The organism is Paraburkholderia sp. JHI869 (genome assembly GCF_038900775.1).
GTDB lineage: Bacteria > Pseudomonadota > Gammaproteobacteria > Burkholderiales > Burkholderiaceae > Paraburkholderia.
In genome coordinates this window covers 1-55119 of the sequence record NZ_JAYMSC010000043.1, presented here as the reverse complement: position 1 = coordinate 55119, position 55119 = coordinate 1, and the positions used below count along the sequence as shown (strand labels likewise).

The following is a 55119-nucleotide window of genomic DNA, read 5'->3' as shown; positions in this document are numbered from 1 at the left end:
AGGCGCGACGCCGAAGGACGGTCCGTCCGCAGGCGGTGCGATGACGACGGCGCTGGTGTCGGTGCTCACGGGCATTCCGGTGCGTGCTGACGTTGCGATGACGGGCGAGATCACGCTGCGCGGCGAAGTGCTGCCGATCGGCGGGCTGAAGGAGAAGCTGCTCGCGGCGCATCGCGGTGGCATCAAGCTCGTGCTGATCCCGGAAGAGAACGTGAAGGATCTCACCGAGATTCCGGACAACGTGAAGAACTCGATCGAGATCGTGCCGGTCCGCTGGATCGACAAGGTGCTCGAACTCGCGCTCGAACGTGTGCCGCAGCCGCTGCCGGAAGAAGAAGTGAAGGCCGAGGACGCCAAGGCGCCCGTGGCCGAATCGAAGGATGGTGCTGCGACGGAAGTCGTCAAGCACTAAGCCTTCAGTCTCCCTTCAACAAGCCACGCGCAAGCGCGGCGCGTTGCACCCCGAAAAAGCCCGCGGCATGGTCCGCGGGCTTTTTTGCGCCCACAATCCTTGACGTTGTGATGACAACCAGCGTCTTTTCTGCCCTTTTCCAGCGCGTTCGAGTGATCCCTCGAATATTCCCTCGAATGGTCGCCAAATCAGGCTGAACCCGGCTTGACACGGCCCTTTCGGCCCCGTTAAATGGGCGGTCCCCGCGCAATGCCGGGGACGTACATCCAATAAGTTGACCTTCTTTCTTACGATTGCCCAAACACATTCTCGGGGGCTGGAATGAATAAAACGGAACTGATCGACCATATCGCGCAACAAGCCGACATTTCGAAGGCGGCTGCAGGACGCGCACTCGACGCCGTCATCGGCGGCGTCAAAGGCACGCTCAAGAAGGGCGGTTCGGTTACGCTCGTCGGCTTCGGTACGTTTGCCGTTGGCAAGCGCACGGCGCGCACCGGCCGCAATCCGCGCACTGGCGACGCGATCAAGATCAAGGCTGCGAAGGTGCCCAAATTTAGGCCTGGTAAAGCGCTGAAGGATGCGCTAAACTAGCGGGCTCGCTACCTGCAAGGTGGCGCAGCAGAAGTCGCAGTACAGGAAGCAGCGCAGGAAAGCATGAAGCTGGGTGCTTAGCTCAGTTGGTAGAGCGGCGCCCTTACAAGGCGTAGGTCGGGAGTTCGAGCCTCTCAGCACCCACCACAGCTTCAGTTCCGGTACGTAGCGCACCCGCACGGAGCGGTAGTTCAGTTGGTTAGAATACCGGCCTGTCACGCCGGGGGTCGCGGGTTCGAGTCCCGTCCGCTCCGCCAAGGATATCTCGACAAGAAGGCGAACTCCGGTTCGCCTTTTTTGTTGGCCGCTGTTGTAATATCGGGCGTTCTATTTTTTGGCGCTCTCAACGTCTGGTCACGCATGCTCGACTTTTTCCGCAATCACAAACGCCTGATGATGTTCATGCTGCTCCTGGTCATTCTGCCAGGGCTGGGCTTCGTCGGTATTCAAGGTTTCCGCGGCTTTTTCGATGAAAGCGCGAATGTCGCGAGCGTCAACGGCCACAAGATCACGCGTGTCGAATACGACAACGCTGCGCGCCAGCAGCTAGACCAGGCGCGCCAGGTCCTCGGTGCGCAATTCGACGCGAGCATGTTCGACACGCCCCAGCATCGCAAGGACATCCTCGACGGGCTGATCCAGCAGCGCGTGCTCGTGGACGAAACGCAGCGCCTGCACCTCACCGCCTCGGACGACGCCGTGCGCCGCGCGCTGCTCGCCGACCCGGTGATCTCGTCGCTCAAGAATCCCGACGGCTCGATCAATCTCGACCAGTACAAGCAACTGCTCGCCATGCAGGGCATGACGCCCGAGCAGTACGACGAGCGCGTGCGCTATAGCCTCGCCATGCAGCAGCTGCCGGCGTCGATCATCAGCAGCGCGTTCACGCCGAAGGCGCTCGCGCAGCAACTGACGGGCCTCTCGGAGCAGCAGCGCGACGTGCAGGGCCTCGCGTTCCATGCGAGCGACTACGCGCCCAAGGTCCAGCCGACCGACGCGCAACTGCAGGCCTACTACGACGCGAACAAGAACGCTTTCGCGACTCCGGCCACGGCGCAGATCCAGTATCTCGTGCTCTCGGCGGCTACGGTCGCCGCCGGCGTGCAGCCGAGCGACGCCGATCTCAAGAAGTACTACGACGACAACATCGCGCACTACCGCACGCAGGAAGAAGTGCGCGCGAGCCACATCCTGATCACGGTGCCGAAGGACGCGAGCGCCGACGTGCGCAACGCCGCGAAGCAGAAGGCCGAATCGATCCTCGCCGAAGTCAAGGCGCACCCGGATCAGTTCGCGCAGATCGCGCAGAAGGAGTCGCAGGACCCGGGTTCGGCCTCGAAGGGCGGCGACCTCGGCTACTTCGGTCCCGGCATGATTGCGGGCGGCAAGGCGTTCGACGATGCCGTTTTCAAGCTCAAGAAGGACGAGATCAGCGACGTGATCCAGTCGGACTTCGGCTATCACATCGTCAAGGTCACGGACCTGAAGCCGGCGGTTACGAAGCCGTTCGACGACGTGAAGGGGCAGATCACGAATGACGTGAAGGCGCAGCAGGCCGCGAAGCTGCTCGCCGACGCGACCGACGGCTTCACCTCGGTCGTCTACGAGCAGGCCAAGACCCTGCAGCCGGCCGCGGACAAGTACAAGCTGACGATCCAGACGGCCACGGTCACACCGAAGCCGAATGCAACGTTGCCGCCGGACAGCCCGCTGAACAACCAGAAGTTCCTCGACGCCGTATTTGCGAGCGACTCGGTGAACCAGCACAACAACACCCAGGCGATCGACGTCGGCAACAACACGCTGATCTCGGCACACGTGACGAACTATCAGCCGGCGGCCGTGCCCGCGTTCGCCGCGGTCAAGGATGCGGTGCGCCAGAAGGTGGTCGCACAGCAGGCCGCCGACATGGCGCACAAGGACGGCGAGGCCAAGCTCGCGGAGCTGCAGAAGTCGAAGTCGACCGATGGCTTCTCGTCGGCGCTCAAGGTGTCGCGCAACGACGCCCAAGGGCTGCCGCCCAGCGCTCTCTCGGCGGTCTTCAAGGCCGATTCGACGAAGCTGCCCGCCTATGTTGGCGTGGACCTCGGCAATGACGGCTACGCGATCTACCGCGTGAACAGCGTGACCATCGGTCCGGCCGCTGACGGCCCGCGTCTCGCAGCCGCGCAGCAGCAACTGGCTCAAGTGGGTGGCCAGTCGCAGGTGCAGGCGTATCTCGACGCAGTGCGTGAGCGCTCGAAGGTCAAGACGTACGGCTCGCTCGGCTCGGGCAGCCAGTCGGGTGACGGCGACGGCGCTCAGTAAGCCGGACCACGCATCCGCTTGCCGGCGTTGAACGCCGGCACAAAAAAGCCCCGCGAAATATCGCGGGGCTTTTGCGTTCTGGCGAGCGCGAAATCAGAGGCAGGCGTTGATGTCGCCGGTGGCGTCGCCGCCCGCGCCGCCGCCGGAGCGGAAGCCGACCCACGTCTTCGCGCTGGCGCTCCACGCCGGGCGCACCGTTGCGGCTGCGCCGTTAGGCGGCTGCTGGCCAGGGACGTAGACGTCGACAGCCTGGCCGTTGGCGAGCACGGACTGTGAGACGACTTGCTGTTGCGACTTGTCGGCCCACTTTTGCGCGATGCATTGAGCAACCGTCGCAGGCGGTTGCTGGCTCGTGCCGACGGACTGCGCTCCGCTCGGCATTGGCTGATTGGCGCAGGCAGCAAGTGCTGCCGTAACGACAATGAGAGGTAAATATTTCACGCTTCTTTCCTCCAGTCAGGGGCGGTCGGATTCAGGCAGCGAGGCCTCTCGGACTCGCATGTCTGACGCAAAAGGTGGCCAATGACGCGACGCGGTTGCTCAGCGCTGCGCGCCGCTGCCGAGCAGCGGCTTGAGTGTTGGCCACACGTTGTCGAGCAGCAACCGCTGTGCCTGCTGGGTGGGATGGATCTGATCGGCCTGGAAGAGTTCGGGCTTGTCGGCGAGTCCGGCGAGTAGAAAGGGCACGAGCGGCACGTTCAGTTCCTTCGCCAGCCGTTCGTAGATGGCGTGAAAATCACGCGTGTAGTCGGGCCCATAGTTGGGCGGCACGTACATGCCGATGAGCACGGGTTTCGCGCCGCCCTTGCGGATCTGCGCGACGATGGCGCGCAGATTGCTCTCTGTCGTCGTGAGCGGCACGCCGCGCAGTGCGTCGTTTGCGCCCAGTTCGACGACCACGATCGCGGGCTTGATGCGCTGCATGACGAGCGGCAGGCGCGTGAGTCCGCCGCTGGTCGTGTCCCCGCTGATGCTCGCATTCGCAACGTTATAATCGATCCGCTCGCTGGCCAGGCGCTGGCGCAGCAGGGCTACCCACCCTGTGTCGCGAGGCAGGCCGTATTCGGCGGAAAGGCTGTCGCCGAGCACGACGATGTTCGGTTTTGCCGTGGCGGCGGGGTTCGTCGCCGCGTTGGCCGTGGGGGCGGGCGTAGCCGCGAGAGCGGCGGCGCTCATGCCAAATAAGGTGCCAAGCAAGGCAGCGGCAGTTAAGGTGGCGATGGAGGCAAACGCGCTGAAGCGGGACCGGGCGCGGGCAAGGGCGGCGCGCCGCGCGGCGCGCTTCTGGTTCACGGCTAACCTGTGCGTCATCATGTGCGAATGAATAGCGATCCAGTCATTGAAGTACGGGGCTTGAGCAAGCGGGTGACCGACGCCACCGGCGAACTGACGATCCTCGATGGCATCGACCTTACCGTGCACGCGGGCGGAAGCGTCGCGATCGTCGGCGCCTCCGGCTCCGGCAAATCGACGCTGCTCGGCCTGCTGGCCGGCCTCGACAGCGCGAGCGCCGGTTCCGTGCGCCTGCTCGGCCACGAGCTTACCGGTATGGCCGAAGATCAGCGCGCAGCGCTGCGCAACGGCTCGGTGGGCTTCGTGTTCCAGTCGTTCCAGCTGATGCCGCATCTCACCGCTTTGGAGAACGTCGCGCTGCCGCTCGAGCTGCAGGGCGGCATGTCGACGCGCGATGCTTTCGCCCGCGCGCGCGCGTTGCTCGAGCGCGTGGGTCTTGCCGAACGCACCGGCCACTACCCGAAGCTGCTTTCGGGCGGCGAGCAGCAGCGTGTGGCGCTTGCCCGCGCATTCGTGACGCGCCCGGCTGTGCTGTTCGCCGACGAGCCCACCGGCAGCCTCGACGCCGCCACGGGTCACGCCGTCATCGACCTGATGTTCGAACTCAATCGCGCCAACGGGGCGACGCTCGTGCTCGTGACTCACGATGTCGATCTTGCGCAGCGTTGCGACGCCATCATCACCATCGAAGCGGGCCACCGCGTGGCCAACGCGGCGCATGGCGCGGCGGCTTCGCGCAACGCGAGCAATGCCGAAGCCGGGCGTTAGCGCCTGGGCAGCAACAAGCGATTGAACGGCGTGCGCAACGCATGCGCACGCCGCATCCGCGCTATTTAACGCTTGAGCGCCGCACGGGCGCGCGCGATCAGCGCGGCTGTGGATGAATCGTGCGGCTTCACATTGCCGCTTGCCGCGTTCAAGTCGGCTTCGACCACCTTGCCGAGGATCTTGCCGAGTTCCACGCCCCACTGGTCGAACGGATTGATGTCCCACACGGAAGCCTGGACGAGCACCTTGTGTTCGTAGAGCGCGATGATCGCGCCGAGCGAGCGTGCGGTGAGCGCGTCGACGAGCAGCGTGGTGGTCGGGCGGTTGCCTGGGAACATGATGTGCGGCACGAGTTCGGGCTTGTCCGGGCCCGCGATCTTGCGCGCTTCTTCCTCGGTGCGGCCGAGCATCAGCGCCTCGCTCTGCGCAAAGCAGTTCGCGAGCAGCTTCGGATGATGGTCGGCCAGCGGATGCTCGGGCGTGAGCACGGCGATGAAGTCGATCGGTACGATCGTCGTGCCCTGGTGCAGCATCTGGAAGAACGCGTGCTGGCCGTTTGTGCCGGGCTCGCCCCAGGTGATCGCCGAGGTCGCGTAATCGACGAACTTGCCGTCGAGGCGCGCCTGCTTGCCGTTGCTCTCCATTTCGAGCTGCTGGAGATACGAGGGCAGGAAGTGCAACGCTTCGGAATAGGGCGCGACGAGATAGCTCTGCGAACCGAAGAAGTTGCGATACCAGACACCGATCATGCCGAGCAGCACGGGCAGGTTCTTTTCCAGCGGCGCTTCGCGGTAGTGCTTGTCCATGTCGTGCGCGCCGGCCAGCAATTCGTCGAACTGCTGCGGCCCGATGGCGATCATGATCGAGAGGCCCACAGCCGACCACAGCGAATAGCGGCCGCCGACCCAGTCCCACATCTCGAACACGTTTTCTTTGGCGATACCGAACTTCACGACTTCGGTCGGATTGGCCGAGACGCCGACGAAGTGCTTCGCGAGTTCGCTTTCCTGGCAGCCGTGCTTGACGAACCAGTCGCGCATCGACAGTGCGTTGGTCATGGTTTCGAGCGTCGTGAACGTCTTCGAAACGATGATCGCGAGCGTCTCTTCCGGATCGATGTCTTCGATCGTGCGCCACAGATCAGCGCCGTCGACGTTCGAGACGAAGTGCGACGTGATCTCGGGCAGTTCGAGATGCTTGAGTGCGTGCACGACCATCTTCGGCCCGAGGTCCGAGCCGCCGATGCCGATATTCACGACGTGGCGGATGCGCTTGCCCGTGTAGCCGGTCCATGCGCCGCTGCGCACGGCGTCGGCGAACTTTGCCATCTTCGCGCGCTCGGCGAGGATCTGCGCGTGGAACGGAGCATCGGCTTCGGTGGCGCGCAAGGCGGTGTGCAGCGCCGCGCGGCCTTCGGTCGGGTTGACGACTTCGCCCTTGAACATCGCATCGCGGCGCGCTTCCACGCCGGCCTCGCGAGCGAGCTGCACGAGCAGCTTGAGCGTGGCGTCGGTGATGCGGTTCTTCGAGAAGTCGGCGCCGAGTCCGCCGCCGGTGTAAGTGAAGCGTTCGGCGCGAGTCGGCGCAGGGTCGTTGGCGGGGGCGAACCAGTCACGCAGCTTTTCGTCGCGGATCTGTTCGTAATGCGTCTGTAGCGCGGACCAGGCGGGGAGCGGATTCGTCATGTTCGTCTAGCGAGGGATCACGAATGGAGGGCGGCAGATGCGGTTCGCCGGTGAGGCGAACGCGCGCTTCGCGCGCCGCGGGGAAGCACAGGCCGCCTCCGGTGGAAGACGGCGTGCGGAGGATCAGTATAGCGGCCTCGCGCGACACTGCGCAGCGTTGTGGTGCTTGTGGCCGTGGCGAGTGCGGGAGGTGGGCCGAACGTCGCAGCCAAGCAAGCCGCGTGCCGCACGAACGGATGCGCGGCGTGCGGCTTCAGGCTGCGTAGCTTGGCGCGTAAAAGAGCCGGTTCATGAGCTTGCGCACCACCGGCGCGAGTTCGCCCGCCGTGAGGCCTGCGGGACCATCGCCTTGTGCGCAGAGTGTGTCGGCTGCGAGGCCGTGCAGATAGACGCCCGCGAGCGCCGCCTCGTAGGGCGGCAGGCCCTGGGCCAGCAGCGCACCGATGATGCCGCCGAGCACGTCGCCGGTACCGCCCGTCGCGAGACCCGCATTGCCGGTGGGATTGATGGCGACGCGGCCGTCGGGCGCGGCGATCACGGTGCCGCTGCCCTTGAGCACGGCGACGGCCGCGTAGCGGGCGGCGAGTGCGCGCGCGGCGGCCAGGCGGTCACGCTGCACCGCGGCGGTGTCGCAGCCGAGCAGCCGCGCCGCTTCGAGCGGATGCGGCGTGAGCACGCAAGGCGCGCCGCGGGTGGCGGCCAACTGCGCGACATGCGCGGCGAGCGCCTCGTCCCGCGCGACGAGATTAAGCGCATCGGCGTCGAGCAGCACGGGGGCCTGAAGGCGCAGGATGGCGTCTACGAGCTGACGTGCGGACGCGCTGCCGCCCATTCCGCAGCCCGCCGCCACGGCATCCATCGTGTCCAGCGCGAGGCGTGCCGCCGCGTGCAGCATCAGTTCGGGGTGCGGGGCATCGTAGGGCGGCGCGTCGCTGCCGAGAAAGCCCACGTGAACCTTGCCCGCGCCGGTGAGAAGCGCCGCGCGCGCCGCGAGAATCGGCGCGCCGCACATGCCCGTGTCGCCGCCCACGACGGCGAGCGTGCCAAACGTGCCCTTGTGCGTCGCGAAGTCGCGTGCGGGCAGCGCGGCGGCGAATAACGACGGCGCGTTCAGGCGCACGGCGTCGGGCGTGCCTTCGGTATCGATGCCGATCGGCGCGACCGCTACGACGCCTGCGTAGTCGCGCCCGACGCCGGTGTACAGGCCGGGCTTGGCGGCGATGAATGTCACGGTATGCGTCGCGCGCACGGCGGGGCCGCTGCCGACTACGTTGCCGCTGTCGCCGTCGAGGCCACTCGGCACGTCGAGGGCGAGCACGTGGCCATGGCTGTGCGCGCGTGCAGAAAGTTTTTCAGCGAGTTCGGCGAACACGCCTTCGAGCCCGCGCGCGAGACCGATGCCGAACATCCCGTCGACGAGCCAGCCGTAGGTGTCGAACGATGCGGGTACGGACGAGGCGATCGGCACGCCCGCGGCGCGCGCCTCGGCGAGCGCCCAGCGCGCGTCGTCGGGCTTGACCTCGACTGGCATGCAGACTTCGACTGCGACACCCGCGCGATGCAGAACGGTCGCGACGACGAGGGCATCGCCCCCGTTGTTGCCGGGCCCGGCGGCGAACCAGACCGGCTTGTCGCTCGCGGACGAGGGCGCGTGCGCGAGTTGCTCGCTCAGGAAGTGCGCGGCGGCGGCGCCTGCGCGCGCCATGAGCGCGTGGGCAGGCAGCGCCGACTGCGCCGCGACCTCGGCCTCGCGCAGTTGCTCGACGGTAAGAAGCGCGACCGCACGATCGTGCGGGTTGACGAGCGCCGGTTGCCCGGCGCCAGAGGATTGGGGAGTGTGCGTCATGGCGATGCGGTCATGAGAAGCGACATCGCAACGATACCTGAGCATGCGCGTAGACGGCACGCGCGAGGCGCGTGGTGGGCCGGCGCGGCAACGCTGCACGCGCGCCGCCCATTGCTCAATCGCGTCCGGGCCAGAGCGCCTTGATGGTATCGGCCGGCAGGTCGGGCGCGGTGTTGGAGACCTGCTGCGCAACGAGACGCGCCGAGCCGAGCGAAAGCGCCCAGCCCGCCGGCCCGTGACCCGCGTTGACGAAGAGGCGCGGATGGCCCACGTTGCCGACCGCCGGCAGACCGTCGGCGGAAAGCAGCTTCATGCCTTCCCACGCAAGCGCGGCCGAAATGCGCGCGGCGCCCGGCGCCCAGTCGCGCGACGCTTCGCCGAGCAGCGCGAGCGCATCTTCGGTGAGCGCTTCGGGCAGCGCGTCGTCGACTTCCTGAGCACGCAGCAGCACGGCGGCGCCGGAGATGCGCAGCCGGTGATTCATGCGCGCGATGGCGATGCGCTTGCCTGCATCGACGATCGTGGTCTGCGGCACGCATTCCTCATGCGCCACCGGCGAATTGAGCGTGTGCATGCGCAGCGGGTAGAAGGGCATCTTGAGGCCGAGCGGCGCTAGCAGCTGGGGCGTTTGCGCGCCTGCGGCGACCACGACGGCGTCGCCCGAGATCACCTCGACGTCGCGCGAGCGGCCCGCTTCGTGCGCCGGCGGCGCGAGTTCGACGGCCGCGCGCCGGTCTTCGAGGCGGATCGCATTGACTTCACGGCTCGTTTCGAACTGCACGCCGCCCTGGGCGTCGAGCACCTGCTTGAGCAGCTTCACGAAGAGCGGGCAGTTCGCGACCCGGCCGGTTTCGAAGCGCACGCCGCCCGCGAACGGCGGATCGGCGGGGATGGCATGGTCGAAAGCCACGCATTCTGCGGGCGAAAGCGCGTGATGGGGCGTCTCGAAGCGGCGCAGCAGCTCGAGCGCCGGTTGCGTGAGCGACCATTCGTCGGCACCGCGCACGAGGTAGAGCAGTCCGTCGCGCTGTTCGTAGTCGAGCTGGAAGCGCGCGTCGATGTCGGCGAGCGCCGCTTGCGCCGCGTCGATGAGCGGGCGCAGGAGCGCATAGCGCTCGGCGAACGCTTCGGAGCCGTGCAGCGAGGCGAGGCGCTTGACGAAGCCGTGCGCGTGGCCACGCCAGCCCGTCCTGCTGATCACGCCGCCGGACGATTGACGGCCATGGCGCAAGAAGGTGGGGCCAAACCAGACGTCGAGCGGCGTAGGCAGCGCAATGCCGCTATGGCCGTAGGTCGCGCCTTGCGCAACGGTGGCGTGGCGTTCGATCACGCAAACGCGATGCCCGGCCGCGCGCAGCTGCCAGGCGGTAGCGATGCCGGCGATTCCGCCGCCGATGACGATGACATCCATGACGATACGATTGCAGGCAGATGACGCGCTTGAGTGAGGGCGTCCTGCGAAGGTGGGGCGTGCGGCGCGCCGAAGCCATGCCCGGGTGCGCCGATCAGACGAAACGCGCAATCATAGCAGCGAAAGCGTCCGCATCGCCATGCGCGAGGCCGGGTTGCCACATGCGTCACGCGCGGCCGCCGGGGCGGTCAGGAGAGGCCTTCCGGGTTATAATCGCGGTCTCCCTTCGCCTGTCCGTCGCCATCCCCGCGCGACGCATCGCCACCTTGCGACGTGTTTCGCGCGAGGCGAAGCCGCGACGCAACTCTGACGCAACCTCGACGCAACGCCCCAGTCCATGGCCCACTTCTCGTGTTTCCCCGGCGCTTCGGCCCTTTCCGACTTCCGTCAGACCCGCCTGCTCGAGACGCTTCAGCGTATCGACGCCAACATCGTCGGCGTGTACGGCCAGTATCTGCATTTCGTCAACTCGGCCACGCCGCTCTCCGCTGACGACAGCGCGAAGATCGAAGCGCTGATGCACTACGGCGCGCCGTTCGCGGCCCCGCAGGAGCGCGGCAGCGCGCTCACGTTCCTCGTCGTGCCGCGCTTCGGCACGGTGTCGCCGTGGGCGAGCAAGGCCACGGATATCGCGCACCATTGCGGCCTCGAGCAAGTACGCCGCATCGAGCGCGGCGTCGAGTACACCGTGGTGCTCAAGAGCGGCCTGCTCGGCGGCAAGAAGACGCTGTCTGAAGAGGCGCAGGCTGCCGTGGCCGCGGCGCTGCACGACCGCATGACGGAAAGCGTGGCGCAATCGCGCGATACGGCGCTGCACCTGTTCGACGAACTGCCGGCCCGCACGATGCAGACCGTCGATGTGCTGGGCAAAGGCCGTGCCGCGCTGGAAACGGCCAACGGCGAACTGGGCCTCGCGCTCGCCGACGATGAAATCGACTACCTCGTCGAAAACTTCAAGAAGCTCGAGCGCAACCCGACCGACGTCGAACTGATGATGTTCGCGCAGGCCAACAGCGAGCACTGCCGCCACAAGATCTTCAACGCGAGCTGGACGATCGACGGCCAGGACCAGGATATGTCGCTCTTCGCGATGATCCGCAACACCGAGAAGATCAGCCCGCAAGGCACGATCGTCGCGTACTCGGACAACTCGTCGATCATGGAAGGCGCGGTCGCGGAGCGCTGGTTCCCGCGCAAGAACAACGCCGCCGGCACGCCGGGCGAACAGTACGGCCGCCACACCGAACTCACGCACACGCTGATGAAGGTGGAGACGCACAACCACCCCACGGCGATCTCGCCGTTCGCGGGCGCGGCGACGGGCTCGGGTGGCGAAATCCGCGACGAAGGCGCGACGGGCCGCGGCGCGCGTCCGAAGGCGGGCCTCACGGGCTTCACGGTCTCGAACCTCGATCTGCCCGATGCGCGCGAAGCCTGGGAAGACGCCCGCGACGCGGCGGTGCCGCTCACGCTGCGCAATCCCGCTGATACGCAGGGCGCCTATGGCCGCCCGGACCGCATCGCTTCGCCGCTGCAGATCATGATCGACGGGCCGCTCGGCGGCGCCGCGTTCAACAACGAATTCGGCCGCCCGAATCTCGGCGGGTACTTCCGTACCTACGAGCAGAATGTGGCGGGCACCGTGCGCGGCTATCACAAGCCGATCATGATCGCGGGCGGCCTTGGCAACATCAGCGCGCAGCACACGCACAAGCACGACCTGCCGGCCGGCACGCTGCTGATCCAGATCGGCGGCCCGGGCATGCGCATCGGCATGGGCGGCGGCGCGGCCAGCTCGATGGCGACCGGCACCAATACCGCCGAACTCGACTTCGACTCGGTTCAGCGCGGCAACCCGGAAATCGAGCGTCGCGCGCAGGAAGTCATCAACTCGTGCTGGCAACTGGGCGAGCGCAACCCGATCCTGAGCATTCATGACGTGGGCGCGGGCGGGCTTTCCAACGCGTTCCCGGAACTCGTCGATGGCGCGGACAAGGGCGCGCGCTTCGAACTGCGCAAGGTGCAACTCGAAGAATCGGGGCTTTCGCCGCGTGAAATCTGGTCGAACGAATCGCAGGAACGCTACGTCCTCGCGATCGCACCCGCCGATCTGGTGGAATTCAAAGCACTCTGCGAGCGCGAGCGCTGCCCGTTCGCCGTCGTGGGCGTCGCGACCGAAGAACGCGATCTGAAGCTCGTCGACACCGACGAGCAGGCGCTCGCGGCCAACGGCGGCCACCAGCCCGTCGACATGCCGATGGACATCCTGCTCGGCAAGCCGCCGCGCATGCATCGCAACGTCGAGCACGCGAGCGTGCCGCTCGCACCGGTCGAAGTCACGGGCATCCCGTTCGACGAAGTCGCGAAGAGCGTGCTGCGCCACCCGACCGTGGGCAGCAAGTCGTTCCTCATCACCATCGGCGACCGAACGGTGGGCGGCACGACGGTGCGCGACCAGATGGTCGGTCCGTGGCAGGTGCCGGTGGCCGACTGCGCCATCACCACGCTCGACTACGCCGGCTACAAGGGCGAAGCGATGACGATCGCCGAGCGCACGCCGCTCGCGGTGATCGATGCGCCCGCATCGGGCCGTATGGCCGTAGGCGAGGCGATCACCAACATCGCGAGCGCGCCGATTCTGTCGCTCGACAAGCTCAAGCTCTCCGCGAACTGGATGGCCGCGTGCGGCGCACCGGGCGAGGACGCCGCGCTGTACGACACCGTGAAGGCGATCGGCATGGAGCTGTGCCCGGCGCTGGGCATCGGCATTCCGGTGGGCAAGGATTCGCTCTCCATGCGCACGAAGTGGAACGAGGAAGGCGTGGCGAAGGAAGTGGTCGCGCCGGTTTCGCTCATCATCTCGGCGTTCGCGCCGGTCGACGACGTGCGCCGCCACCTCACGCCGCAACTGCGCCGCGTGGACGAAGTAGGCGAGTCGGTCCTGATCGCGATCGATCTGGGCCGCGGCAAGAACCGCATGGGCGGCAGCATTTTCGCGCAGGTCACGCAGCAGGTGGGCGACGCGGTGCCAGACGTGGACAGCGCCGAAGACCTCAAGCAGTTCTTCACGGCCATCCAGCAACTGAACGCGAACGAGCAACTGCTCGCGTACCACGACCGCTCGGACGGCGGCCTGTGGGCGACGGTTTGCGAAATGGCCTTCGCGGGCCATACGGGCGTGTCGCTGAACGTGGACATGCTCACGCTCGACAGCGAGCATGAATCCGATTACGGCGACGCGAAGGACTGGGCAAAGCAAACGAGCGGCCGCCGCGAAGACCGCACGCTGCGCGCGCTCTTCTCCGAAGAACTCGGCGCCGTGATCCAGGTGCCGGCACAGCAGCGCGACGCCGTGATGGCGGTGCTGCGCACGCATGGTCTGTCGGTCTGCTCGCACGTGATCGGCACGCTGAACCCGCGTGATTCGGTCGAAATCTATCGCGACGCCAAGCGCATCTACGAAGCACCGCGCGCCGAACTGCAGCGTGTGTGGAGCGAAGTGAGCTGGCGCATTGCGCGCCTGCGCGACAACCCCGCGTGCGCGGACTCCGAATACGACGCGCTCCTCGACGCCGCCGATCCGGGCATGCAGCCGCATCTCACGTTCGATCCGGCCGAGGACATCGCCGCGCCGTTCATCGGCCGTGGTGCGCGTCCGCGCGTCGCGATCCTGCGCGAGCAGGGCGTGAATTCGCACCTCGAAACCGCGTACGCGTTCGACCGCGCCGGCTTCGACGCGCACGACGTCCACATGAGCGACCTGCTCGAAGGCCGCGCCACGCTCGCCGACTTCGCGGGCGCGGTGGCCTGCGGCGGCTTCTCGTACGGCGACGTGCTGGGTGCGGGCGAAGGCTGGGCCAAGACGATCCGCTTCAACGCGAAGCTCGCGGACATGTTTGCGGCGTTCTTCGCGCGTCAGGACACGTTTGCGCTCGGCATCTGCAACGGCTGCCAGATGATGTCGAGCCTCGCCTCGATGATCCCGGGTGCCGATGCGTGGCCGAAGTTCACGCGCAACAAGTCGGAGCAGTTCGAAGCGCGCTTCTCGCTCGTGGAAGTGCAGAGCTCGCCGTCGATCTTCTTCAACGGCATGGAAGGCTCGCGCATTCCGGTGGCGGTCGCGCACGGTGAAGGGTTCGCGGACTTCTCGCAGCAGGGCGATATCTCGAAGGTGGCCGTGGCGATGCGCTACGTCGATCATCGCGCCCAGGCCACGGAGGCGTATCCGTTCAACCCGAATGGCTCGCCGCAAGGCATTACGTCGGTCACGACGCCCGACGGCCGCTTCACGGTGCTGATGCCGCACACCGAGCGCGTGCAACGCACGGTGACGATGAGCTGGCATCCCGAAGCCTGGGGCGAAGCGAGCCCGTGGATGCGTGCGTTCCAGAACGCGCGCAAGTGGGTCGGCTAACGCGCTAGACGAACCGCGCTCGGATGTTCGACGCTGGGGCGATTCGCCCTGGCGGAAAGCCCCGGCCATGCCTCGATTGCGAGTGCGGGCCGGGGTTTTCTGCTTTTTGGGTGCTGGCCGGCGAGACCTTGCGGCGAATACCGGCGTTAATCACCGCATTTTTTGCGGCGATTAACTTGTGCATGCGGCGAATACGTCTCATAATCACCGCATGAATAGCGGCGAATACACCTACATCTGGCAAGCCGGCGACTGGCCTCAGTGGCGCTTCGATCTGACGGCGCTTGCCGAGCCTATGGCCGAGGTCAGCCGTGCCCAAGGCTTGCTGGTGGGCCGGCTGGCCGATGTCGGCATGGCGCTGCGCGATCAGGCAAGTCTTGCGGCGCTCACGGAAGACGTGCTCAAGACGAGCGAGATCGAAGGCGAGCAACTCAACGTCGCTTCCGTGCGGTCGTCCATCGCGCGCCGAATGGGCGTGGACATCGGCGCGCTCGCGCCAGTGGATCGCCATGTGGAAGGCGTGGTGGAAATGGTACTCGACGCAACCACCAGCAGCCGCGCTCCGGTCACGCGCGAGCGCCTGTTCGGCTGGCACGCGGCGCTGTTTCCAACGGGCTATGCGGGTCTATCGCGGATCAACGTCGGCGCATGGCGCGACGATGCGAGCGGCCCCATGCAGGTGATCTCGGGGCCGATTGGCCGTCAACGCGTGCATTTCGAGGCGCCGCCCGCGAACCGGCTCGAAGCCGAGACGCGGCGCTTTCTCGACTGGCTCAACGGCCCGGCACAGGAGCCGCCGCTGATCAAGGCCGCGCTCGGCCACCTGTGGTTCGTCACGCTTCACCCGTTCGACGACGGCAATGGCCGGGTGGCAAGAGCCATCGGCGACTTGCTGCTCGCGCGCGCGGACGGCAGTCCACAGCGCTTTTACAGCCTCTCCGCGCAGATTCAGCGGGAGCGTAAAGGCTATTACGAGATTCTGGAGCGCACGCAGCGCGGCTCGATGGATGTCACGCCGTGGCTCGCCTGGTTCTTCGACGCGCTGCATCGCGCGGTCGATCAGGCGCAGATCACGCTGGACGCCGTACTCGCCAAGGCGCGTTTCTGGCGCGAATGGACCACGACACCGCTCAACGAGCGGCAGGTCAAGCTGCTCAACAGGTTGCTCGACGGCTTTGACGGCAAGCTCACGAGCGGCAAGTGGGCCGCCATCGCCAAATGTTCGTCCGACACGGCGTTACGCGACATCAACGACCTCGTGGCGCGCGGGGTGCTGCGCAAAGCGGAGGGGGGCGGCCGTAGCACGAGCTACGAGCTGGATACGCTGCCGCAAACAAAAACCCCGCGCCTTTGAAGGTCGCGGGGCTTTTTAGAACAGCTAGCGTCGCAGTTCGGCCTTACTGAATCTTCGCTTGCTTGCGCAGATTCTCTTCGAACGCCTGCAGCTTTTCCTGCTGGATCTGCTGGACGATCTGCGGGCGCACCTGCTCGAGCGGCGGCGGCGTGACCGGGCGGATGTCGTCGACGCGGATAATGTGCCAGCCGAACTGCGTGTGCACCGGCGTCTCGGTCATCTGGCCTTTTTGCAGATGCGTGGCCGCAGTCGCGAATTCCGGCACGTAAGCCTTCGGGTCCGACCAGTCGAGGTCGCCGCCGTTCTTGGCCGAGCCCGGATCCTTCGAGTACTGCTTCGCGAGGTCTTCGAAGCTGGCGCCGGCCTTGATCTTCGCGATCAGGTCCTTGGCCTGCTGCTCGTTGTCCACGAGGATGTGGTGCAGGTGGTATTCGCTGCCGCCCGCATCCTTCGTCAACTGGTCGTAGCGCGCCTTGACTTCGGCGTCGGTCGGCTGGTTGTTCTTCACGAAGTTCTGGATCAGCGCACGCAGCACGACGGTCTGCTGGGCCACGGCGATCTGCGCCTTCACGTCGGGGTTGTTCGGAATGCCTTCGCGAATCGCTTCCTGCATGAGGATTTCGCGGTTCACGAGTTCTTCGCGTACCGCCATTTGCAGTTGCGGCGAATCCTGCTGGCCTTGTTGGACAAGCTGCTGGACCAGCGCATCGGCGCGCGCTTTGGGAATCGGCGTGCCGTTCACGACGGCGATGTTCTGCGCAAAGGCGGGAGCCGCCGCGCATGCAGCCAGCAACACCCAGAGATGGGTCTTCTTCAAGGTCATCGGAAAGTCCTAACGGGGCGAACCAAAATGGCGAACAAAATGATCAAGCGGATCAAGCAGATCGAAATCTAACGTGGGGCTTACCGGGGCAGCGCCGCGGCTTCTTCGGGCGTGAGCGCCGTGATCGCGAGTGCGTGAATGCCGCGCTGCATGGCCTCGGCCAGCGCATCATACACCATGCGATGCCTTGCCACGCGGGCTTTCCCCGCGAATGCGAGCGCAACGATCGTGACATGATAGTGACCGCCGGCAGCGGCGCCCGCGTGTCCGGCGTGCTGCGCGCTGTCGTCGCGCACCTCGATGGAAACGGGCGCAAGCGCCGCGGTGAGGCGCGTTTCGATGAGCGCCATGCGCTCGGCGGGGCTGGCGTTGAGAAAGACGTCACTCATTCTTCTTCCTTCATGTAACGCGAAAGCCACAGGCTCTGGCCGACGATGAACACCACGAGGATGCCGGTCGCGCCGAACAGCTTGAAGTCGACCCACGCGTCGGTGGAGAAGTGAAACGCCACGAAGAGATTGAGGATGCCGAGCAGCGCGAAGAAGATCGACCAGACGAAGTTCAGTTGCGTCCAGATGCGCTGTGGCAGCGTGATCTGCTTGCCCATCATCGCTTCGATGAGGTTCTTGCCGAATGCCACCTGCGAAACGAGCAGCACGACTGAGAACGCCCAGTAGAGCACCGTGGGCTTCCACTTGATGAAGGTCTCGTCGTGGAGCATCAGCGTGGCGCCGCCGAACACGACGACGATCCCAAGCGAAAGCCACAGCATCGGGTCGACCTTGCGGTGACGGAAGGCCACCCACGCGATCTGCACGAGCGTAGCGCCGATCGCCACGGCCGTCGCCGTGAAGATGCCCCACAGCTTGAAGGCGACAAAAAAGAGGATGATCGGGAACAGATCAAACAGGAATTTCATTATCGGCCTGAGAGTTTACAAAATGAGCCCGGCAAAAGAGGGCACGACGCTTTCAAGGCCACATTGGGCCCCGCGCGGGGCGCGGGGTTGCCTTGCCAGCGTTCACTTGGGCTCGAATTGTAGCGCAGCCGAATTGATGCAATACCGAAGGCCCGTCGGGGCCGGACCATCCTCGAACACGTGGCCCAGATGCGCGCCGCAGTTCTTGCAGCGCACCTCGATGCGCAGCATGCCGTGCGTGCGGTCGGTTTTCTCCTCGATCACCTCGCCGTTGATCGGACGGAAGTAGCTCGGCCAGCCGCAGCCCGCGTCGAATTTCGTGTCGGACTCGAAGAGCGGCGTGCCGCAGCACACGCAGTCGTACACGCCCCGGTCGAAGTGGTCCCAGTACTTGCCGGTGAACGCGCGCTCCGTCGCGGCGTGGCGCGTGACCTGGTACTGCGTGTCGTCGAGCTGTTCCCGCCATTGCTCGTCGGCCTTGTAGCCGGGGTAGGCGGTGGAGTTATGGTCGTCCTGGCTCATGTTGGGTTCCTGTCGGGTGGAAAACAAGGATCACGTAGATGGGGGCGCGCTCACGAAGAGCAACTGACTTCGAGCGAGCTCGCCCAGTCGGGCGGCAGCCCTGCGTACGACGCGTTCTCGGGCTGCTCGTCGAATGGCCGCTCCAGCACCTTCGCGAGCCGCTCGACTTCGCTGAAGTCCTTTTGCGCGGCGCGCTCGATCGCGGTTTGCGCGAGGTGATTGCGCAGCACGTATTTCGGATTCGTGCGGTTCATCGCCTCGGCGCGCGCGGCGTCGTCGCGTGTTTCGTGCGCAAGGCGCGCGCGGTATTCGGCGGCCCATGCGTCGAAGGCGGCGCGATCGAGAAAGAGATCGCGCACGGATGTGTCGCCGCTCGCGTCATGTTTCGAAACGCGCGCGAGATGGCGATACGTGAGCGTGAAGTCGGCCCGGTTGGCATGCATGATTTCGAAGAGCTTGTTCGCGAGCGCGTCGTCGCCCTCGCGCTCGTGCTCGAGGCCAAGCTTCGCGCGCATGCGCGCTTCGAGCGCGGGCGCGAAGTGCCCCTTGAAGCGTTCGAGCACGCCTTGCGCGTCGGCCACCACGCGCTCGCCGCGCTTCTTTTCGTCGGCGATGTCGTAGTGCGCGCCGAACAGCGGCACGAGCGCCTGCGCGAGGCAGAACAGATTCCAGTAGCCGATCTGCGGCTGCATGCGGTACGCGTAGCGGCCCTGCGAATCCGAATGATTGCAGATATGGTTGGCGTCGAAGCCATCCATGAAGCCGAACGGACCGTAGTCGATCGTGAGGCCGAGGATCGACATGTTGTCGGTGTTCATCACGCCGTGGCAGAAGCCTACGGCCTGCCAATCGACCATCAGCGCCGCCGTGCTGCGCACCGCTTCGTCGAGCAGGGCGAGGTACGGGTCGTCGGCTTCACGCAGTTGCGGATAGAAGCGCGCGATCACGTGGTCGGCGAGCGCGCGCAGTGAGTCGACGTCGTCGTGCGAGTAGAAGTGCTCGAAGTGGCCGAAGCGCACGAAGCTTGGCGACACGCGCGTGACGACAGCCGCCGTTTCCATCTCTTCGCGGCGCACCGGCTGGTCGGAGCCGATGACCGTGAGTGCGCGCGTGGTCGGAATGCCGAGATGATGCATGGCCTCCGAGCACAGGAATTCGCGGATCGACGAGCGCAGCACCGCGCGGCCGTCGCCCATGCGCGAGTAAGGCGTACGGCCTGCGCCCTTGAGCTGGATCTCGTTGCGCTTGCCGTCGTGCTCGACCTCGCCGAGCGTGAGCGCGCGGCCGTCGCCGAGCTGTCCCGCCCATACGCCGAACTGGTGGCCCGAGTAGACCGTTGCGTGCGACATGGTCGATGGCGAGCGCTCGCGCGTGAAATTCCCGCAGAAGAACTCGGCGAACGCGGGATCGCCAACGGCGGATGCGTCGAGCCCGAGTTGCGCGGCCATCGCCTTCGAAAAGCCGACAACGTAAGGCGCGGGCAGCGGCGCGCCGGGCAGCCGCGTGTAAAAGCGGGCGCCGAGCGTGGCGAAGGCGTCTTCGCGCGGCGCGATCAATGCGCGTTCGAAGTCGGCGAGCGGACCGGTGGCGGGCGTGTGCGAAGCGGTCGAGCCGCTTTGGGAATCGGTAGTGCCTGGTGAAAACGACATATTGAGGGCCTGTTGAATAGTCGATATTGTAATTCCGCACCCGCCGGCGTGCTGGGGCGCGTTCGAAGCGCGTCGCCGCGCCGCCAGGATACGCGAAAGTAAAACGCACAAGACAACGACAGACAACGCCGATCCACGCGAGGAGACCGCTACCGATGAGTGCGCCGCTGCTGGGACAGATGATGGATGTGCCGCTCAAGCTCTCGTCGTTGATCGCGCATGCGGCGCGCCATCATGGCAGTGCGCAGATCGTCTCGCGCCGCATCGAGGGCGATATTCATCGCTATACCTACCGCGAGTGCGAGGCGCGCTCGAAGCAGCTTGCCCAGGCGCTCATCGCGCTTGGCGTGGCGCCGGGCGAGCGCGTTGGCACGCTGGCCTGGAATGGCTACCGGCATCTCGAGGCCTATTTCGGCGTGACCGGCTTCGGCGCCGTGTGCCACACGATCAATCCGCGGCTCTTTCCCGAGCAGATCGCCTGGATCGTCAATCACGCCGACGACCGCTACGTGATGTTCGACACTACGTTCGCCGCGCTCGTCGACACGCTCGCACCGCAGTGCCCGAACGTGCGCGGCTGGATCGCCATGTGCGACGAGTCGCACCGGCCGGAAATGCGCACGGAAGTGCTCTGCTACGAAACGCTCGTCGCCGCGCAGGACGGCAATTATGCGTGGCCCGAACTCGACGAACGCAGCGCGTCGAACCTGTGCTACACGTCCGGCACCACGGGCAACCCGAAGGGCGCGCTCTACACGCACCGGTCTTCGGTACTGCACGCCTACGCCGGCTGTTTGCCCGATGCGCTAGGCCTTTCCGCGCGCGACGCGATTCTCCCAGTCGTGCCGATGTTTCATGTGAATGCGTGGGGGATTCCCCATGCGGCGCCGCTCACGGGCACGAAGCTCGTGCTCCCCGGCAAGGATCTCGACGGCAAGTCGCTCTACGAACTCATGGAGGCCGAAGGCGTGAGCGTCTCGGCCGGCGTGCCCACGGTCTGGCTCGGCCTGCTCGCGTATATGCGCGGCGCGAGTGTGCGCTTTTCGACGCTCAACCGCACGGTGGTCGGCGGCTCGGCGTGCCCGCCCGCCATGCTGCGCACTTTTGAGGACGACTACGGCGTGCAGGTCATCCACGCGTGGGGGATGACGGAGATGTCGCCGCTAGGCACGCTTTCGAAGCTGAACTGGGAACAGTCGCAGCGCCCGCGCGAAGCGCAGCAGGCGCTACTGGAAAAGCAGGGGCGCGTGATTTTCGGCGTGGACATGAAGATCGTCGGCGAGGGCGGCCAAGAGCTGCCGTGGGACGGCGTGACGTTCGGCGACCTGCATGTGCGCGGGCCGTGGGTGATCGACCGCTACTTCCGCCAGGAAAGCGGCTCGCCGCTCGTGGACGGCTGGTTCCCCACGGGCGACGTCGCCACGATCGACCCCGACGGTTTCCTGCACATCACCGACCGCAGTAAGGACGTCATCAAGTCGGGCGGCGAGTGGATCAGCTCGATCGACCTGGAAAATATCGCCGTGTCGCATCCGGCCATCGCGGAGGCTGCGTGCATTGCGTGCGCACATCCGCGCTGGACCGAGCGGCCGCTCATCGTCGCGGTGAAGAAGCCCGGCGCCGCGGTCACGCGCGAAGAACTGCTCGCGTACTTCGAAGGCAAGGTCGCGAAATGGTGGCTGCCCGACGACGCCGTGTTCGTCGAAGAATTACCGCATACCGCAACGGGTAAGCTGCAAAAGCTCAAGCTGCGCGAGCAGTTCCGTTCCTACGTGCTGCCGACCGCGCTCGCGGTGGAGGGCTGTCCGTTTCCCGCGCAAGACGCCACGAAGCACGGCTAAACCGCACCCGCGCAGCCGCGCAAGGTTCTCCGGCGCAGCCATCTGGCTGCGTTTTTTTTCTTCCGACTTTTGCCCACTGACCCGCCAGAATCGTACGTTCAGTACAACCCCTGGCATCCGCAGCGCAGCAAAAAATTGAACGAACGTTCTTTTTTGTGTATTCTGCCTGCTGACCGGGAATGTCGGACAATGAAGCCGACGACGCACATCGCGGCCCGCAAGCATGGAGGCAGGCAAATGGTAGTGGACAACGCGGCAGTGAACTACACGACTCGCGACGGCGTCGCCGTCCTCACGCTCAATAATCCGCCCGTCAACGGCCTCGGGCATTCGACCCGCGCAGGCATCGTCGAGGGCCTTGCGCGCGCCGCGAGCGATCCGGCCGTTGCGGCCATCGTGATCACGGGCGCCGGCAAGGCGTTCTCGGGCGGCGCGGACATCACCGAATTCAACACGCCCAAGGCGATGCAGGAGCCCACGCTCCACACCGTCATCAAGGAAGTCGAAAAGAGCGCCAAGCCGGTCGTGGCCGCGATCCACAGCGTGGCCATGGGCGGCGGTCTCGAACTGGCGCTCGGCGCGCACTACCGTATCGCCGCGCCCGGCGCGCAGATCGCGCTGCCGGAAGTGAAGCTCGGCATCCTGCCGGGCGCCGGCGGCACGCAGCGCTTGCCGCGCGCTATCGGCCTCGAGGCCGCGCTCAACATGATCGTCACGGGCGCGCCGGTGATGAGCGAAAAGCTCGCCAACTCGGGCCTGTTCGACGCCATGGCGCAAGGCGATCTGCTCGAAGAGGCGATCGCTTTCGCTCGCAAGGCGGCCGCCAAGCCGGGCCCGCATCCGCTCGTGCGCAACCGGAAGATCGAGCATCCCAACGCTGAAGGCTTCCTGCAGTTCTCGCGCAACACGGTTGGCGCGATGGCGAAGAACTATCCGGCGCCGGTGAAGTGCGTCGATGCGATCGCGGCGGGCGTGAAGCAGGGCTTCGACAAAGGCCTCGCTTATGAGCGCGAATGCTTCCTCGAACTCGTCCAGACGCCGGAAAGCCGCGCGCTGCGCCACGCGTTCTTCGGCGAGCGCGCTGCGAGCAAGATTCCCGATGTGCCGTCGAGCACGCCCACGCGCGATATCCAGAAGGTCGCGGTGATCGGCGCGGGCACGATGGGTGGCGGCATCACGATGAACTTCCTCAACGCGGGCGTGCCGGTCACGCTGCTGGAGACGAAGCAGGAAGCGCTCGACCGCGGCCTCGCGACGATCCGCAAGAACTATGAAGCCCAGGTCAAGAAGGGCAAGCTCACGCAGGAGAAGGTGGAAGCGCGCATGGCGCTCATCAGCCCGACGCTCTCCTACGACGACCTCAAGCAAGCCGATCTCATCATCGAAGCCGTGTTCGAAGAACTCGGTGTGAAGGAGCAGGTGTTCAAGCGCCTCGACGAAGTCGCAAAGCCGGGCGCGATTCTCGCGTCGAACACCTCGACGCTCGACGTCGACAAGATCGCAGCGTTCACGAAGCGTCCGCAGGACGTGGTGGGTCTGCACTTCTTTAGTCCTGCCAACGTGATGAAGCTGCTCGAAGTCGTGCGCGGCAAGGAAACGGCCAAGGACGCGCTGGCCACCGTCATGCAGGTCGCGAAGAAGATCCGCAAGACGGCCGTGGTGTCGGGCGTGTGCGATGGTTTCATCGGCAACCGCATGATCGAGCAGTACGTGCGCCAGGCGCTCTACATGCTCGAAGAAGGCGCGCTGCCTGCACAGGTGGACCGCGCAGTCGAGAAGTTCGGTTTCGCGATGGGCCCGTTCCGCATGAGCGACCTGGCCGGCAACGATATCGGCTGGGCCATTCGCAAGCGCCGCTATCAGGAACATCCGGACATGAAGTACTCGAAGATCGCCGACCGTCTGTGCGAGACTGGCCGCTTCGGTCAGAAGACGGGCGCTGGCTGGTACGACTACAAGGCGGGCGAGCGCAACGCGCTGCCTTCGAAGCTCGTCGACGAGATGATCGTGGCGTACTCGAAGGAAGCCGGTGTCGAGCGCCGCAAGATCAGCGACGAAGAGATCGTCGAGCGTCTCGTGTTCTCGCTCGTCAACGAAGGCGCGAAGATTCTCGAAGAGGGCATCGCTTCCAAGGCGTCGGACGTCGACATGGTCTATCTCACGGGCTACGGCTTCCCGCTGTGGCGCGGCGGCCCGATGCTGTACGCCGACACGGTTGGCCTCTACAACGTCGAGCGCGCGATTCGCCGCTACGCGCAGCAGCGCAATGGCGAGGCCTGGGAAGTCGCGCCTTCGATCGTCGAGCTGGCTGCCAAGGGCGGTACGTTCAACTAAGCATCATTCACGGACGCAAAAGCGAACGAACAGGCGGACGAACATCATGAGAAGCGCAGACGACGTGCTCCTGCTGATTGACCTGCAATACGACTTCATGCCGGGCGGCGCGCTTGCCGTCGCGCATGGCGATGAAGTCGTGCCGGTCGCGAACCGGCTCGCGCAGGGCTTCAGCCACGTGGTGCTCACGCAGGACTGGCACCCGGCGCAGCACGTTTCGTTTGCGGCCAACCACGCAGGACGCGCGCCGTTCGAAACCACGGCGCTGCCCTACGGCGAGCAGGTATTGTGGCCCGTGCACTGCGTGCAGGGCACCGAAGGCGCGGCGCTGCATCGCGACCTGAACGTGCCGCATGCGCGCGCGGTGATCCGCAAGGGCCATCACGCCGACGTGGACAGCTACTCCGCGTTTCTCGAAGCCGATCGCAGGACGCCCACGGGCCTCGCGGGCTATCTGCGCGACGTGGGCGTGAAGCACGTGTACTGCTGCGGCCTCGCGACTGACTATTGCGTGGCGTGGTCCGCGCTCGACGCGCGTGCCGCGGGCTTCGAAACGGTGCTGATCGAAGACGCCTCACGCGCCATCGACCTGAACGGTTCGCTTGCCGCCGCGTGGGAGCAGTTGCTCGCCGCCGGTGTGAAGCGCGCGCAATCGGCCGAGGTGCTGGCATTGTCCGCTTGAACGTTCAATCAAAAGACATCCTCTGGATTCAATATTCGTAGTGGGAGACATCGCATGACTGACGCCGTAATCGTATCGACCGCCCGCACGGGCCTCGCCAAGTCCTGGAAGGGCGCCTTCAACATGACGCACGGCGCGACGCTGGGTGGCCACGTGACGCAAGCCGCCGTCGAGCGCGCGAAGATCGACCCCGCCCGCGTGGAAGACGTGATCATGGGCTGCGCGAACCCCGAAGGCGCAACGGGCGCGAACATCGCGCGCCAGATCGCGCTGCGCGCGGGCCTGCCCGTGAGCGTGCCGGGCATGACGGTGAACCGCTTCTGTTCGTCCGGACTCCAGACGATCGCGCTCGCCGCGCAACGCGTGATCGCGGGCGAAGGCGACGTGTTCGTGGCAGGCGGCGTGGAGTCGATCTCGTGCGTGCAGAACGAGATGAACCGTCACATGGTGGCTGAAGGCTGGCTCAACCAGCACAAGCCCGAAATCTACTGGAGCATGCTGCAAACCGCCGAGAACGTCGCGAAGCGCTATGAGATCTCGAAGGAGCGCCAGGACGAGTACGGCGTGCAGTCGCAGTTGCGCGCGGCGGCCGCGCAAGCGGCGGGCCTCTTCAACGACGAAATCGTGCCGATGACGGTGCTCGCCGGTGTCGCCGACAAGGCGACGGGCCAACTCGTCACGAAGGAAGTGACGATCGCCGCCGACGAAGGCATTCGCGCCGATACGACGCTCGAAGGCGTGTCGAAGATCCGCACTGCGATGCCGGGCGGCGTCATCACCGCTGGCAACGCGAGCCAGTTCTCGGACGGCGCGAGCGCCTGCGTCGTGATGAACGCGAAGGTCGCGGAGCGCGAAGGCCTGCAGCCGCTCGGCATCTTCCGCGGCTTCGCTGTGGCGGGCTGCGAGCCGGACGAGATGGGCATCGGTCCCGTGTTCGCCGTGCCGAAGCTGCTCAAGCAGACGGGCCTGAAGGTCGAGGACATCGGCCTGTGGGAGCTGAATGAAGCATTCGCGGTGCAGGTGCTGTATTGCCGCGACAAGCTCGGCATTCCCGCCGACCGCCTGAACGTGAACGGCGGCGCGATTGCCGTGGGTCACCCGTACGGCGTGTCGGGCGCGCGCCTCACGGGCCACGCGCTCATCGAAGGCAAGCGCCGCGGCGCGAAGTTCGTCGTGGTGACGATGTGCATCGGCGGCGGGCAGGGCGCTGCTGGCCTCTTCGAAGTCGTCTGATGCTCGGTGCGGCGGACTCGCGAGAGTCTGCCGCAGGCTCGGCCACGCCACCGCTTTCCCGCGCTTTACCACGCTTTGGCGCGTGCCGAGCCGTTCTCGCGCTCGATGCGCTGCGGGTATCATGACGGCTGTCGGCGCGCGCACGGTGCGGCGCCTGTTCCCATGCAGACTGAAAGAGGTGAGTTCGTGATTCGTCATATCGTGATGTGGAAGCTCAAGGAGTCGGCCGAAGGCGCGACGCGTGCCGAGAATGTCGTGAAGTTCAAGGCGCTGCTCGAAGGTTGCCGCGATCTCGTGCCGGGCACGCTGCACCTCGAGGTTGGCGTGGCCGAACCGGACCTCGCATCCACGTTCGATCTCGTGCTCGTTTCCGACTTCGCCGATCAGACCGCGCTCGACGGCTATCAGGACCACCCCGAACATCTCGTCGTGAAGCAGTTCGCGAAGCTCGTGGTCGAGTCGCGTCAGTGCGTGGATTACCTGGTCTGAAGCGCATCATGATCGGTACCGCAGATCAATCCCCAGGCGGCGGCGCGCCACAAGGCGAAAGCGCAGAAAACCCGCAAACGTCGCTGACGATCATCGAGAGCCCGTTTGTCGAGCATCTCGGCGCGCAGCTCGTGAGCGCGCGTGACGGTGCGAGCGAAGTCGTGCTGCCGCTCGCCGAACGGCATCTGAATACGTGGGACGTCGCGCACGGCGGCGTGACGATGACGCTCGCCGACATCGCGCTCGCCATGGCGGCGCGCAGTGTCGCCGCCGACGGCGTGGGCGTCGTCACCGTCGAAATGAAAGTGAATTTCATGCAGCCTGGGCGCGGCGAATTGCGCGCCACCGGCCGCGTGCTGCACCGTTCCACCACCATGGCCTATTGTGAAGGCGAGATTCGCGACAGCGAAGGCCATTTCGTCGCCAAGGCGCTCGGCACTTTCAAGTACATGCGCCGGCTCGCGGTGGGCCGCGACGTGACGCGTCAGCGTCTGCGCAGCGACCCCAGCGCGCGGCCGGGCCCGAGCGACGGTTAACACGCGCGATCGGGCGCGCGCAAGGGCTTTGCTCGCGCGCACCCGATGGCTCGACTCTTGCGCGGCAGGCGTGCAACGCCTCGCCGCGCACAACGAAGCAACACGGACGCCATGACCCAGACCAATCGCCAGATCCTGCTCGCTTCGCGCCCGGAAGGCGCCGCGAGCGTCGACAACTTCCGCCTCGTGAAAACGCCGCTCGCACCGCTCGAAGAGGGCGAGGTGCGCGTGCGCAACCACTATCTCTCGCTCGATCCGTACATGCGTGGTCGCATGAACGACAGCAAGTCGTACGCGGCGCCGCAGCCGCTCGACTCGGTGATGATCGGCGGCACGGTGGGCGAAGTGGTCGAGTCGCGCAACGCGAAGTTCAAGGCCGGCGACAAGGTCGTGGGCATGTTCGGCTGGCAGGAGTTCGGCACGTCGAACGGCAGTGACCTGCATGTCGTCGATACGACGCATGTGCCGCTTTCCGCGTACCTCGGGCCCGTGGGTATGCCGGGCGTCACCGCGTGGTACGGCCTGAATCGCATCATCGAGCCGAAGGCGGGGCAAACCGTCGTCGTGAGCGCGGCGAGCGGCGCGGTGGGTAGCGTGGTCGGCCAGCTCGCCAAGCGCGCGGGCTGCCGCGCGGTGGGTATCGCGGGCGGCGCGGATAAATGCCGCTATGTCGTCGAGACGCTTGGTTTCGACGCTTGCGTCGATTACAAGGCTGGCAATCTCTATCAGGACCTGAAGGCCGCGACGCCGGACGGCGTGGACGGCTACTTCGAGAACGTCGGCGGCGCGGTGCTCGACGCCACGCTTGCGCGCATGAACGCGTTTGGACGCATTGCGCTGTGCGGCATGATCGCGGGCTACGACGGCGAGCCGATGCCGCTCAAGTATCCGCAGCTGCTGCTCACGCAACGCCTGCTCGTGCAGGGCTTCATCGTGAGCGAGCACCTGGAAGTGTGGCCGCAGGCGCTGACGGAGCTGGGTACGCTGGTCGCGAAGCAGCAGCTCGCGTATCGCGAGACCGTGGCCGAAGGTCTCGAGAATGCGCCCAGCGCGTTCCTCGGCATGCTCAAAGGCCAGAATTTCGGCAAGCAGCTAGTCAAGCTGATCTAACGGGTTCACCGTCAGCGCAAGCGCCCGGAAAGGGCGCTTCGCTTTTTCGCCCGCAGTATTCACCGCAACCTTCACCGCAGGATTCGCAATGTCCGAACCGTTTGAGTTCGACGGCCGCGTGGCCGTCATTACGGGCGCGGCAAGCGGCTTTGGCCGCGCGTTCGCGCAGCAGGCCGCAGCGCTCGGCATGAAGCTCGTGCTAGCCGATGTCGATCAGGCATTGCTCGACGAAACCGTCAATGCATTGCGCGAAGGCGGCGCACAGGCCATCGGCGTGCGTACCGACGTGCGTGACGCCGCGCAGGTCGACGCGCTCGCGAAAGCCGCGCTCGACGCCTACGGCAAAGTCCATCTGCTCTTCAACAACGCGGGTGTCGGCACCGGCGGCTTCGTGTGGGAAAGCAGCGCGAAGGACTGGGACTGGGTGTTCGGCGTGAACGTGATGGGCGTGGCCAACGGCGTGCGCAGCTTCACGCCGGCCATGCTCGCGCAGGGCGAGCGTGCGCATATCGTCAACACGGCTTCGGTGGCGGGACTGCTGTCGCCGCCCGCCATGGGCGTGTACAACGCGTCGAAGCATGCCGTGGTCTCGCTCACCGAAACGCTCTATCACGACTTGAAGAACGTGACCGACAAGGTGAGCTGTTCACTGCTGTGTCCAGCCTTCGTTTCGACCGGCATTGCACACGCCGAGCGCAGCCGCCCCGACGATCTGCGCAACGACTCGCCGCTCACGCGCTCGCAGCAGGCCGCCGATCTGCAATTGCAGCGCGCGGTGCGTTCCGGCAAGCTCACGCCCGAAGACATCGCGAAGGCGACATTCGACGCCGTGCGGGAAGGGCGCTTCTATATCCTCACGCATCCGCAGATCCTCCCTTCGGTGAAGCTGCGTCATGAGGACATCGAAACATTGCGCAACCCGACCGATCCGCTCTCGCTCAAACCTGAAGTCAAGAAAGCGCCGCAATAAAAGCGGCGCACTGGGTCCGTGGCATGCCACTCACCGCGAAGATCGCACTCGTGCTCGACATGGTGGCCCGCACGGGCCGCGCGCCTTATCACGAACAGACGGCGCAGGAGGCGCGCGCCGAGTATGAAAAGAGCGCGTCGGTGCTCGAAATCCCGTCTGCGCCGATGCATGGCGTGGAAGACCTGCAGGTGCCGACGCGTGATGGCGCGACGATTCGTGCGCGTCTTTTTCTGCCAGTCGAGCCAAATTGGGCGGAGCCGCTTCCCGTGCTCGTCTACTACCACGGCGGCGGCTTCACGATCGGCAGCGTCGACACGCACGATGCGCTCTGCCGCATGTTTGCGCGCGACGCGCGCTGCGCCGTGTTTTCCGTGGACTACCGTCTCGCGCCCGAACACCGCTTCCCGACCGCGGTGCACGACGCTTTCGACGCCTATGCGTGGCTCCACACGCACGCGGCCGAATACGCGCTGGATGCTTCTCGCTTCGCCGTGGGTGGCGACAGTGCGGGCGGCACGCTCGCCACGGTCTGCGCGGTGCTGGCGCGCGACGCGGGCATCGCGCCGGTGCTGCAACTGCTGTTCTATCCGGCGGTGAGCGCGCATCAGCAGAGCGAATCGCACAAGCGTCTCGCCGACGGTCATTTGCTGACCGCGCCGACGATCCAGTGGTTCTTCGATCACTACGTGCGCGACGACTCAGACCGCGACGACTGGCGCTTCGCGCCGCTCGACGGCACGCACGACGCACCGGATTTTCGCGGCGTCGCACCGGCGTGGATCGGCGTGGCCGAATTCGATCCGCTTGTGGACGAGGGCGAGGCCTATGCGAAAAAGCTGCACGAAGCGGGCAACGAGGTCACGCTCGTGCGTTACGACGGCGTGATTCACGAGTTCATCAAGATGGGATCGTTCATCGACGAGGCGCGGCGCGCGCAGCACGATGCCGCCCACGCGCTGCGCCTCGCACTTGGCACTGGTGACTGAAACGCGCTCAGCCTCTTTCGATCGTGTAGCTTTCGTGGCGCTCGAAGGCGCCTGGGCGGACGACGCGATGCGAGCCGTCATCGTCGCTGCGCTCAAGCGCTTCAACGTCCAGAAGGGCGCCACGCAGTGTGACACGCAGCGCCGTGGTGCCGCGCGTGCCGTAATCGGGCGTTTCGATGAATGCGGCGGAAAGCGCGCGTTCGCGTTCCAGTGAAATGCCCGTGGCGGGCAAGTCGCGGTCGGGCGCGACCTGCGGGTCGCGCATCATTTCTACGAGCCGTGCGAGCGGGACTTGCGCGTCGCCTGACGCGAGTTGCGCGAGTTCCCCGCGCTTGCGCACGAGCTTGGGCCACGGCGTGTCGAGCACGGCGTTCGAAATGCCGTGCGTGCCTTCGGGCAGCAAGGAGGGCGCGCGGTCCGCGCGATTGCAGTACCACGCAAGCTCCCGCCGCGCCCAATCGCCAACGATCAGATTGAAACCGTTGTACAGATCGCCCGAGCGCGCGATCTCGTCGAGATAGCCGAGCGGTGTATCGGGCAGACCTTGCGCGCCGGTGAGCCAGCGCGAGACGAGCGTGCCGCGCGTGGGTGCGTCGGGACGCATGTCTTTCGGCGCGCGATAGTTCGTGAGCGCCGCGAAGCGGCCGCTGCGCGTCATGCCGAGCCAGGTGCCGCCGCCCACCAGATCGCGGCCCGCGAGCACGCCGGTTGCCGAACTGCCCGGCGACGTGACGTCGTCCGAAGCGTTCCACCAATGCAGCGGATCGGCGGTGCGGCGCAGGAACTCGTCGCGATTGGCCGCGAGTGTGAAAAGCGCGCCGGCGCTCGCGTGCGGACGCCAGTCAAAGACGATCAGACACATGGAGTTGGCCCTTGCAGGGTCGGGAGTCGGACCGCGCCGAAGCGACGCGAGGCGCCAGGCGCCTCGCTCGCGATGGACGCAGTGTGCAGCGTCAAACTTCGGCCGGCAACGCGTACGGCAGCGGCAACACGCGCAGCGCGGGACCGTCCGCGGCGCCCAGGTGCACGCTGCCCGTTTCGAGGGCGGCAAGCTTGATCTCGGCGAGCAGATCGATGCCACCCTCGGGTGCGGCCGCGGCGTTCACGACCATGCCGCACGGCTGGCTCGGGTCGTCCGAATGAAAGAGTTCGACGCCCGCATGCGCGGCGTCGAGACTCGCGGTCACATTGGCGAGCGCGGTGCGGCGCTTGATGGTGCCGCGATACTGGCTGCGCGCGACGATTTCCTGGCCAGGGTAGCAGCCCTTGCGGAAGTTCACGCCGCCCAGCACGTCGTAATTGACCATCTGCGGCACGAACTGCTCGCTCACGGGCTGCGTGATGCGCGGTTCGCCCGCGCGAATGTCGAGCCAGTCCCACACCGCCGGCGACACGCGCTTCACCGCACCGTCGAGCTTCGCAAGGCGCGCCTCGACGGCTTCCTTCGGGCCGACCCACAGGTAGCGCAGCACGCCGGCCGCGTCGGGCACGCGGATGAGCGTGCCCGAGGGATCGTCCACTTTCACGTGCACGCCGTCGGGCAGCGCGTCGAACACGCTAGCGAGCGCGCCGCGCACGTCGCCGGCGAGCCCCACCACGAGCAGCTTGTCGCTGTCGTCCGTGAGCTTGGCCTTGGCGCGCAGCACGAACATCGACAGGCGTTTTTGCACCGTTGCCTGCACGTCTTTCGAGATCAGCAGACGGATCGTGTCGCCGGTCTTCCAGGTCAGGAACGAGGCGAGGAGGCGGCCCTTGGCCGAGCAGTAGCCCGCGAGGCGTGCGCCAGCTACGTCGAGATGCTGCACGTCGTTGGTGAGCTGGCTGTGCAGGAAGGTCGCGGCGTCGTCGCCATTGGCGTCGATCACGCCGAACTGCGGCAGGATCGCGTAGGCGCCGCCTTTCAGAACGGCGTCGAAATCGGCCGCGCCTGCGGTAGCAAATTCAGGGGCGGAAAGCGTGGAAGCGTGATCGAGCGGTGAGTTCATGGATTCGGGGAACAGTCAATCCTGACTTTAGCGAAGGCAAGCAGTTATTATATGAGGTCCCCCTGAGTCGTGTTTCCATGTCCCTCCTGAAGAAATGCCTTGTTGCCGGCGCCGCACTAGTCGTGATTGGCGCCGCTGCGGCAGGCGGCGTATGGCGCTGGGCCACCACGCCGCTCGACCTTGCCGCCCCACAGATCGACGTCACCATCAAGCCGCACAGCACCGTGCGCAGCGTCACGCTGCAGTTGCGGCACGGCGGCGTGCCTGTGCAAACGCAACTTTTCGTGCTCATGACGCGCGTGCTCGGCCTGCAGAGCCAGCTCAAATCGGGCAACTACGAGTTCAAGGTGGGGATCACGCCTTATGAGGTGCTCCAGAAGATGGCGCTCGGCGACGTGAACGAGTCCGTGGCCACCATCATCGAAGGCTGGACCTTCAAGCACATGCGCGCCGAGCTCGACGCGAACCCGGCGCTGCGCCACGAGACGGCCGGCATGAGCGATGCTGATCTGCTTGCCGCGATCGGTGCGCCGCCCTCGCCGAACGGCAGCGGCGAAGGGTTGTTTTTCCCCGACACGTATCTCTTCGACAAGGGTTCGAGCGACCTCGACGTCTATCGCCGCGCGTACCACCTGATGCAGACGCGTCTGGACGAAGCATGGACTGCACGCGCGCCAGGCTTGCCGCTCAAGTCGCCGTACGAGGCGCTGACATTGGCTTCGCTCGTGGAAAAGGAGACGGGGCGCGCCGCCGACCGGGCGCTCGTGGCGGCCGTGTTCTCGAACCGCCTGAAAGTGGGCATGCCGCTGCAGACCGATCCGGCCGTGATCTACGGCCTGGGCGAGAACTACGCGGGGCATCTGCGCAAGCGCGATCTGCAGTCGGACACTCTTTACAATACCTATCTGCGCCTCGGGTTGCCGCCAACGCCGATCGCGCTGCCCGGCGCCGCGGCGATCCAGGCGGCGCTCAATCCGGCATCGACGGCGGCGTTGTACTTCGTGGCGCGCGGCGACGGCAGCAGCGTTTTTTCTGACAATCTTGTCGACCACAACAAGGCCGTCGACAAATACATCCGGGGAAATTAAATGGCGCGGGGCCGATTCATCACGTTCGAGGGCATCGACGGCGCGGGCAAGACCACGCATCTCGCCTGGTTTCGCGATCAGCTCGCCGAGAAACTCGCGCCGTCGGGCCGCACGGTCGTCATGACGCGCGAACCTGGCGGCACGCCGCTTGGCGAGTCGATCCGGGAACTCGTGCTGCATCAGCCGATGGACCTCGAAACCGAGGCGCTCATGATGTTCGCGGCGCGCCGCGAGCACCTCGCCAAGGTGATCGAGCCCGCGCTCGCGCGCGGCGACTGGGTGCTGTCCGACCGCTTCAGCGACGCCACCTTTGCCTACCAGGGCGGAGGCCGCGGGCTGCCGCGCGACAAGCTCGAAACGCTGGAGCGCTGGGTGCAGGGCGGTTTCCAGCCGGACCTGACGGTGCTGTTCGACCTGCCGCCCGACACGGCGAGCGAGCGTCGCGGCGCCGCGCGCGAGCCCGACCGCTTCGAAAGCGAATCCGATGCGTTCTTCAAGCGCACGCGCACCGAGTATCTGCGCCGCGCGGAAGAGGCGCCGTACCGTTTCGCGATCGTCGATTCGTCGCAGGGCATCGACGCAATTCGCAAAAAACTCGAGCATGTGATCGCAGCGCTTTGATTTCAAGGCGATATTTGGCGCTCTTATATGGCTGCGCGAATCTCATGAAAATCCTCATGAAATTCGCCTAACCGATTGATTCAGAAGATGATCTATCCTTGGCAAACCGACGACTGGCAACGCCTGCAACAACTGCGCAGCCACTGGCCGCATGCGCTGCTGCTGCATGGCCAGGCGGGCATCGGCAAGCTCCAGTTCGCGCAACATCTGGCGAAGGGGCTGCTCTGCGAAGCGCCGCAGGCGAATGGCGAGCCGTGCGGCGCCTGCGCGGCGTGCAACTGGTTTGACCAGGGCAATCATCCGGACTATCGGATCGTCGTGCCGGAAGCGTTGGCCGCAGAAATCGGCCAGGCCGGCGACGATGACGCCAAAGCTGAAAAGGGCGACGGCGAAGAAGGCAAGAAGGGCCGCGCGCCGAGCAAGGAAATCCGCATCGAGCAGGTGCGCGCGCTGCTCGGCTTCACGGGCGTGGGTTCGCACCGCGGCGGCCTGCGCGTGGTCGTGCTGTATCCGGCCGAGGCACTCAACGTCGCCGCAGCCAATGCGCTCCTGAAGACGCTCGAAGAGCCGCCCGCGGGCGTGGTGTTCCTCGTGGTGTCGGCGCGCATCGACCGCCTGTTGCCAACCATCATCAGCCGTTGCCGCCAGTGGCCCATGGGCACGCCGGCGCCCGAAGCCGCCGCGGCGTGGCTGGCGCACCAGGGCGTGGACGACGCGCCGGCTCTGCTTGCCGAAGCAGGCGGCGCCCCACTCGCGGCGCTCGCGCTCGCGCACGACGAAAACCGCACGCTGCGCGACTGGACGCTGACGCAACTCGCGGCGGGCCCCGCCTGCGACGCCTTTGCCTGCGGCGAGACGCTGCAAAAGCTGCCGGTGCCGCTCGTGCTCGGCTGGCTGCAACGCTGGGTCTACGATCTGCTCGCGCAACACACGGCGGGCCGCCCGCGCTACTTCCCGCAGGCCGCGAGCGGCCTCGCGCGCTGCGCCTCGAAGCTCGAAGCCGCCGCGCTCGCGCGCTACCTGAAGACGGTCACGCGCCAGCGCGCCGTGGAAAACCATCCGCTGAATGCGCGCCTCGTGTTCGAGGAACTCTTTCTCGGCTATCGTGAACTGTTCGCCTGACGGGCTCGATTAGCCTCGAATCTTCCATCGCAGGACCACTCATGTTTGTCGATTCACATTGCCATATCAACTTCGAGGGCCTCGGCGACCGCCTGCCGCAGGTGCTCGAGAACATGCGCGAGAATGCCGTCACGCACGCGCTGTGCGTCTCCGTGGACCTCGAGACGCTGCCTTCGGTCCTCGACATCGCCAACCGCTACGAGAACGTCTACGCGTCGGTGGGCGTGCATCCCGACCACGAGCACATGCGCGAGCCGAGCGTGGCCGAACTCGTCGAGCTGGCCGCGCACCCGAAAGTGGTGGCGATCGGCGAAACGGGGCTCGATTACTATCGCCTGGGCGAGCGCACGATCGCCGACATGGAATGGCAGCGCGAGCGCTTTCGTACGCACATTCGCGCGGCGCACGCCACGGGCAAGCCGCTCATCGTCCACACACGCGCGGCGTCGGACGACACCCTGCGCATCATGGAAGAAGAGCGCGCGGGCGAGCCCGGTGGCGTGATGCACTGTTTCACGGAACCGTGGGCGATTGCCGAGCGCGCGCTCGCGCAGAATTTTTACATCTCGCTTTCGGGCATCGTGACGTTCAAGAGCGCGACCGACGTTCAGGAAGTGGCGCGCCGCGTGCCGATCGAGCGTCTTTTGATCGAAACCGATTCGCCATACCTGGCTCCTGTGCCATTTCGTGGCAAACCCAATGAACCTGCGTACGTGAGCCATGTCGGAAGATTCATTGCGCAGCAACGCGGATTGCCGGACGCCGAACTTGGCGCTGTCACCACGCAGAATTTTTTCCGGCTCTTCAAGATCCAGCCTCAGGCCTGAATCGCGAACCGCATGCTGTCAATGGTGTTAAATATCAACGAGATAGCAGATAACGTTAAGGCATGACATGAACTCGAAACCGCTTCCGCACGCCGCAAACCCTGTCCGCCGTACTGCCGCCGCGCTCGTGCTCGGCGTCGCCGCCACGCTGTTCGGCGCCGCGGCACGCGCCGCTCCGATCGACTCGCTCATCAAGAGCGTCAAGTTCGACGACGACAAGGGTGTGCAAAAAGCGCTCGCAGAAGGCATGGACCCGAACGCGACCGACGACCAGGGCATGCCGCTCCTCGTGATCGCCGCGCGCGAGAAGTCCGACAAGGTCGGGGCGGTGCTGCTCGACAACCCGAAGACGAACATCGCCGCCGAAGACCGCGCAGGCGAAAACGCGCTGATGCTCGCCTCGCTCAACGGCGACGTGGACTTCGTGAAGCTGCTCATCACCAAGGGCGCCGAGGTCAACAAGAAGGGCTGGACGCCGCTGCACTACGCCGCTGCGAACGGCAACGACGACGTCGTGAAGCTCCTGATCGGCTACTCGGCCGACGTCAACGCGCTGTCGCCCAACGGTACGACGCCGCTCATGATGGCCGCGCGCGGCGACCATCTCACGACGATCCAGATGCTGCTTGAAAAGGGCGCGACGCTGGGTGCGAAGAACCAGATCGGCATGACGGCACTCGATTTCGCGCGCCAGTACAAGGCGCCGGACGCGATCAAGGACCTCACGGCGCGCATGACGCAGGCCGGCCTCTCCACGGCGAGCCCGGCAGCGCCGCAAAACAGTGCAAAATAATGGGGATGAAGGCGGCCGCACTGGACCAAGGCGGCCGACCGGCGGCGCTCGAGGTGCTCGAAGCGCCGCTCCCCAAGACAACTCAAGGAGAACCATGCTGCGGGTTCTGATCTGTGCGGGCGCAATGGCGTTGCCGCTCTCCGCTTTCGCATTCACGGCAAGCGACCTCAACCGGCTCTGCACGAAGACCGACGTGGCTTCGCGCAGCGCGTGCGCGGCCTACATCGAAGGTGCTGCGGACGGCATCTTCAACACCATCGACGCCATCGGCGGCACTACCGGGCCGCGCGTGGGTCAATACTTCTGCCTGCCGCCCGACGCGCGCTCGTCGCAACTCACCGACGCAGTGCGCAAGTACATCGCCGACAACCCGAACGTGGCCGGCTACAACGCCAGTACGGCCATTTCGCTCGGGCTCGGCAAGGCGTTTCCCTGCAAGACCGGCAACGGCAGTTGAAGCCGGCTCGTTGTTGGCATTGCCGTTGAAGTAACAAGTAGCACGGCGCGGCGCTTTCTATCGCCGCGCCACTCATCATCGAGGCCGCTGCGTGGCCAGTTGAACCATCGCCGTGGCCGTCCGCGGGCCTGCGCCCGTGCCGTTTCCAAGAGTCGCCTTATTAACCAGGATGCTCAGGAGGAACTGGCCGCAGATGCCGACACTCGACGATTTCTCCGGTTTCACCGACGCCCCGCTGCAGGACTGGCTCGGCACGTTGCTCGTGAGCGCGCTCGCACTCGTCTTCGCGTTCGCCATGCACTGGGTCGGCGGCCGCGTCTTGCTGCGTGTCGCGCGCCCGTATCCGCGCGTCAGCGTGTTCCTGCGCTATATCCGCAAGCCGGCGCTCGCCGTGCTCGCCATCCTCGCGATCGAATTCGTCTGGTGGCAGGCGCCCGACACGCTCAGGCACATCAGCGGCCTGCGCGAGCTGTGCGCGTTCGCGCTGATCGGCGCGATCACCTGGCTTTCCGTGCGCTGCGCGGCGGCCATCGGCGAGGCCATCATCGCCGCCCATCCGCTCGATATCGCCGACAACCTCCAGGCCCGCCGCATCCACACGCAGGCCCGCGTGCTGGCGCGGACGGTCATGGTGCTCATCATCATCGTGGGCGTGGGCGCGGCGCTCATGACGTTCCCGAACGTGAGGCAGATCGGCGCGAGCCTGCTGGCTTCGGCGGGCGTTGCCGGTCTCGTTGCCGGTATCGCGGCACGCCCCGTGCTAGGCAATCTGATCGCCGGTTTGCAGATCGCGCTCTCGCAGCCGATCCGGCTCGACGACGTGGTCGTGATCCAGGGCGAGTGGGGGCGCATCGAGGAAATCACGGGCACCTACGTTTCGGTGCGGATCTGGGACCAGCGGCGGCTCATCGTGCCGCTGCAGTGGTTCATCGAGAATCCGTTCGCGAACTGGACCCGCAGCAGCTCGCAGATCATCGGCACGGTGTTTCTGTGGCTCGACTACCGCATGCCGCTCGCGCCGCTGCGCGAGGCGCTCGCACGCATCGTCGACGGCGCGCCCGAATGGGACCGCCGCGTGCAGGTTTTACAGGTCACCGACGCCAACGAGCGCGCCATGCAGTTGCGCGTGCTGGTGAGTTCGCGCGACTCCGGCCTGAATTTCGATTTGCGCTGTCGCGTGCGCGAAGGGCTGCTCGATTTCGTCAACGAGCACTATCCGCAGTTCCTGCCGCGTGCGCGCGCCGAAGTGTCGGCGGAGCTCGAAAGCAGCACCGGCGAGGTGCCGTCGTTCGTGCGGCGCCCGGCGCGGCAGGCGGCGGCAAGCACAGCGGCCCATACTGAGGCCGATCCCGTGACGGGCACGCGCGTGCCGGGGGACGGCGAGGAGCTGGAGACGCACCAGCCGGCGCGGCCAGACGCAGCGATGGACGCCAACGCGGCCGAATCCGGCAACGCGCGCGAGCCCGCGACTGAAAGTCGCCGCGATGGAGGCTGAAACGCAGTAGTGTGAAGACAGGAGGAGGAACCGCAAGATGGGCAGACTGATAGTCGTCTCGAACCGCGTCGCGACGCCGACGGAGACCAAAGGCTCGGCGGGCGGGCTTGCGGTCGGCGTATTCGGCGCGCTGAAGGACTCGGGCGGCGTGTGGTTCGGCTGGAGCGGCGACGTCGTGAGCGAGACGGTGGCGAACGCGGGACCGACGCTGGTCGAAGAGGGCCACGTCACTTTCGCGACCGTCGGCCTCACGCGCAAGGACTACGATCAGTACTACCGTGGATTTTCGAACGCCACGCTCTGGCCAGTCTTCCACTACCGCAACGACCTCGCGCGCTACGAGCGCGACGAATACGCGGGCTACCGCCGCGTGAACGCGTGGCTCGCGCACAAGCTCATGAAGCTGATCCACCCGGACGACAACATCTGGGTCCACGACTATCACCTGATTCCGTTCGCCGAGGCGCTGCGCTCGGAAGGCGTGCGCAACCGCATCGGCTTCTTCCTGCATATTCCGTTTCCTTCGCCGCAGGTGTTGCAGACCATTCCGCCGCACGACGAACTCGTCAGATCGCTGTGCTGTTACGACCTGCTGGGGTTCCAGACGCAGAACGACCAGCAGGCGTTCCACGACTACATCGCACGCGAGGCGCACGGCAAGGTGGCAATGCGCGCGGAGAATCCGGAGCACGGCGAGGTCGAGGCGTATGGCCGCAAGCTGCGCACGGGGGTGTACCGCATCGGCGTGTTTCCGGACGAGATCGCCGAGCAGGCCGCGCGCTACGAAAGCCGCCAGCATGTGCTCGATCTCAAGCAGAGCCTGGAAGGGCGCAAGCTCATCATGAGCGTGGACCGGCTCGACTATTCGAAGGGGCTGGTCGAGCGTTTTCATGCCTTCGAGCAGTTGCTGGAAACATCGCCCGAATGGCGCGGCAAGGTCACGCTCGTACAGATCGCGCCGCCCACACGCTCGGACGTCGCGAGCTACAAGGTGATACGCGAGGAACTGGAGCGGGAGGCGGGGCGCATCAACGGCCGCTACTCGGGCCTCGATTACACGCCAATCCGCTATCTGAGCCAGCAGTACGACCGCTGGAAGCTGATGTCGCTCTTTCGCGAGTCGCAGATAGGCTATGTGACGCCGCTGCACGACGGCATGAACCTCGTCGCCAAGGAGTATGTGGCGGCGCAGAATCCCAACGATCCGGGCGTGCTCGTGCTGTCGATTTTCGCGGGCGCGGCGGCCGAGCTCACGGGCGCATTGCTCGTGAATCCTCACGACGCGACTGGCATGTCGGAAGCGCTGGAACGCGCGCTCGCGATGCCGCTCGAGGAGCGTCAGGCGCGCTACCAGACCAACATGGAGGCGCTCAGACGCAACGATCTGGGCGTGTGGCGAGACACCTTCCTGCGCGATCTGGCGGCCGTGCCCCAGCCGCGCTGATGATTGCGCGTTTTGCGTATGATGCGTGGCTGATCCACGCACTCGCCCTGCGCTTTGATGCTGACCACGCTCGCCATCGCCAACTACCGCTCGCTGCGCGAGCTCATCGTGCCGCTCGGCGCGCTCAACGTCGTAACCGGCCCGAACGGCAGCGGCAAGTCGAATCTTTATCGCGCACTGCGCCTGCTCGCGCTAACGGCGCGCGGCGGCGTGATTCCGTCGCTCGCGCGCGAGGGCGGCCTGCAGTCCACGCTTTGGGCGGGCCCCGAGCGCTTCTCGCGCGCGGTCGCAGCGGGCGAATACGCGGTGCAGGGCACGGTGCGCAAGGATGCAGTGAGCCTGCGCCTTGGCTTCGCGGGCGACACCTTCGGTTACGCGATCGATCTGGGTTTGCCGCTGCCTTCGTCCACCTCGCAGTTTTCGCTCGACCCGGTGATCAAGCGCGAGTGCATCTGGAGCGGGCCGATCCTGCGGCCCTCGGCGCTGCTCGTGGACCGCCAGGGGCCGATGATCCGCATCCGCGACGCCTCGGGCGAATGGGCGACGCTCGCGCAGCCCGTGGCCAGCTTCGACAGCATGATGACCGAGTACGCCGACCCGCGCAGCGCGCCCGAAATGATCGCCGTGCGCGAGCAGATCCGCTCGTGGCGTTTCTACGACCACTTCCGCACCGACGAGCACGCGAGCGCGCGCCAGGTTCAAATCGGCACGCATTCGCCGGTGCTCACCGACGACGGCGCGAACCTGGCCGCGGCGCTGCAGACGATCCGCGAGATCGGCGACGGCGAGGCGCTCGACACCGCCATCGGCGACGCTTTTCCGGGTGCGCGCGTCGAGATCGTGAATCACGAAGGCCGCTTCGAGGTGGCGCTGCGCCAGGAGGGGCTTTTGCGGCCGCTGCGCGGCGCGGAACTCTCGGACGGCACCTTGCGCTACCTGCTGCTCGCGGCGGCGCTGCTGAGCCCGCGGCCGCCCGGCCTGCTGGTGCTCGACGAGCCCGAGACGAGCCTGCACCCGGACCTGCTGCCGTCGCTCGCGCGGCTCATCGCACGGGCGTCGCGGCACTCGCAGGTCATCGTCGTTTCGCACGCGGCGCGGCTCGTGGCGGCGTTGGAGCGCGAAGCGGGCAGCCAGTCGGTCGTGCTCGAACGGCGTCTCGGCGCAACCGGTTTCGCCGACCCGGACACGCTCGACGTGCCAGCGTGGAAGTGGCCCGCCAGGTAGGCCGCCGGTAGGGCAAACGCAGGGGTTGTTTCGGCATGTAACACCGTATAGAAATTGAAAGACTGGCGGCGCGCGCGCCCGTCTTGCCGAATAATGGGATAAGCGATGGAGACGCGCCGCGTCGGCAATGGACGCGAACCCGCACGAATCCATGGGAATCCGTGCTAACCCGAAGGACGCCCGACCGTGCGGACGCCGCGCCCGTCTGGCTTAGAATGACCAGCACCGCAAGAACGGGCAACGCGGCCCCGTTTCCTGGAGACACACAATGAGAATTGCGCAGATCGCCCCGCTGACCGAATCGGTCCCGCCGAAGCTCTATGGCGGCACCGAGCGCGCCGTGTCGTACATCACCGAAGCGCTGGTCGAACTTGGGCACGACGTCACGCTGTTCGCGAGCGGCGACTCGCTCACGAGCGCGAAGCTCGAGCCCGTGTGGCCGCGCGCGCTGCGGCTCGACCCCGGCATTCGCGACCGCATCGCGCCGCACATGCTCCTCATGGAAATGGTGCGCCGCCAGGCCGACCAGTTCGACGTGTTGCATTTCCATATGGACTACTACTCGTTTTCGGTGTTCAAGCGCCAGGAAACGCCGTTCGTGACGACGCTGCACGGCCGTCTCGACTTGCCCGAGCAGCAGCCGGTGTTCGATACGTTCAATACCGCGCCGGTCATCTCGATCTCGAATTCGCAGCGCCAGCCAATGCCGCAGGCGCGCTGGCTGCGCACGGTGTACCACGGCCTGCCGGAAGATCTCTATACGCCGCAGCCCGTCGAGCAGCGCTATCTCGCGTTTCTCGGCCGTATCTCGCCGGAAAAACGCGTCGACACCGCGATTCGCATTGCCGGGCGCTGCGGGCTGCCCATCCGCATTGCCGCGAAGGTCGACGAAGCCGACCGCGAGTATTTCGAGCGCGATATCAAGCCGCTACTCGCGCTGCCGCACGTTGAGTACGTAGGCGAGATCAACGACAGCCAGAAGGCTGAATTCCTCTCTGGCGCGCATGCGCTGCTGTTCCCGATCGACTGGCCGGAGCCGTTCGGCCTCGTGATGATCGAGGCGATGGCGTGCGGCACGCCTGTGATCGCGTTCAATCGCGGCGCCGTGCCGGAGGTGGTGGAAGAGGGCGTGACGGGCTTTATCGTCGAGGACGAGATCGGCGCCGTGGCGGCGGTGAACCGCATCTCCCGCGTTCCGCGCGCAGGTGTGCGGCGTCGCTTCGAAGAGCGTTTCACCTCGCACCGCATGGCGCAGGAGTATGTGCAGGCGTATGAGGCGGTGATTCGCGCGAACAAGCGCTCGCGCTTCAAGGTGATCGATACGTCCGCGAGCTGAGCGCGCGGACGTTCGGGGCGCGCGAGGCGCTATTTATTAAAGATCGAGTTTCGTGATCTTCGTACCACCGAGCGAGAGGTCGCCGATCAGCCCGCTGTTGGTGAGCACGAAGACTTGCACGGGCTTGGTGGCCGTGGTCGTGTCGATCGAGCCGTTCGCGCCGACCTTCACGAGCGCGACCGATGCGTCGCCGCCTGCCGACCAGCCGCTCGAATTGCGGAATTTCGCGAGTGCGTCTTCGGTCATGAAGAGGTAGATGACGGACTTCGACTGCACGCCGAGCGTTGCGCCGACCGAAGCCGACGACGTGCTGTAGAAGCCAACCGTGCTGCCGCCCACGCGCAGCGCGCCGTCGCCGTGTTCGCCGCCCACGCCGATGCCCGCCTGGATCACGCGCGGAAACACGAGAATGCCGCGCGCTTTGCCGACCAGCTCTTGCGAGCCTGGCACGGTCTGATAGAGGCGCGACAGGGTGGCGTCGACGTCGGAGTTGATCGACTGGGCGCGTGACGCGTCGGTCGCGGCGTTGGGTGCCTGGCTGCCGGTGGTGGTGCAGCCCGAGAGTGCCGCGGCGCCGATGGCGATCGCGACAGAAGCCTTTAAAAAGAAGCGAGATGCGGTCATCTTGTTCTCCGTTCTGGTTTCCGAACGCCGCGATGGCGCGGCGTCCAATTGTTATACCTGAACGTCCAGATTCGCACTTTGAGGCTGCGCAGCACTCGCGCCGCGCGGTGAAGCATGCACGAGAAAAGCTAGCGCTCCGTCACGGGCTTGGCTGTGGGCCGCCGCAGGGCGCGCTTCACGCCGCCGAGCAGCACGCCGATTGCGAGCAGCACCGCCGCGGGCACGACCCAGTAACCGACGAACGCGTGCCACAAATAGCCCGCGAGCGTCGAGCGCCGCACCGCGTATTCGTCGCGCGCTTCCTGTTGGCGCTGTGCGTTCGCGGCGAGCACTGCGGCGGGGCAGCCGGCCGCGCGCGCGGTCTCGGGGGTGCCGTGGCAGCGTAGCGCAGCGCCGGCGTCACGCTCGGCGTCGGTGAGGGTCCAGGTGGTCAGCGCGCGCTGCAAATCCGCGCGGTTATACGCCATCTCGTCCTGAACCTCGCGCACCGCGACGATCATCACCGGTACGAGCCAGAAGGTGATCACCATGAGCCAGCGGCGAAACCAGCGGTTCTTGTGTCTCCATGCCATCTGCGCCTCCGTTCGATGCCATTGGCATCAACGTCAACGCGGCAGCCCGATGGCTAACGTGTGATTTTGCAGAGAGGGACCGCCGCTGCAGCCATCATAGGAGAAAAACGGTGCGGCCGAATGCGCTCGCTTACGCAAACCCGCGAAACCCCGGGCAAATCCGCACGATTTCGCATATTTCGATGTTGATTCGCACAACGGAAGACGCAGACGCGAGGAAATCGGGGAGACGTTGCAACGCACAAAACCGGCGCATAAAAAACGCGCCGCAGCGTCTGCTGCGGCGCGCGGATCCTGCCGTGCAGGAGAGTCCCTGCGATCGCGTAGCTCAGCTCTTCGTCGAGAGGCACGTCTTCATGAATGCCTTGCGGTCGTCGCCTTTCTTGTCGCCGGCCTGAGTGTTGCACGCCTTCATGCGTTCCTGCTGGGTCATCGTCGGCGCCGGTACGCCGGCAGCGGAGAGGCACTGCTTCATGAATGCCTTGCGATCGTCGCCTTTCTTGTCGCCGGCCTGGGTGTTGCACGCCTTCATCTTGTTCTGCTGGCTGTTCGCAGCCGGCGCGGAAGCGGGTGCGGCAGTCTGCGCGAACGCCGGTGCGGCCAGCACGCCGCCCAGCACGATTGCAGCAATAACAGATTGCATCTTCATCGTTCACTCCCTTGAATTTGGACGTTCTCAGTTGACGTGCGGCCAGGCCGTGTATGGCCAGTGCGCCTCGCGCGCGCCGCCATTATGGCAAAGCCGCCATTAAAACGAACCGGCAATGTGTTCGGTTGACGCGCGCGCTGCTGCACAATGTTCGCTATCGGCCGTCGACCTGTCCGACGCAGCCGCAACACCACGGAGAACGCGCATGCATTACCTCTTGATGTACGAACTCGCAGACGACTACCTCGAACGCCGCCCCGAACATCGCAGCGCGCATCTGACGCTTGCATGGGCCGCCGTCGAACGCGGCGAGCTGCTGCTCGCGGGGGCGATCGCCGATCCCGTCGATAACGCGCTGCTGCTGTTCCAGGGCGACAGCCCGGCCGCCGCCGAAGCGTTCGCGCGCGCCGACCCGTATGTGCTCTCGGGGCTCGTGAAGCACTGGCGCGTGCGGCCCTGGCAAACGGTGGTGGGCGAAGCGGCGTCGAATCCGGTGCGCTAGGGCGTGAGGGCTGTGGCACCGCCGGCGTGGCTCAGCGCTGCGGCTCGCCGTGCGCGTCGTCAGCCGCCGCCTGGGTCAGCAGGTCGCGCACGGTGTCGTCGCTGACCTGATCGAAGTCGAGATAGAACTGGCCGACGCTGTAGAACGCCTCGGGCATGCGCGCACAAACGAATTCGTCGACGGCTCCGCCCAGCCGTTCTTGCGCGCCAGCGGGCGCGACGGGTAGCGCCGCAACGATGCGCGCGGGCCCGAGCGTGGCGAGCGCGAGCGCCGCTGCCTTGAGCGACGCGCCCGTGGCCATGCCGTCGTCGACGACCACCGCCACGCGGCCCGCCACCGCAAGCGGCGCACGCTCGCCGCGATAGCGCGCCTCGCGGCGGCCAAGCTCGATGCGCGCGAGCGCCATGGCGCTCTGCAACTGTGCCTCGCTCACGCCCGCGCTGCGCACGAGCGCGCTGTCCACGTACTGCGCGCCGTTCGACGACAGCGCACCCATCGCGAGTTCCGCCTGCCAGGGCAGGCCGAGCTTGCACACGGGCAGGACATCGAGCGGCACGTGCAACGCCTTCGCAACTTCGTAGCCCACCGGCACGCCGCCGCGCGGGAGCGCGAGCACGATCACGTCGCGTCTGCCCGCGTAGGCCGAGAGCGGGCCTGCGAGCGAACGGCCCGCCTCGCGGCGATCGGTAAAGGGGCGTTCCATGAGGAGGTCCTCCCAATTCGTTGCCGGCTAGTGCGGCGCAACGATGCGTTCAGTTTGCCACTCGCGGCCACACGCTGCTGGTAAAAAGCAGGCAGCCGCGCAGCCGCATCCGTACGCCGCCACCAAACGGCACGCGGCGCGAACTGGGCGTGCATGCCACCGCCAGCGCGATCCAATGCTGACGCGCGCTCATTTGCATACGCGGATTTCTCGTTTGGCGCGGGCGTGCCGCCTCGTTACGATGAAGTCGATCCCGCCACCGACGAGGTCTCGCCATGTCCGAATCCGCCTCCTTCAAGCCGCGCGTCATCGAACCGGTCGTGCCCGACGCGCCCGACGGCCTCGGGCTCGCCGTCGAACTGTGGCTCGCGCGCCCGGTAGACGGCATCGCAGGCCGGGCGCTGCGCATTCACTTGCGCCACGGCGCGCGTATGGAGCAGGCCGAAACGCTGCGCGATCTGCTCCATGCCGTCGGCACGGCTATCGTCGTGTCCTGACGGCCTGGTCGACGCGCTCAATCGAGACTCAATCGAGCGGCGTGGCAAAGAGCGCGTCGAGCAGATTCGACGAGGACGTATCGGCCAGGCGCGTGAGCGATTCGACCATGCGCACCTGGCAGTCCACGAGCGGCAGCATGCGAATGCGCCGCGACTCGCCGAATTCCGCATGCGCGATCACGCCGACGCCCACGCCTTGCGCAATGGCCGTTTGCAGCGCCTCGCGGCCGTCCACGTAGAGCACGGGCTGAACCTGCAGGCCCTTGCGCACGAGTTCGGCTTCGAGCAATTGCTGCGTGACCGAGTGCGTTTCGCGAAACACCATCGGCTCGCGCACGAGTTCCTCATAAGTCATGCGGCGCTTTTTCGCGGCAGGGCTCTCGGCGGGCACGACCGCGACTAGCGGTTCCTCGCGCAGCACGCGCGCCTGCAGCCGGCTATGCACCTGGCGCGCGGCCGTGATCGCGGCGTCGGCCTCGCTCGCGAGGACGCGGCGCATGCATTCGGTCGCGTTCGCGATAGAGAGCTTGATCACGACGCCCGGATAGCGACGCCTGAACGCCCCGATCAGCTTGATGGCGAGGTCGGGCGCGTCGGCCGCGAGGGCGAGCTCACCCGATTCGAGCGCACCCGCCGCTTCGAGCAGCCGCCGGGCGTCGCGTTCGCACCCCACCATCTGACGCGTCACCGCAAAGAGCCGCCGCCCGAGTTCGGTGAGCTCCACACCGCGCGGCCCGCGCTCGAAGAGTTTGACCCCGAAATCCTGCTCGAGCCGCTTCACGTGGTCGGATACGGCCGGCTGCGTGAGCGACAGCGCCTGCGCGGCGCGTGAGAACCCGCCGTGTTCGGCCACCGCGTGAAAAGCCCGCAACTGCGCGTATTGCATGTCGAAGCGCTCCGGCAACAAGTAGATAAGTGCAGCTTATATCGACATCGATTATATCGATTTTACCGATAGATGGCGCTGCGCTAACGTGTCGGAATCGACAACTCTGATGTCCACCGGAGCACGCATGACCACCCCCGCCGAGCCGTACCTCCTGACCCCCGGACCGCTCACCACGGCGGCCTCGACGAAGGCCGCGATGCAGCGCGACTGGGGCTCGTGGGACGCCGACTTCCGCGCCATGACGTCGCAATTGCGCGCCGCGCTGCTCCAGATCGCGGGCGACGAGCGTGGTGAATACGACTGCGTGCCATTGCAGGGCAGCGGCAGCTATTGCGTCGAGGCGATGCTCGGCAGCTTCGTGCCGCGCGACGGCCACGCACTCGTGCTCGCCAACGGCGCGTATGGCAAACGCATTGCCACGACGCTGCGCTACCTGGGCCGCCAGCACACCGTGCACGATACCGGCGACTACCTGCCGCCGCGCGCGGAAGACGTCGAGGTTCTGCTGGCTGCGAACCCGGATATCACGCATGTCGTCGTCGTGCACTGCGAAACCAGCTCGGGCATCCTGAACCCGATCGAAGAGATCGCGGCCGTGACGGCCCGCCAGGGGCGGCGGCTCCTGATCGACTCGATGAGCGCGTTCGGCGCGGTGCCGCTCGACGTGCGCACGCTGCCTTGCGACGCGTTCGTCTCCTCGGCGAACAAGTGCATCGAGGGCGTGCCGGGCTTCGGCTTCGTGATCGCGAAAAAGGAAGTGCTGAGTAACGCCAATGGCGTGAGCCACTCGCTGGCGCTCGACATCCATGACCAGTGGGACGTCATGAACCGCACCGGCCAGTGGCGCTTCACGCCGCCCACACATGCGGTGGCCGCGTTCATCGAAGCGCTGCGTCTGCACGCGCTCGAGGGCGGCCAGCCGGGGCGACTCGCGCGCTATGCGCGCAACCGCGACGTGCTCGTCGAGGGCATGCGCGGGCTCGGTTTCGAGCCGCTGCTGACCGAAGGCTGGCGCTCGCCCATCATCGTCACATTCTTTTCACCGGCCGATCCCGCATTCGACTTCACGCGCTTCTACGATCTGATGAAGGCGCAGGGTTTCATCATCTATCCGGGCAAGCTCACTAGTGTGGAGAGCTTTCGCATCGGCTGCATCGGCGCGCTCGACGAAACCGTCATGCGCCGCGTCGTGGCGGCGTGCGGCGAAGCGCTGCGCACGCTCGGCGTGGCGAGTGCCGCGCCCGCGCCGGTCGACCTCGGCGCACGCGAAGCGCTCGCCGTTTGATGCACATTGATGCGCATACCCCTAAGACTCCACATCATCGATTTTTTAGCAGGACGCATGTAATGAAACACGTCAAGGCAGTGATCTTCGACTGGGCCGGCACCGTGGTCGACTACGGATCGCGCGCGCCCATGGGCGCCTTCGTCGAGACCTTCGAGCAATTCGGCGTGCCGATCACGATCGACGAGGCGCGCGGGCCGATGGGCATGGCCAAGCGCCCGCACATCGCGGCGCTGATGGCGCTGCCGCGCGTCGCGGCGGCATGGGAAGCCCGCTACGGCCACGCACCGGGCGAAGCCGATATCGACGCCGTGTATGACGTCTTCGTGCCGAAGAACGTCGCCGTGGCCGCGCAGTACAGCGACGTGATTCCGGGTGTGGCGGAGGTGACTGCCGCGCTGCGCGCCGACGGCGTGCGCATCGGCTCGACCACGGGCTACACGCGCGAGATCATCGAGCAGATCGTGCCCGGCGCGAAGGCGCAGGGTTTCGAGCCCGACAGCATCGTCTGCACGGGCGATACGCCTGAGGGCCGGCCTTCGCCTTACATGATCTACCGCACGCTGCCGCAACTCGGCGTGTGGCTCGCGCGCGACGCGATCAAGGTGGACGACACCGAAGTCGGCATCGAGGAGGGCATCAACGGCGGGACGTGGGCAGTGGGTGTCGCGGTGAGCGGCAACGCGTTCGGCCTGACCGAGGACGAAGTCCACGCGCTCGCACCCGACGAATTCGCGCGCCGCCGCGCCGCGGCCGTGGAGCGCCTGCGCGCGGCGGGCGCGCACTATGTGATCGACAGCGTCGCCGACCTGCTGCCCGTGGTGAACGAGATCGAAGCGCGGCTTGCCCGCGGCGAGCGGCCCTGACCGGAACCGAGCTGTATTTCGTGAAGATCGCGCAGGCGGCCTGGCCGCTTGCGTTACCATGGGCGCCCCTGCCACCGGCCGCCGCTGCCCATGAAAACGTTTGTGCTTTTCGTCGTGACCGCGCTCGCCGAGATCGTCGGCTGCTATCTGCCTTACCGCTGGCTGCGCGAGGGCGCGAGCGCGTGGCTCCTTGTCCCCGCCGCGCTCTCGCTCGCGCTCTTCGCGTGGCTGCTCACGCTGCATCCCACGGCCGCCGGGCGCACCTATGCGGCTTACGGCGGCGTGTACGTGTGCGTGGCGATTCTCTGGCTCTGGGCCGTCGAGGCGATCCGCCCGAGCCCGTGGGACTGGGCCGGCATCGGCTTCACGCTGGCCGGCATGGCGCTCATCATGTTCCAGCCGCGCTGAGCGAGCCTGACTTCAGCCAGGCGCTCAACCAAGCGTATTGACCTGCGGAAACTTGTCGCGGAAGGCCTGCGGCATCGGCACGACCTTTTTCTGCTCGTAGTCGAAGAACACGAAGCCCGATTTCGCCATGGCGATGAGCGCGCCGTCGGCGGGCCGCGTGATGCGGAAGATGATGTCGCCGCCGTACTTGTTGAAATCCATGATGCCCACCTCGAAGCAGAGCGCGTCGCGCGCGTAGGCTTCCGCGCGATAGGTCGTGGCCAGATCGGTCACGATGATGCTCGTGTGCGCGTCCTTCATGCCCTCGATGCCTGCGTCGAACAGAAAACGAGCGCGCGCCTCGGAAATCATCGAGATCATCGAGTCGTTGGCGAGGTGATTGGCCGAATTGATATCGGTGACGCGCACCGTGAGATGCGTCGAATAGTAGAACTGGTCTTCGGGAAACTGGAGCTGGATGCGGGCCATGATGCAATGCGCGGAATGGGGGACGGGGGCGCCGGCGGGCCTGAGCAGCGTAGGCGCCGGCCCCGCTGGCAGCCCGCTGGCAGCCCGCTGGCAGCCCGCTGGGAGTCCGCTGGTAGCCCGATTGTAACGGGAGGCGCGTCGCCTCTGGCGCCAGCCCGGCGCTAGAATGCGTGAGCCTTCTGCCCCCGGTTTGCCCCGGGCACTCGCCACCTTCCATCGATTCCCGCCATGACCGACATGCCTGGCCCCGCATCCCCAGCCGCCGCCGAAGCGGGCGCAGCGCCGATCGACCTGCCCATCCTGGACGGCCGCACGGTCGCACTGCACCCGCTGTGCGCCCAGGACGCGCCGCGCCTCGTCGCCGCGGCGACGGACGGCGAACTCTGGAACCTCAACGTGACGGTGGTGCCTGGGCCCACGACCGTCGACGCCTGGATTGCGAAAGCGCTCGATGGCGTGCGCGCCGGCACCGTGATCCCGTTCACGATCCGGCTGCGCGAAAGCGATCGCGTGGTGGGGAGCACGCGTTTCTGGAAGGTCGATCGTGAGAACCGGAAGCTTGAGATCGGCTCCACGTGGCTCGCAGCGTCGGCGCAGCGCACCATCGTCAACACGGAGGCGAAGTACCTGATGCTGCGCTATGCCTTCGAAACGCTCGGCTGCGTGCGCGTGCAGTTCACGACCGACGTGCTCAATGCGAAATCACGTGCCGCGATCCTGCGTCTCGGCGCGAAGGAAGAGGGCGTGGTGCGCCGCGAGCGCATCATGCCGGACGGCCGCAAGCGCGACTCCGTGCGCTTTAGCATCATCGAGGACGAGTGGCCCGAGGTGGAGGCAGGCCTGTTGCGCCGGTTGCAAGCCGCCGGCTGAGCGCGCCCGCTCGAGTGCGGCGCCACGGCGTTAGCGCAGGCGCTCAGGAGGTGCTTCAGGCGGCGGATCGCCTTGTGGCACCGGCGGCGGCTCGACGTCCGGTACCGGAGGCTGCGGCGGACGTCGCGGATTATCGGGCTCCTCGGTCGGCAGATGAGCCTCGGGCCTGCGTAAAAAATGGGCGGCGGGAAGAAAATTCGAACGCATAGACCTCTCCGGGATGCGCGAAGCATGCGCCCCGAATGACAGCGCTGACACCGTCGTCAGCGCTCGCATCGCGGCCCTGCCTTCGCGCGAATCCAATTGCCCGTCTGTCCGCAAACGCCGTGCCGCCCGACGCGCTCGGGTCGCGTGCCGTGGTACGCGGGTTGCTGCTAGCCGCGCAGGGACCTTCGCAGCCGTCTCCTGGTGATCTTCAGGGCCTCTCACGCGGGCTCGCATCGTACTGGAGGAGGACCGATGACCATGCACACTCCACCGACGAAGCCTTTCGCGGCCGGTGCGCTTGCTCTGACGCTCGTCCTGGCAGGAGCCGCGGTGCACGCGCAGGACAACACCGGCGCGGACCGCCCGACCACCGCGCCCGCCACGGAGTCGAGCGGGGCGAAGGCCAACGGCGTCTACCCGGCGCCGACCCAGGGCGTCGAGCAAGGCGTGCCCGCCAGCAAAGGCGCGCAGGCCACGCGAACGACGCATTCCTCGAAACACCAACCGCATCGCGCCAGGAAGCCGGTAAAAGGCGCGTCGGCCGCGGCGGGCGGCAGCGATGCGAGGGAGGAGTGACGATGCACGAAAATCGCGCCTTTCATTTCCCGCGCAATCTGCGCGAAAGCAGCCCAGCCCAACGCGAAAGCGGCCTCGAGACCTTCTTCCTGGCGGAGCACGGATGGGTGCCGAACAACGCCCGGCTGCCGGTGATCGTCTATCGGCGCGCGCTGGCGCCGGGGGGCGATGACCTTGCGCGGGCGTTCAACGAACGCTTCGAAGCAAACGGCTGGCCGGTGCAATGGCTCGACGGCGTCTTCGACTATCACCACTTCCATTCCACGGCGCACGAGGTGCTGGGCGTGTTCGCCGGTACGGCCGAGCTGATTCTCGGCGGACCGGGCGGGCGCGTGCTGCGCGTGCACGCCGGCGACGCGCTGCTGCTGCCAGCCGGCACCGGGCATTGCCTGCTTTCGCTCGCGGGCGGCTTTCGCGTGGCGGGCGGCTATCCGCGCGGGCAGCAGTGGGACATTCGCCGGGACGCGCTGAGCCCGGCGGAGTTGCGCGCCATGCAGGCGCTGCCGTATCCCGCGAGCGATCCCCTTTACGGCGACCATGGGCCGCTGATCGAGCACTGGCTCGCGCAGGCGTGAGGGCGCCGGGCACAGCGATTGCATTGGTATTCACCGTGCATTCGCACGCCAGGGAGGGGGAGATGACGACACAAACGAATCGCCCGCTGAATTCGCGTGACCGGGCTTGCCGCGGCGCATCCATGCTCGTCCTCGCATTCGGATGCACGTTCGGCTGCGCGCTGGGGGTGCCGTCTGCCGCTTTTGCGCAGGGCGCTGCGCAATCGATCGCCGTGCAGCGCATGGCGACGGTACAGTCGGGCACCGGCTATCGCGCATCGAAGCTCGTGGGTTCCGATGTCTATGACACTAGCGGCAGCAAGATCGGCGCAATCGACGATATCGTGCTCGAGTCGCCCAACGAAGGCGCCTTCGCGATTCTCTCGGTAGGCGGCTTCCTCGGCCTGGGCAAGCATCTCGTGGCCGTGCCGTTCAACGATCTGCGCATCGACAGCAAACAGATCGTCCTGCAGACCGACAAGGCGCAATTGAAGACGTTGCCCGAGTTCAACTACGCGCACGATTGACGCGTTCGTGCACGAGCGTCCTTGCCGTGGCGCAAGCCTGCCAGTGCCTTGGTCCAAAGTCCTATTGCGCGCCCCTCGTCCACACACCATAGTGGAAGGATGCCTCATGCGAGGCGTCCTACCGGGGAGCGATTCAATGGCAAAGAAAGAGGAAGTCAAGGCCGCGAGCACAGCGGAGCCGGCGGAAAAACTCAGCGAAAAGGCTTATCAAAAGGAACTCGAGCGTTTGCATGGCGAACTCGTTCGCCTGCAGGAATGGGTGGTTCAGAAGCGTCTGAGGGTGTGCATTCTCTTCGAAGGCCGCGACGGCGCAGGCAAGGGCGGCACGATCAAGGCGCTCACCGAACGCGTGAGCCCGCGTGTGTTTCGCGTATTTGCACTGCCCGCGCCCACGGAGCGCGAGAAGTCGCAAATGTACTTCCAGCGTTATCTGCCGCTGCTGCCCGCTGCCGGTGAAATCGTGGTGTTCGACCGCAGCTGGTACAACCGTGCGGGCGTCGAGCGCGTGATGGGCTTTTGCACGCCGGAACAGGCGTCGGAATTCCTGCGTGGCGTGCCGCTCATCGAACGCGCCATCATCGACTCGGGCACGATCCTCATCAAGTTCTGGCTCGAAGTGAGCCCGAAAGAGCAGACCCGGCGCCTCGAAGGGCGCATCAACGATCCGCGCAAAATCTGGAAGCTCTCTCCCATGGACCTTCTGTCGTATAGCCGCTGGTACGACTATTCGCGCGCGCGTGACGAGATGTTCGACATGACGGATACGTCGGAATCGCCATGGTTCGTTGTCCGATCCGACGACAAGAAACGCGCGCGCCTGAACGTCATCAACCATATTCTGAACACCATTCCCTACAAAGCGCTGCCGCGCGAGAAGGTCACGCTGCCCGAGCGCCAGAAGCCACAAGGCTACCGCGACCCGGCGTACCCCTATCGGTACGTGCAGGAGAAGTACTGAGCGGCGGCGCGGCGACTCGTCACGCCCGATCAAACCACACTATCATCACGATTGAACGCTCACGAGGGGTAGACCATGGCCGAGTTGCTGCTGGGAAATATCGACGAACACGTCACGGACGCCGAGATCAACGAGTTTCTGGAGCGCTACGGTTTTCCGCCGTACGACGCGATTCAGCGCATCGAGGGAGCGGGCCGTCCCGGCGCGCTGCTCACCTTCAACGCCGCGAGCGAAGAGGGGCTGCGCCGCTTGCAGGGCCGCATTAACAACCTGTTCTGGCGCGAGCACACCATCAGCGCCCAGGTCATGCCGCCGGCACGCGAGGAGTAGGCGGGCGCAAGCAGACGACAGAGCGCGCACCACGGCTTCGACAACCGCGGTGCGCGCTCTGCATTTTCAGGCGCCGTTTTCAGGTTCAGTAGAAGATCAACCCTGGCCGTTCCGTGCTCACGCGCGTGCCCGCCTTGCCCTGGGTAATCGCCACGATATCGGCCAGCGCGCCGATCACCGCATCCTTGCCGGTGATGCGCGCGAACTCCGCGGCTGCCATGACCTTCGGCCCCATCGACCCGGCCGCGAAGCCGAGCTTCTCCAGTTCGTCGGGGTGCGCGCTTGCAATCGCCTTTTGCGACGGCTTGCTCCAGTCCACGTACGTGGCGTTCACATCGGTGGCGATGATGAGCATGTCGGCCTCCAGCTCCTGCGCGAGCAGGGCGGAGCACAGATCCTTGTCGATCACGGCCTCCACGCCGCCAAGCTTGTGACCTTCGCCGTAGAGCGTCGGAATGCCGCCGCCGCCCGCGCAGATCACGATCGTGCCGCGCTCCAGCAGCCATTTCACGGGGCGGATCTCGAAGATGTGCTTCGGCCGCGGGCTCGCCACGACACGGCGGAACTTGTCGCCGTCCGGTGCGATGGCCCAGCCGCGCTCGGCAGCGAGCTTCTCCGCCTGCTCCTTCGTGTAGACGGGACCGATCGGCTTGGTCGGATGCTGGAACGCCGGATCGTTCGCGTCTACTTCGACCTGGGTGAGGATGGTCGCGAAGGGCACCTCGTAGGGCAGGAGATTGCCGAGTTCCTGCTCGATCATGTAGCCGATCATGCCCTCGGTCTGCGCGCCGAGCACGTCGAGCGGGTAGCCGGGCACGTCCTTGTAGGCCTCGCCCTGCAGCGCGAGCAGGCCGACCTGCGGCCCGTTGCCGTGCGCGATCACCAGTTCGTTGCCCTGCGCAATCTGCGAGATCTGGGTGGCCGCGAGGCGCACGTTTTCGCGCTGGTTCTCCGCCGTCATCGGCTCGCCGCGACGCAGCAGCGCGTTGCCGCCAAGCGCAATCACGATTCGCATGTCTGACTCCCAAGGTTAGGCGTGTCGGTGTAGCGGAGCGCGGGCGCCG

Annotated in this window: 55 protein-coding genes and 2 tRNA genes (1 of these 57 only partly in view); 38 read left to right on the top strand and 19 right to left on the bottom strand. The window is 66.2% G+C overall.

Annotated features, from left to right (window positions below; all coding sequences use genetic code 11):
• From lon to VSR72_RS39600, 5 genes are all read left to right on the top strand, one after another.
• Window positions 1-412: the final stretch of an endopeptidase La gene (lon, locus tag VSR72_RS39620; protein WP_342957650.1), read on the top strand. Its footprint begins 2015 nt before the window's first position; 412 of the gene's 2427 nt are visible here — the last part of the coding sequence; its start codon lies off the left edge, out of view; the stop codon is at window positions 410-412.
• 321 nt (window positions 413-733) lie between these two features.
• A complete protein-coding gene (locus VSR72_RS39615; protein WP_027796408.1) occupies window positions 734-1006 on the top strand; it encodes an HU family DNA-binding protein in 273 nt (90 codons plus the stop codon).
• A gap of 71 nt (window positions 1007-1077) precedes the next feature.
• A tRNA-Val gene (locus VSR72_RS39610) sits at window positions 1078-1153 on the top strand.
• 33 nt (window positions 1154-1186) lie between these two features.
• Window positions 1187-1263: transfer RNA gene (locus tag VSR72_RS39605), tRNA-Asp, on the top strand.
• Between the two features lie 103 nt (window positions 1264-1366).
• Window positions 1367-3313: a SurA N-terminal domain-containing protein gene (locus VSR72_RS39600; RefSeq protein WP_342957649.1), complete on the top strand. Its 1947-nt coding sequence runs from the start codon at window positions 1367-1369 to the stop codon at window positions 3311-3313.
• A 93-nt stretch (window positions 3314-3406) separates the two neighbouring features.
• On the opposite strand, the gene VSR72_RS39595 is transcribed toward VSR72_RS39600, so the two are convergent.
• A complete protein-coding gene (locus tag VSR72_RS39595; RefSeq protein WP_342957648.1) occupies window positions 3407-3754 on the bottom strand; it encodes a hypothetical protein in 348 nt (115 codons plus the stop codon).
• Between the two features lie 99 nt (window positions 3755-3853).
• A complete protein-coding gene (locus tag VSR72_RS39590; protein ID WP_342957647.1) occupies window positions 3854-4489 on the bottom strand; it encodes an arylesterase in 636 nt (211 codons plus the stop codon).
• 138 nt (window positions 4490-4627) lie between these two features.
• Between VSR72_RS39590 and VSR72_RS39585 the strand changes: the two genes are divergently transcribed.
• Window positions 4628-5374: an ABC transporter ATP-binding protein gene (locus tag VSR72_RS39585; RefSeq protein WP_342957646.1), complete on the top strand. Its 747-nt coding sequence runs from the start codon at window positions 4628-4630 to the stop codon at window positions 5372-5374.
• Window positions 5375-5439: 65 nt separating this feature from the next.
• On the opposite strand, the gene pgi is transcribed toward VSR72_RS39585, so the two are convergent.
• From pgi to VSR72_RS39570, 3 genes are all read right to left on the bottom strand, one after another.
• Entirely contained in the window at window positions 5440-7059 is a 1620-nt protein-coding gene (pgi, locus tag VSR72_RS39580) for a glucose-6-phosphate isomerase (RefSeq protein ID WP_342957645.1), read from the bottom strand.
• 253 nt (window positions 7060-7312) lie between these two features.
• Window positions 7313-8905: an NAD(P)H-hydrate dehydratase gene (locus VSR72_RS39575; protein ID WP_342957644.1), complete on the bottom strand. Its 1593-nt coding sequence runs from the start codon at window positions 8903-8905 to the stop codon at window positions 7313-7315.
• A gap of 115 nt (window positions 8906-9020) precedes the next feature.
• On the bottom strand, window positions 9021-10316 hold the full coding sequence (locus VSR72_RS39570) for an FAD-dependent oxidoreductase (protein ID WP_342957643.1): 1296 nt from the start codon (window positions 10314-10316) through the stop codon (window positions 9021-9023).
• Between the two features lie 337 nt (window positions 10317-10653).
• Here VSR72_RS39570 and purL point away from each other — a divergent pair, with 337 nt between their 5' ends.
• Together purL and VSR72_RS39560 are read left to right on the top strand one after the other, a co-directional pair.
• A complete protein-coding gene (gene purL / locus VSR72_RS39565) occupies window positions 10654-14730 on the top strand; it encodes a phosphoribosylformylglycinamidine synthase (RefSeq protein WP_342957642.1) in 4077 nt (1358 codons plus the stop codon).
• 211 nt (window positions 14731-14941) lie between these two features.
• The gene (locus VSR72_RS39560) at window positions 14942-16084 is read left to right on the top strand and encodes a Fic family protein (RefSeq protein ID WP_342957641.1); all 1143 of its coding nucleotides are present in this window, start codon (window positions 14942-14944) and stop codon (window positions 16082-16084) included.
• A gap of 43 nt (window positions 16085-16127) precedes the next feature.
• Here VSR72_RS39560 and VSR72_RS39555 read toward each other — a convergent pair whose 3' ends face one another.
• From VSR72_RS39555 to VSR72_RS39535, 5 genes are all read right to left on the bottom strand, one after another.
• Window positions 16128-16907 carry a peptidylprolyl isomerase gene (locus VSR72_RS39555; RefSeq protein WP_342957640.1) on the bottom strand — a complete coding sequence of 260 codons (780 nt, stop codon included), beginning with the start codon at window positions 16905-16907 and terminating at the stop codon, window positions 16128-16130.
• Between the two features lie 80 nt (window positions 16908-16987).
• Complete coding sequence (locus tag VSR72_RS39550; protein WP_342957639.1) at window positions 16988-17296, bottom strand: BolA family protein; 309 nt, start codon at window positions 17294-17296, stop codon at window positions 16988-16990.
• Window positions 17293-17826, bottom strand: a complete 534-nt coding sequence (locus tag VSR72_RS39545; protein WP_201696976.1) for a septation protein A — start codon at window positions 17824-17826, stop codon at window positions 17293-17295. The genes VSR72_RS39550 and VSR72_RS39545 overlap by 4 nt, the downstream gene beginning before the upstream one ends.
• Before the next feature lie 102 nt (window positions 17827-17928).
• The gene (gene msrB / locus VSR72_RS39540) at window positions 17929-18348 is read right to left on the bottom strand and encodes a peptide-methionine (R)-S-oxide reductase MsrB (protein ID WP_158757819.1); all 420 of its coding nucleotides are present in this window, start codon (window positions 18346-18348) and stop codon (window positions 17929-17931) included.
• Window positions 18349-18398: 50 nt separating this feature from the next.
• Window positions 18399-19997: a YdiU family protein gene (locus tag VSR72_RS39535; protein WP_342957638.1), complete on the bottom strand. Its 1599-nt coding sequence runs from the start codon at window positions 19995-19997 to the stop codon at window positions 18399-18401.
• Between the two features lie 155 nt (window positions 19998-20152).
• Between VSR72_RS39535 and VSR72_RS39530 the strand changes: the two genes are divergently transcribed.
• The 9 genes from VSR72_RS39530 to VSR72_RS39490 all read left to right on the top strand — a co-directional run bounded on the left by VSR72_RS39530 (window position 20153) and on the right by VSR72_RS39490 (window position 30178).
• Window positions 20153-21838, top strand: coding sequence for a 3-(methylthio)propionyl-CoA ligase (locus VSR72_RS39530; protein ID WP_342957637.1), 1686 nt, complete (start codon window positions 20153-20155; stop codon window positions 21836-21838).
• A 237-nt stretch (window positions 21839-22075) separates the two neighbouring features.
• Window positions 22076-24172 (top strand): 3-hydroxyacyl-CoA dehydrogenase NAD-binding domain-containing protein, encoded by a 2097-nt coding sequence (locus tag VSR72_RS39525; protein WP_342957636.1) that lies wholly within the window; start codon window positions 22076-22078, stop codon window positions 24170-24172.
• A gap of 46 nt (window positions 24173-24218) precedes the next feature.
• Window positions 24219-24854 (top strand): bifunctional nicotinamidase/pyrazinamidase, encoded by a 636-nt coding sequence (gene pncA, locus VSR72_RS39520; protein ID WP_342957635.1) that lies wholly within the window; start codon window positions 24219-24221, stop codon window positions 24852-24854.
• Between the two features lie 54 nt (window positions 24855-24908).
• Complete coding sequence (locus tag VSR72_RS39515) at window positions 24909-26087, top strand: acetyl-CoA C-acyltransferase (protein ID WP_342957634.1); 1179 nt, start codon at window positions 24909-24911, stop codon at window positions 26085-26087.
• 186 nt (window positions 26088-26273) lie between these two features.
• Window positions 26274-26576, top strand: coding sequence for a Dabb family protein (locus tag VSR72_RS39510; protein WP_342957655.1), 303 nt, complete (start codon window positions 26274-26276; stop codon window positions 26574-26576).
• An 8-nt stretch (window positions 26577-26584) separates the two neighbouring features.
• Complete coding sequence (locus VSR72_RS39505; protein WP_342957633.1) at window positions 26585-27112, top strand: PaaI family thioesterase; 528 nt, start codon at window positions 26585-26587, stop codon at window positions 27110-27112.
• Window positions 27113-27223: 111 nt separating this feature from the next.
• On the top strand, window positions 27224-28222 hold the full coding sequence (locus VSR72_RS39500; RefSeq protein ID WP_342957632.1) for an NADP-dependent oxidoreductase: 999 nt from the start codon (window positions 27224-27226) through the stop codon (window positions 28220-28222).
• An 88-nt stretch (window positions 28223-28310) separates the two neighbouring features.
• Window positions 28311-29192 carry an SDR family oxidoreductase gene (locus VSR72_RS39495; RefSeq protein ID WP_342957631.1) on the top strand — a complete coding sequence of 294 codons (882 nt, stop codon included), beginning with the start codon at window positions 28311-28313 and terminating at the stop codon, window positions 29190-29192.
• A 23-nt stretch (window positions 29193-29215) separates the two neighbouring features.
• A complete protein-coding gene (locus VSR72_RS39490; RefSeq protein WP_342957630.1) occupies window positions 29216-30178 on the top strand; it encodes an alpha/beta hydrolase in 963 nt (320 codons plus the stop codon).
• Between the two features lie 7 nt (window positions 30179-30185).
• On the opposite strand, the gene VSR72_RS39485 is transcribed toward VSR72_RS39490, so the two are convergent.
• Window positions 30186-31040, bottom strand: coding sequence for an NRDE family protein (locus VSR72_RS39485; protein WP_342957629.1), 855 nt, complete (start codon window positions 31038-31040; stop codon window positions 30186-30188).
• A 91-nt stretch (window positions 31041-31131) separates the two neighbouring features.
• Window positions 31132-32163, bottom strand: a complete 1032-nt coding sequence (locus VSR72_RS39480) for a folate-binding protein (RefSeq protein WP_342957628.1) — start codon at window positions 32161-32163, stop codon at window positions 31132-31134.
• A 77-nt stretch (window positions 32164-32240) separates the two neighbouring features.
• On the opposite strand from VSR72_RS39480, the gene mltG reads away from it, so the two are divergent.
• The 10 genes from mltG (at window position 32241) to VSR72_RS39430 (ending at window position 42570) form a co-directional block, all read left to right on the top strand.
• Window positions 32241-33251 (top strand): endolytic transglycosylase MltG, encoded by a 1011-nt coding sequence (gene mltG / locus VSR72_RS39475; RefSeq protein ID WP_342957627.1) that lies wholly within the window; start codon window positions 32241-32243, stop codon window positions 33249-33251.
• Window positions 33252-33872 (top strand): dTMP kinase, encoded by a 621-nt coding sequence (gene tmk, locus VSR72_RS39470; RefSeq protein WP_342957626.1) that lies wholly within the window; start codon window positions 33252-33254, stop codon window positions 33870-33872.
• Between the two features lie 87 nt (window positions 33873-33959).
• Window positions 33960-34994 carry a DNA polymerase III subunit delta' gene (locus VSR72_RS39465; RefSeq protein ID WP_342957625.1) on the top strand — a complete coding sequence of 345 codons (1035 nt, stop codon included), beginning with the start codon at window positions 33960-33962 and terminating at the stop codon, window positions 34992-34994.
• 41 nt (window positions 34995-35035) lie between these two features.
• A complete protein-coding gene (locus tag VSR72_RS39460) occupies window positions 35036-35821 on the top strand; it encodes a TatD family hydrolase (RefSeq protein WP_342957624.1) in 786 nt (261 codons plus the stop codon).
• Between the two features lie 67 nt (window positions 35822-35888).
• On the top strand, window positions 35889-36614 hold the full coding sequence (locus tag VSR72_RS39455) for an ankyrin repeat domain-containing protein (RefSeq protein WP_342957623.1): 726 nt from the start codon (window positions 35889-35891) through the stop codon (window positions 36612-36614).
• Window positions 36615-36708: 94 nt separating this feature from the next.
• On the top strand, window positions 36709-37071 hold the full coding sequence (locus tag VSR72_RS39450; RefSeq protein WP_342957622.1) for a Rap1a/Tai family immunity protein: 363 nt from the start codon (window positions 36709-36711) through the stop codon (window positions 37069-37071).
• Between the two features lie 193 nt (window positions 37072-37264).
• Window positions 37265-38566, top strand: a complete 1302-nt coding sequence (locus tag VSR72_RS39445) for a mechanosensitive ion channel domain-containing protein (protein WP_342957621.1) — start codon at window positions 37265-37267, stop codon at window positions 38564-38566.
• A gap of 37 nt (window positions 38567-38603) precedes the next feature.
• Window positions 38604-40010, top strand: coding sequence for an alpha,alpha-trehalose-phosphate synthase (UDP-forming) (otsA, locus tag VSR72_RS39440; RefSeq protein WP_342957620.1), 1407 nt, complete (start codon window positions 38604-38606; stop codon window positions 40008-40010).
• 57 nt (window positions 40011-40067) lie between these two features.
• Complete coding sequence (locus VSR72_RS39435) at window positions 40068-41234, top strand: AAA family ATPase (RefSeq protein ID WP_342957619.1); 1167 nt, start codon at window positions 40068-40070, stop codon at window positions 41232-41234.
• A 268-nt stretch (window positions 41235-41502) separates the two neighbouring features.
• Window positions 41503-42570: a glycosyltransferase family 4 protein gene (locus tag VSR72_RS39430; RefSeq protein ID WP_342957618.1), complete on the top strand. Its 1068-nt coding sequence runs from the start codon at window positions 41503-41505 to the stop codon at window positions 42568-42570.
• Between the two features lie 36 nt (window positions 42571-42606).
• Here VSR72_RS39430 and VSR72_RS39425 read toward each other — a convergent pair whose 3' ends face one another.
• From VSR72_RS39425 to VSR72_RS39415, 3 genes are all read right to left on the bottom strand, one after another.
• Window positions 42607-43194, bottom strand: coding sequence for a YSC84-related protein (locus VSR72_RS39425; protein WP_342957617.1), 588 nt, complete (start codon window positions 43192-43194; stop codon window positions 42607-42609).
• A 128-nt stretch (window positions 43195-43322) separates the two neighbouring features.
• Window positions 43323-43766, bottom strand: coding sequence for a hypothetical protein (locus VSR72_RS39420; protein ID WP_342957616.1), 444 nt, complete (start codon window positions 43764-43766; stop codon window positions 43323-43325).
• Window positions 43767-44094: 328 nt separating this feature from the next.
• Window positions 44095-44415, bottom strand: coding sequence for a PsiF family protein (locus VSR72_RS39415; RefSeq protein ID WP_342957615.1), 321 nt, complete (start codon window positions 44413-44415; stop codon window positions 44095-44097).
• Between the two features lie 205 nt (window positions 44416-44620).
• Here VSR72_RS39415 and VSR72_RS39410 point away from each other — a divergent pair, with 205 nt between their 5' ends.
• Window positions 44621-44917, top strand: coding sequence for a YciI-like protein (locus tag VSR72_RS39410; RefSeq protein ID WP_342957614.1), 297 nt, complete (start codon window positions 44621-44623; stop codon window positions 44915-44917).
• Window positions 44918-44948: 31 nt separating this feature from the next.
• Here the strand turns inward: VSR72_RS39410 and VSR72_RS39405 are convergent, their stop codons facing one another.
• Window positions 44949-45620 carry a phosphoribosyltransferase family protein gene (locus VSR72_RS39405; protein WP_342957613.1) on the bottom strand — a complete coding sequence of 224 codons (672 nt, stop codon included), beginning with the start codon at window positions 45618-45620 and terminating at the stop codon, window positions 44949-44951.
• Window positions 45621-45895: 275 nt separating this feature from the next.
• Between VSR72_RS39405 and VSR72_RS39400 the strand changes: the two genes are divergently transcribed.
• A complete protein-coding gene (locus VSR72_RS39400; protein ID WP_342957612.1) occupies window positions 45896-46117 on the top strand; it encodes a hypothetical protein in 222 nt (73 codons plus the stop codon).
• A 28-nt stretch (window positions 46118-46145) separates the two neighbouring features.
• Here VSR72_RS39400 and VSR72_RS39395 read toward each other — a convergent pair whose 3' ends face one another.
• Window positions 46146-47003: a LysR substrate-binding domain-containing protein gene (locus tag VSR72_RS39395; RefSeq protein WP_321914902.1), complete on the bottom strand. Its 858-nt coding sequence runs from the start codon at window positions 47001-47003 to the stop codon at window positions 46146-46148.
• Window positions 47004-47130: 127 nt separating this feature from the next.
• Between VSR72_RS39395 and VSR72_RS39390 the strand changes: the two genes are divergently transcribed.
• From VSR72_RS39390 to VSR72_RS39380, 3 genes are all read left to right on the top strand, one after another.
• Complete coding sequence (locus tag VSR72_RS39390; RefSeq protein WP_342957611.1) at window positions 47131-48291, top strand: 2-aminoethylphosphonate--pyruvate transaminase; 1161 nt, start codon at window positions 47131-47133, stop codon at window positions 48289-48291.
• Between the two features lie 62 nt (window positions 48292-48353).
• Window positions 48354-49157, top strand: coding sequence for a phosphonoacetaldehyde hydrolase (phnX, locus tag VSR72_RS39385; RefSeq protein ID WP_342957610.1), 804 nt, complete (start codon window positions 48354-48356; stop codon window positions 49155-49157).
• Window positions 49158-49247: 90 nt separating this feature from the next.
• Entirely contained in the window at window positions 49248-49565 is a 318-nt protein-coding gene (locus VSR72_RS39380) for a YnfA family protein (RefSeq protein WP_342957609.1), read from the top strand.
• Window positions 49566-49589: 24 nt separating this feature from the next.
• Here the strand turns inward: VSR72_RS39380 and VSR72_RS39375 are convergent, their stop codons facing one another.
• Window positions 49590-50033 (bottom strand): thioesterase family protein, encoded by a 444-nt coding sequence (locus VSR72_RS39375; protein ID WP_342957608.1) that lies wholly within the window; start codon window positions 50031-50033, stop codon window positions 49590-49592.
• 237 nt (window positions 50034-50270) lie between these two features.
• Between VSR72_RS39375 and VSR72_RS39370 the strand changes: the two genes are divergently transcribed.
• The 6 genes from VSR72_RS39370 (at window position 50271) to VSR72_RS39345 (ending at window position 54055) form a co-directional block, all read left to right on the top strand.
• The gene (locus VSR72_RS39370) at window positions 50271-50903 is read left to right on the top strand and encodes a GNAT family protein (protein ID WP_342957654.1); all 633 of its coding nucleotides are present in this window, start codon (window positions 50271-50273) and stop codon (window positions 50901-50903) included.
• Between the two features lie 465 nt (window positions 50904-51368).
• Complete coding sequence (locus tag VSR72_RS39365) at window positions 51369-51686, top strand: hypothetical protein (RefSeq protein ID WP_342957607.1); 318 nt, start codon at window positions 51369-51371, stop codon at window positions 51684-51686.
• Window positions 51687-51688: 2 nt separating this feature from the next.
• A complete protein-coding gene (locus tag VSR72_RS39360) occupies window positions 51689-52261 on the top strand; it encodes a cupin (protein ID WP_342957606.1) in 573 nt (190 codons plus the stop codon).
• Window positions 52262-52383: 122 nt separating this feature from the next.
• A complete protein-coding gene (locus tag VSR72_RS39355) occupies window positions 52384-52767 on the top strand; it encodes a PRC-barrel domain-containing protein (RefSeq protein ID WP_342957605.1) in 384 nt (127 codons plus the stop codon).
• A gap of 136 nt (window positions 52768-52903) precedes the next feature.
• Window positions 52904-53725 carry a polyphosphate kinase 2 gene (ppk2, locus tag VSR72_RS39350; RefSeq protein ID WP_342957604.1) on the top strand — a complete coding sequence of 274 codons (822 nt, stop codon included), beginning with the start codon at window positions 52904-52906 and terminating at the stop codon, window positions 53723-53725.
• 75 nt (window positions 53726-53800) lie between these two features.
• Window positions 53801-54055, top strand: a complete 255-nt coding sequence (locus VSR72_RS39345) for an RNA-binding protein (protein ID WP_342957603.1) — start codon at window positions 53801-53803, stop codon at window positions 54053-54055.
• Window positions 54056-54140: 85 nt separating this feature from the next.
• Here the strand turns inward: VSR72_RS39345 and arcC are convergent, their stop codons facing one another.
• Window positions 54141-55070 (bottom strand): carbamate kinase, encoded by a 930-nt coding sequence (arcC, locus tag VSR72_RS39340; protein ID WP_342957602.1) that lies wholly within the window; start codon window positions 55068-55070, stop codon window positions 54141-54143.
• Window positions 55071-55119: the final 49 nt, after the last annotated feature.

What these genes read in the sequence shown, in the direction of transcription:
- VSR72_RS39615 (WP_027796408.1), top strand. Translation starts at nt 734, where the DNA reads ATGAATAAAACGGAACTGATCGACCATATCGCGCAACAAGCCGACATT.
- VSR72_RS39600 (WP_342957649.1), top strand. Translation starts at nt 1,367, where the DNA reads ATGCTCGACTTTTTCCGCAATCACAAACGCCTGATGATGTTCATGCTG.
- VSR72_RS39590 (WP_342957647.1), bottom strand. Translation starts at nt 4,489, where the DNA reads ATGAGCGCCGCCGCTCTCGCGGCTACGCCCGCCCCCACGGCCAACGCG.
- pgi (WP_342957645.1), bottom strand. Translation starts at nt 7,059, where the DNA reads ATGACGAATCCGCTCCCCGCCTGGTCCGCGCTACAGACGCATTACGAA.
- VSR72_RS39575 (WP_342957644.1), bottom strand. Translation starts at nt 8,905, where the DNA reads ATGACGCACACTCCCCAATCCTCTGGCGCCGGGCAACCGGCGCTCGTC.
- VSR72_RS39570 (WP_342957643.1), bottom strand. Translation starts at nt 10,316, where the DNA reads ATGGATGTCATCGTCATCGGCGGCGGAATCGCCGGCATCGCTACCGCC.
- purL (WP_342957642.1), top strand. Translation starts at nt 10,654, where the DNA reads ATGGCCCACTTCTCGTGTTTCCCCGGCGCTTCGGCCCTTTCCGACTTC.
- VSR72_RS39560 (WP_342957641.1), top strand. Translation starts at nt 14,942, where the DNA reads ATGAATAGCGGCGAATACACCTACATCTGGCAAGCCGGCGACTGGCCT.
- VSR72_RS39555 (WP_342957640.1), bottom strand. Translation starts at nt 16,907, where the DNA reads ATGACCTTGAAGAAGACCCATCTCTGGGTGTTGCTGGCTGCATGCGCG.
- VSR72_RS39550 (WP_342957639.1), bottom strand. Translation starts at nt 17,296, where the DNA reads ATGAGTGACGTCTTTCTCAACGCCAGCCCCGCCGAGCGCATGGCGCTC.
- VSR72_RS39545 (WP_201696976.1), bottom strand. Translation starts at nt 17,826, where the DNA reads ATGAAATTCCTGTTTGATCTGTTCCCGATCATCCTCTTTTTTGTCGCC.
- msrB (WP_158757819.1), bottom strand. Translation starts at nt 18,348, where the DNA reads ATGAGCCAGGACGACCATAACTCCACCGCCTACCCCGGCTACAAGGCC.
- VSR72_RS39535 (WP_342957638.1), bottom strand. Translation starts at nt 19,997, where the DNA reads ATGTCGTTTTCACCAGGCACTACCGATTCCCAAAGCGGCTCGACCGCT.
- VSR72_RS39530 (WP_342957637.1), top strand. Translation starts at nt 20,153, where the DNA reads ATGAGTGCGCCGCTGCTGGGACAGATGATGGATGTGCCGCTCAAGCTC.
- VSR72_RS39525 (WP_342957636.1), top strand. Translation starts at nt 22,076, where the DNA reads ATGGTAGTGGACAACGCGGCAGTGAACTACACGACTCGCGACGGCGTC.
- pncA (WP_342957635.1), top strand. Translation starts at nt 24,219, where the DNA reads ATGAGAAGCGCAGACGACGTGCTCCTGCTGATTGACCTGCAATACGAC.
- VSR72_RS39515 (WP_342957634.1), top strand. Translation starts at nt 24,909, where the DNA reads ATGACTGACGCCGTAATCGTATCGACCGCCCGCACGGGCCTCGCCAAG.
- VSR72_RS39505 (WP_342957633.1), top strand. Translation starts at nt 26,585, where the DNA reads ATGATCGGTACCGCAGATCAATCCCCAGGCGGCGGCGCGCCACAAGGC.
- VSR72_RS39500 (WP_342957632.1), top strand. Translation starts at nt 27,224, where the DNA reads ATGACCCAGACCAATCGCCAGATCCTGCTCGCTTCGCGCCCGGAAGGC.
- VSR72_RS39495 (WP_342957631.1), top strand. Translation starts at nt 28,311, where the DNA reads ATGTCCGAACCGTTTGAGTTCGACGGCCGCGTGGCCGTCATTACGGGC.
- VSR72_RS39490 (WP_342957630.1), top strand. Translation starts at nt 29,216, where the DNA reads ATGCCACTCACCGCGAAGATCGCACTCGTGCTCGACATGGTGGCCCGC.
- VSR72_RS39485 (WP_342957629.1), bottom strand. Translation starts at nt 31,040, where the DNA reads ATGTGTCTGATCGTCTTTGACTGGCGTCCGCACGCGAGCGCCGGCGCG.
- VSR72_RS39480 (WP_342957628.1), bottom strand. Translation starts at nt 32,163, where the DNA reads ATGAACTCACCGCTCGATCACGCTTCCACGCTTTCCGCCCCTGAATTT.
- mltG (WP_342957627.1), top strand. Translation starts at nt 32,241, where the DNA reads ATGTCCCTCCTGAAGAAATGCCTTGTTGCCGGCGCCGCACTAGTCGTG.
- tmk (WP_342957626.1), top strand. Translation starts at nt 33,252, where the DNA reads ATGGCGCGGGGCCGATTCATCACGTTCGAGGGCATCGACGGCGCGGGC.
- VSR72_RS39465 (WP_342957625.1), top strand. Translation starts at nt 33,960, where the DNA reads ATGATCTATCCTTGGCAAACCGACGACTGGCAACGCCTGCAACAACTG.
- VSR72_RS39460 (WP_342957624.1), top strand. Translation starts at nt 35,036, where the DNA reads ATGTTTGTCGATTCACATTGCCATATCAACTTCGAGGGCCTCGGCGAC.
- VSR72_RS39455 (WP_342957623.1), top strand. Translation starts at nt 35,889, where the DNA reads ATGAACTCGAAACCGCTTCCGCACGCCGCAAACCCTGTCCGCCGTACT.
- VSR72_RS39450 (WP_342957622.1), top strand. Translation starts at nt 36,709, where the DNA reads ATGCTGCGGGTTCTGATCTGTGCGGGCGCAATGGCGTTGCCGCTCTCC.
- VSR72_RS39445 (WP_342957621.1), top strand. Translation starts at nt 37,265, where the DNA reads ATGCCGACACTCGACGATTTCTCCGGTTTCACCGACGCCCCGCTGCAG.
- otsA (WP_342957620.1), top strand. Translation starts at nt 38,604, where the DNA reads ATGGGCAGACTGATAGTCGTCTCGAACCGCGTCGCGACGCCGACGGAG.
- VSR72_RS39435 (WP_342957619.1), top strand. Translation starts at nt 40,068, where the DNA reads ATGCTGACCACGCTCGCCATCGCCAACTACCGCTCGCTGCGCGAGCTC.
- VSR72_RS39430 (WP_342957618.1), top strand. Translation starts at nt 41,503, where the DNA reads ATGAGAATTGCGCAGATCGCCCCGCTGACCGAATCGGTCCCGCCGAAG.
- VSR72_RS39425 (WP_342957617.1), bottom strand. Translation starts at nt 43,194, where the DNA reads ATGACCGCATCTCGCTTCTTTTTAAAGGCTTCTGTCGCGATCGCCATC.
- VSR72_RS39420 (WP_342957616.1), bottom strand. Translation starts at nt 43,766, where the DNA reads ATGGCATGGAGACACAAGAACCGCTGGTTTCGCCGCTGGCTCATGGTG.
- VSR72_RS39415 (WP_342957615.1), bottom strand. Translation starts at nt 44,415, where the DNA reads ATGAAGATGCAATCTGTTATTGCTGCAATCGTGCTGGGCGGCGTGCTG.
- VSR72_RS39410 (WP_342957614.1), top strand. Translation starts at nt 44,621, where the DNA reads ATGCATTACCTCTTGATGTACGAACTCGCAGACGACTACCTCGAACGC.
- VSR72_RS39405 (WP_342957613.1), bottom strand. Translation starts at nt 45,620, where the DNA reads ATGGAACGCCCCTTTACCGATCGCCGCGAGGCGGGCCGTTCGCTCGCA.
- VSR72_RS39400 (WP_342957612.1), top strand. Translation starts at nt 45,896, where the DNA reads ATGTCCGAATCCGCCTCCTTCAAGCCGCGCGTCATCGAACCGGTCGTG.
- VSR72_RS39395 (WP_321914902.1), bottom strand. Translation starts at nt 47,003, where the DNA reads ATGCAATACGCGCAGTTGCGGGCTTTTCACGCGGTGGCCGAACACGGC.
- VSR72_RS39390 (WP_342957611.1), top strand. Translation starts at nt 47,131, where the DNA reads ATGACCACCCCCGCCGAGCCGTACCTCCTGACCCCCGGACCGCTCACC.
- phnX (WP_342957610.1), top strand. Translation starts at nt 48,354, where the DNA reads ATGAAACACGTCAAGGCAGTGATCTTCGACTGGGCCGGCACCGTGGTC.
- VSR72_RS39380 (WP_342957609.1), top strand. Translation starts at nt 49,248, where the DNA reads ATGAAAACGTTTGTGCTTTTCGTCGTGACCGCGCTCGCCGAGATCGTC.
- VSR72_RS39375 (WP_342957608.1), bottom strand. Translation starts at nt 50,033, where the DNA reads ATGGCCCGCATCCAGCTCCAGTTTCCCGAAGACCAGTTCTACTATTCG.
- VSR72_RS39370 (WP_342957654.1), top strand. Translation starts at nt 50,271, where the DNA reads ATGCCTGGCCCCGCATCCCCAGCCGCCGCCGAAGCGGGCGCAGCGCCG.
- VSR72_RS39365 (WP_342957607.1), top strand. Translation starts at nt 51,369, where the DNA reads ATGCACACTCCACCGACGAAGCCTTTCGCGGCCGGTGCGCTTGCTCTG.
- VSR72_RS39360 (WP_342957606.1), top strand. Translation starts at nt 51,689, where the DNA reads ATGCACGAAAATCGCGCCTTTCATTTCCCGCGCAATCTGCGCGAAAGC.
- VSR72_RS39355 (WP_342957605.1), top strand. Translation starts at nt 52,384, where the DNA reads ATGCTCGTCCTCGCATTCGGATGCACGTTCGGCTGCGCGCTGGGGGTG.
- ppk2 (WP_342957604.1), top strand. Translation starts at nt 52,904, where the DNA reads ATGGCAAAGAAAGAGGAAGTCAAGGCCGCGAGCACAGCGGAGCCGGCG.
- VSR72_RS39345 (WP_342957603.1), top strand. Translation starts at nt 53,801, where the DNA reads ATGGCCGAGTTGCTGCTGGGAAATATCGACGAACACGTCACGGACGCC.
- arcC (WP_342957602.1), bottom strand. Translation starts at nt 55,070, where the DNA reads ATGCGAATCGTGATTGCGCTTGGCGGCAACGCGCTGCTGCGTCGCGGC.